This window comes from Nonomuraea sp. NPDC049158, from assembly GCF_040648335.1.
Lineage (GTDB): Bacteria > Actinomycetota > Actinomycetes > Streptosporangiales > Streptosporangiaceae > Nonomuraea.
Map to the genome: position 1 here is coordinate 1 of NZ_JBEZDM010000056.1, position 51,687 is coordinate 51,687.

Below are 51,687 nucleotides of genomic sequence, written 5' to 3' on the forward strand. Positions count from 1 at the left end.
GGCGTGCGGCGCCGCGTGCGGCCCCGCGGCCGAGGAGGCGGCCACGGCCCGACGGGCCATGGCGCGGCGACGGCTATGGCATCGCCAGCAGGACGCGTACATCCCATGGACCGAGACGTAGTTCCCGACCGGCCGCATGGCCAGCGCCGGCGAGCACGTCGCGCACCGGCCGAAATACGGGTGCATCCGGCCGCAGCTACGGCCCCATGCGGGAGGACGGCCAGATCAGCAAGCGCGGGGCTAACATGGCGCATTTCGCCAGGTTCGTCCGCCCCGGATACGTGCGGATCGAGGCGACGGCGAACCCGGCGCCGAACGTGTACGTCTCGGCGTACCGGGGCGGCGACTCCACGGTCGTCGTCGCCCTCAACAAGGGGACCTCCGCGGTCAGCCAGCAGTTCACCCTGGCGAACGGCACCGCGTCCAGGGTCTCGTCCTGGCTGACCGACGCGAGCAGGAACGTCGCACCCCAGGGCACGACCGGCGTGTCGAACGGTTCCTTCACCGTCACGCTTCCCGCTCGAAGTGTGATGACCTTCGTGACCGCGTGACCCGGGCTGACGCGGTCAGGGATGCCGCGAGGCGGTGGATAGCAGTGACGATGTGGGGCTCAGGCGCCGCCGCGTGGCCGAGGAGCAGTCCGGGACGTTTGACCGGTTCGACGCCGCTGCCGCCGAGGACGTCTTCGCCGAGCTGGAGAGCCTGGTCGACAAGGGCATGATCCGCGGCTACGGGTGGAGCTCGAGCGTGGCCCGCTGACCCCGGCTCGCCGCGGGCTGGAACAACACCGACGTCACCGTCACCCTCACGCCGACCGACGACATCTCCGGCATCGCCCGCACCGAGTACAGCGTGGACGATGGCCCCTGGACCGTCTACACCAGCCCGATCGTTCTGTCGACCGACGCCGTCCACACCGTCACGTACCGTTCCACGGATCGCGCCCTCAACATCGAGGAAGACAAGTCCCTGACGGTCAAGCTCGACAAGACCCCGCCGACCGTCACCTACACCGGCGCCAAGGAGACCTACGGCATCCTCGAAACCGTCGACATCACCTGCACCGCCGCGGACAACCTCTCCGGCGTCGCCACCACCACCTGCCAGAACATCTCCGGCCCCGCGTACGACTTCGACCCGGCGGGCAACACCTTCTCCGCCACCGCCACGGACGTCGCGGGCAACGCCGGTCAGGCGTCTTCCGTCACCTTCAAGCTGGTCGTCATCTACGCCGACCTGTGCACGTTGAGCAGGCGCTTCGTCACCAGGCCGGGCGGGGTCCCCGCCGTAGCCATGTGCGCCGTACTCGAGGCCGCCAAGCGCGCCGATGAGCTGGGCAACGCCACGGCCAAGGCCGCCGCCATCAACGCCTACGTCATGCAGGTGAACGCCGCGGTCATCAGCCGTTCCCTGACTCCGGCCCGGGCCGCCATCCTGAAGAAGCTGGCGGCCGCCCTGTAACCCCTCCCCGGGTGGGTGGGTCACCGGACGCCCGGTGGCCCATCCGCGTGCGCTCCCTACCTTGAGCCGTGAAGCGGCCCGCTAGGGGCTCTTCTGCCCTCGATCGAATGCCCCTGTGTGGTTCATGATCGTGGTGACGAGGGTGGCAGTCGCGATGAACGTACCCCCGCTCCATCCCAGGGCTCCGACCATCGGCACCCCATTCTCTCTCGCCACGATGAAGGCGATGAGTGCGATCACCAGCGAGAGAAGCATGTCGATGGTTAAGCAGAGCGCGATGCGCAGGGTGATGCTCACTTCTTTCTCATTTCGGTCCGATGGCTCGAGATCGGAGAAAGCGTGCGGCGCTCGGTCGACCTCGGCGGCGTCAATGCCCGGACGGGTGAGCCGGGAACTGCCCCTTTCGTCTGCTGATCTAGTGGCTGGCCTGAGGACGGATCGCCGTTTCGGCGGTGCTCATCCAGCGCTTATGGCGGTTCGCGAGCTGCCGCGCAGGTGCAGATGCATGTGCAGGTATGGATTTTCCCCTGCGGGACAACAATCCTCACCCAGCGCGGCTTCTCAGGAGAAATTGCCGATGCGTTTAGGTCTCATAGAAGCACATAATCCACGGAACGTTAATATCCGACTACGTAAAGTATCTGCACGTGCAGGCTGGCCGCGCTCGGAGCCGCCGGAGTCGAGCTTGACTGACCCGGGTGACCGTCACAGCGTCAGGGCCGCCCTCGCGCGGTCAAGCGCGAGGGCGGCCCCATGCCCGGAGGTGTTCGTCGTGGCCGTTACTTCTTGAAGGCGTCCTTGACCTTCTTCCCGGCGTCCTTGACTTTCTCGCCGGCCTGCCTGAGGCCCCCTTCGGCCTGCTCGGTACGCCCTTCGGCCCGCAGGTCCTCGTCGTCGGTGGCCTTCCCGAGGGTCTCCTTCGCCCGGCCCTTGAGCTCCTCCGCCTTGTTACGGATCTTGTCATCGGCGCCCATGTCCATGCCTTCCTCATCGGTTCCCGGAAACTCCAACTTTCCGAACAGACCGACTAGAAACATGCGAGGCCCCGCATCAGGTCAGTTGACGCAGTCCTGCTTGTGAAGCCCCAGCGCCATCTCGTACACCTTGCCCTTGTTGAGAAGGAAGGAATAGTAGGCCTTCGCGTTGCCGGCGATATCGACGTACGGGTAGCCGCTGGCGGCCGTCTTCAGCTTGGGATAGGCCTTCTTGATCTGCCGGTACGTGGAGCCCAGACCGATGCCCTCGGGGGTCTTGGCGCCCTTGGGCGCGAAGATCACCGCGACGCCATGCTTCTTGGAGATGTAGAGGCCAACGGAGTCGCTGCCGACAGGATGAGCCTTCAGGCTCCAGCCGGTGCAGGCGGAGGAGCCGGCCGGGCCGGCGTGCACGATCTTGCCGCTGGCCTTGGCCGTCTTGGCGCTCATCCCCAGCGTGATGCCCCCATATCCGGAAGGACCGAAGACGGCGGGCGCCGTCGCGGCGTGCGCTGCCGGCGCGAGGCCGCCCAGCACCAGGCCTGCGGCCAGAGTCGTGCCAAGTACGGTACGGGTCATCGTGTGTGTGGTCATGCAGGGTTGGATGGCCGAAGGGGCGGCGAAGTTCGCACGCGATCAGGCTCTGACAGACGCTCCCACTCGAAGTAGCCTCGAGATCGGGCCGAAGACCGTACGGTGTTCACCGCGGTCGGCTACAGCCGTAAGGCGAGCGACGAGTACGACGAGCGCGACTGGACCGACCCCGCTGACGACAACACCGCCTACACCAGATCGAAGACGATCGCCGAGCGCGCGGCCTGGGACTTCGTACGGACCGAGGCCGATGACCTCGAACTGGCCGTGATCAACCCCACCGGGATCTTCGGCCCGCTGCTCGGCCCGCACCTGTCGGTCTCCACCATGCTCGTCAAGACGATGCTCGACGGGGACATGCCGGTCGCGCCCCGCGTCTTCTTCGGCGTGGTGGACGTGCGGGACGTCGCGGACCTGCACGTACGGGCCATGACCCACCCCGCCGCGGCCGGCCAGCGGTTCCTGGCCAGCAGCGGCGCGATGATCAGCTTCCTGCGCACCGCCCAGATCCTGAGCGACCATCTGGGCGAGGTCGCGGCCAAGGTGCCGAAGCTGGAGCTCGCCGACGAGCAGGTCAGGGCCGCCGCGCGGACGAATCCCGAGCTACGGGCGATCGTCGACCAGCTGGGCCGGATCCCGGTCGTCCGCGCGGACAAGGCCCGTGACGTCCTCGGCTGGCAGCCGCGCGACCCGGAGGCCGCCATCGCCGACACCGCGGACAGCCTCGTCCGCCTCGGCCTGGTAGCGAGCTGACCCTAGGCTGAAGATCGGTGCGCGGGAGCCGGGCAAGCCGTCTTGTTACCAAGGTGTTCGGCTGGTGAGAAGATCGGGGGTGCTCCGAATAGCGAAAGCAGTACTCGCGAGATTGCCGGCACCGCTGCACGCGCTTGCGCTGAAGCATCGTGAACTGCTGAAGTTCGCGGTGGTCGGTGGAACAGCGTTCTTAGTGGACAACACGGTGTTCTACGGGCTGAAGCTCACCATTTTGGAGCCGAAGCCGGTGACCGCGAAGGTCATCGCGGTGCTCGTGGCGACGATCGTGTCCTACGTGTTGAATCGCGAATGGTCGTTCCGGACCAGGGGCGGCCGCGAGCGCCGTCATGAGGCGGCGCTGTTCTTCCTGGTCAGTGGCGTCGGTCTGGTGCTCAGCTCCGCGCCGCTATGGATCTCCCGGTACGTGTTCCGCATGGAGACCCCGGACGTGAGCCTGGTGACCCAGGAGATCGCCGACTTCATGAGCGCGCAGATCATCGGCACGCTGATCGCCATGGTCTTCCGCTTCTGGGCGCTCCGGAAGTGGGTCTTCCCCGACGAGAAGGCCCACCCCGGCCGCGTGCGGCTGGCGCCCACCCCCGATCCCCAGGACGAGGCGGCTTGATGGCAGCACTTGCTCCGTGGGTGCCTGGTTAGCGGTAGGCGCTGGCTTGGAGGGTGTACAGGTCGGCGTACAGGCCGTCCAGGGACATGAGGGTGTCGTGGTTGCCCTGCTCTGTCACCCTGCCGTGTTCCAGGACGTAGATGCGGTCGGCGTAGCGGACGCTGGCCAGCCGGTGGGTGATGAGCAGGACGGTGCGGCCGTCGGAGTGGCTGCGGATGCGTTCGAACAGGGCGTGCTCGGCGCGGGCGTCGAGGGCGGCGGTCGGCTCGTCGCAGATGAGCAGCGCCGCGTCGCGGTGGAAGCCCCGGGCCACCGCGATGCGCTGCCACTGGCCGCCGGACAGCTCCTGGCCGTCCTTGAAGCGCCGGTCGAGCAGCGTGTGGTAGCCGTGGGGGAGACCGCCGATGACCTCGTCGGCCCCGGCCACCTCGGCGGCCGAGTGCAGGGCCGGCTCGCCCTTGTCGGTGCCCATCGTGATGTTGTAGCGGGCGGTGAGCGGCCAGCGGGTGTGGTCCTGCGCGATGACCGCGGTGCGCAATCGGAGGTCTTCGGGGTTGGTGTCTTTGAGGTCGGTCTCGTCCCAGGAGACGGTGCCGCAGTCGGGTTCGTAGAGGCCGGACAGGATCTTGGCGAGCGTGGTCTTGCCCGAGCCGTTCTCGCCGACGAAGGCGACGATCTCGCCGCGTTTGATCTCGATGGACACCTCGCAGAGCGCGGGCTCGTCGGCGCCCGGATAGGTGAAGGACACCTTGTCGGCGACGATGCACTGGAAGGACTCGGGCGCCGCGAGCGGGCGGGGACCGGGCAGCCGGCGTTCGGCGTCGGCGCAGAACTCCAGGAAGTCCGTGAAGTAGAGACCCTGCTCGTAGAGGCGGTTGGTGGCGTACATGAGGCTGCTCAGGGACTGCTGACCGGATCTGATCGCCAGGACGGCGGTGCCCGCCACGGCGAGCGGGATCGCGGCGAGGGCCAGCAGGATGCCGAGCGCGACGTAGACCACGCCGGTGCCCAGGCCGCCGAAGGCCTCGCCCACGAGCCGGGCCACCGTCTGCCGTCTGGCCAGCCGCAGGAGCACCTCCTGCTCGGCCTTGGCCACGGCGTCGTAGAGGCGCAGCAGGAAGCCGCGCATCGTGAACGAGCGGACCTCGGCCGCGGACTCGCGCTCGGCCAGCAGCTCGGCGATGATCCACTTGCGGCGGCGGGCCGGGATGAGGGAGTACATCGTCGTGTAGCCCATCCGCGCGCTGCGGACCGCGGCCCAGGCGTCGGGCAGCACCGCCAGCAGGAGCAGCGGCAGCATGAGCGGGTGGAGGACGCCGAGCACCCCGGCCACGGCCGTGAGACCGACCACGGACGTCACCACGTCGATGGCCGAGGACACCACCGAGTCGGCCACCGCCACGCCCCGCATGCTGGCGCGTTCGAGGGAGTCGTGGAAGTCGGGGTCGTCGTAGGCGACCAGGTCGACGCGGCTGGTCAGGCCGTAGAGCCGCTCCTCGGTGAGCCGGGAGATCTGCGGAGTGAGGCGGGACTGCGCCCAGCCGGCGCCCGCCTGCATGGCGGTGCGCAGGGCGGCGGCCGTGGCGACCAGGGCGAGGCTGGGCAGCGCCGCCATCACGCGGTCGGGGGTGGGACCCTGGCTGAACAGGGCGGCGAGCACGCCGGTCGTGGCCAGCAGCCCGAACGCGGTGAACACCCCGCCGAGCAGGTTGAGCGTGACGGTGGCCAGGGTGTCGCGCGGGCTGGCTCCCCAGGCCATGCGCAGCGCCTGGCGCACGAGGGAGGGGAGCCGGCGGGCGATGGTCAGGAAGCTGACTTCCGCCATCTTGTCGGTGTGGGCATACCACTCGGAGATGGAGATCTCGCCGATTTCGAGAGGCTCATCAGACATACGCTCAGTGTGCACTCGGGCACCGACAGTTTCATCCGGTCATTTCTCCGGGGTCGCCGCCGATGCTCGGCGCCGTTCCGTACCACCTGTTCGTACGCTGTCCAGCCGCTCCTGTGACGCCTCGGTGAAGACGTAGACATAGGGATGGTGCGGCCGTACCGACCCCTCGGCGGCGGCTCGCGCCAAGGCGAGCGCGCCGTCGGCGGAGTCGCCTCGCGGCGGTTCGAAGCGAGCCTCGGGAAGCAGCGTCCTGACGGTGCTCTGGAAGGGCTCCATCAGCAGGTCCGCGGCGTCGAACAGCCGGCCGCCCCAGGAGAAGACCGGTTCGAGCCCGGACGCGGCGGCCAGCGCGGTCTGGCCGAGCTGCCGGCCGGCCTCGGTCCAGATCTGCCGGGCCACCGGATCCCCGTCGCGGGCCGCCTCGCCGACGGACGGCGCGAACGAGGCGAAGTGGTGGGCCGCCGACCCCGCCGCGTACACCAGCGCCACCAGCTCCGAGGGGTGCCCGAAATGAGCCGTCAGGCGCTCCAGAAGGGCGGGCGACCCGCCGGCCCGGCCGTCGTGCGCGCGCAGCGCGGCGTGCAGGCCGCGCATCCCGATCCAGGCGCCGCCGCCGTGGTCGCCGAGCAGGTAGCCCCACCCGTCGGACTGGTTCCAGACATCGGCCAGGTCGGTGCCGAGGGTGATGACGCCGGTGCCCGCGGCGACGACGACTCCGGGCCGGAACCCGAGCGCGCCGACATGCGTGGTCACCATGTCGCCGGTGACCACGAGCGTGCCCAGGTCGAACCGCCCGCGCAGGCGGTGCCAGAGCGTGCTCGGGTCCGGGACCAGGCCAGGCAGCCCGGTCGTGCCGATCGCCATGCCGGTGAACCGGTCGATCTCCCGGCCGCCCACGGCGTTCTGGACGACCCGGATGATCCGCGCCGCGAGCCGATCGAGGTCGACCCTGCCCTGCACGCGCGGCACCGGAGACGCGTCGTCCCCGGACATGATCGACCCGCCCGCCTCGATCCGTACCCTGATCCCCCCACCGCCGACGTCCACGCCCGCCAGCCCGCCACCGCCGACGTTCACGTTCGTCGGCTCTCCACCGCCGACGTTCACGCCTCCCAGGCTCATCTGCCGTCCGCCAGCGCGGCCACCGCCGCACGGACGCCCGGGTGCTGCTCCAGCGCGGTTCGCGCCCGCTCGGCCGAGCAGCCGGTGAGCAGCCGTACGAGCGCCTCGGGGATGTGGCCGCCCGCGTCGGCCAGGGCCGCGCGGCAGCTCGCCGCGTCCTCACCCGTCGCCTCGACGAGCAGGCTCACCGCGCGCTCGCCGAGCTTGGCGTTGGTGGCGAGCAGCCCGACCATGAGGTTGCCGTACGTCCGGCCCGCCTTGATCATGAGAGCCGTCGAGAACGAGTTGAGTATCACCTTCGTCGCCGTGCCGGCCTTGAGCCGGGTGGAGCCGGTCAGCGCCTCCGGCCCGGTGGCGGCGACGACGCTGATCTCGGCCAGCTCGCGGAGAGGAGCGTCCGGGTTACAGGTGACCAGCACCGTGAGCGCGCCGGCGGCCCGGGCCGCGCGCAGCGCGCCGGCCACGTACGGGGTCGACCCGGACGCCGTGATCCCGATCGCCACGTCGGCCTCGTCGAGCACGGCGGCGTCGGCGGCGCCCAGCGCCTCGGCGTCCTCCTGGTCGACGGAGGAGTCGGTGACGGCGGCGAGCCCACCGGCGAAGTGGGCGGTGAACAGGCCGCGCGCCGCCCCGAAGGTCGGCGTGATCTCCGTGGCGTCCAGCACCGCCAGCCGTCCCGAGGCGCCGGCGCCGAAGTAGTGCACCGTTCCGCCCCGGTTCAGCCGGAGATGTGCTTCGTCCACCGCGCGGGCGAGCCGGTCGCCGGCCGCGCCGACGGCCTCGACCGCCCGGGCGTCCTCCTCCCGCAGCAGCCGGAGGACCTCGCGGGACTCCAGAGTGTCGATGTCGGCGGTGCGTGGGTTCCGGCGCTCGGTCGGCGGTACCACCTGGGGCATCGTTCTCCTCATCGGTCGTGTTCGTGCGGCTGGGCAGGTGAGCCGCTCTGTCCGTGCGGCTGGGCAGGTGAGTCGGCCTGTTCGTACGTCTGGGCAGGTGAGCCGGCCTGTTCGTACGTCTGGACAAGTGAGTCGGCCTGGTCCGCGTAGGCGGTGAACAGCCGGCGTGACTCCGTGGCGAGGTCGCCCAGGTCCTGCGGCGGCGCCGCCGGGCCCTCCCGCAGGAAGAGCTCGGCCCGGTCACGGAGCCGCTCTTCCAGGTCCGCCTCGGGGCCGGCGCCGGGCGTGGCGAGCGCGCTGTCGAGGCCACGCGCCCACAGCTCCCAGCGGTCGCGGTAGTAGCCGCCGACGAGCCCGCTCCAGTGCCGCCCCGCGTAGTCGTCGAGCAGCGGGCTGGTGGTGGTGCCCCAGACCGTGATGATGCGGCGGGCGTTGTCCCGCAGGACGTCGCGTTCGGTCTGGTCGCCGGCCCACGACAGGGCCTTGGACTCCCAGTGCTGGAAGGTGTACTCGGGCTGGGCGGCCAGCATCCGGTCCAGGTCGTCGAAGACGCGCAGGAACCTGTCGACATGGGGTCGGCTGGCCGCACCGAGCGCGGCCGACCGCTCCACGGCGTCGAGGTAGTAGCGGTCGGCGACCCTGACCATGAACGCGATGCCCACCTCGACGAGGTCATGCCTCAGCGGACCGGTCAGCAGGTCAGGATCCTGCTCGGCCACCTCGATCATCCGCTCCCAGGCCGCGGCCAGCTCCGCCGGCTCGTACCAGAGGGTGCCGGTGACGTTGGCGCGTGCCCCGGCCATCCCCGCGTAGGAAGGTTTGGCGGTGAGGATGCCGTTGAACTGCGCGGGGTAGATCCGCAGGCCCCGGGTGTCGTAGACGGTGTTGAGGAGCCCGCGCCAGGCGGTCCGCAGCGGGGCCGCGCTCCTTTCGTAGCGCTGGGCCACGAAGGCGTCGAGCCAGGCGTCGAGGTCGGTGACCCGGTTCCAGATCTGGTCGGTCACGAGCTCGAAGAAGACGGGGTTGTTGCGGGTGGCCTCCATGGACAGGCCCAGGCCGGTGGGCGGGTTCGGCGCCGCCAGGGCGGTGTCGATCGCGGCCGGCACCGCCCGCAGGTCGGCGACCGGATCGGTGCGGCCGCCGAAGTTGAGCAGCGCGCACCAGAGCCAGGGCTTTCCGGAGAACTCCTCGAAGCGCTCCCACAGCGGGTCGTACTCCGCCCACAGGTCCGCGACGAGCATCCGGTCGTTCGGGATCGCGTCGAGGAAGGCGGTGACGCGGTCCTCGGTCCAGAACTCCCGCTGGTAGGAGAAGGGCCAGGCCTGCATGAGCCAGATCGCCTCCGGATCGGCGGCGCGTAGCCCGGTCAGCGTCGCCGTCGCCACGGCTCCGGGGAAGGAGGGGTCGGCGTCGACCGGGATCATCTCGATGAACGGATCGGCGGCGTACAGGTGATCGGTGCCGAAGAGCTTGATCTGGGCGCGGGCGATCTCGGTGCTCAGCCGCTCGTAGAGCGGGTCGGCCGGGTCGAGGACCCAGGTCTCGAACCCCTGCCAGTCGCGGCGCGCGGCCTTCGATGACGAGGCGATCTGGTACGGGACGTGTCCGGTGAAGGCCGGAAGGACGGGCGTCATGCCGAAGGCGCGCTCACGGTCGAGGATGCGCGCCCCGAGCTCGCGATGACTGTCGATCCAGGACGCGGGGAGCGGACCGGCGAAGCCGTCCAGACACCCCATGAACTGGAACGGAAGGTAGCCTGGCCCGCCGAGGAAGCCACGGATGGTGTGATCGTCGAGACCGAGGAGGGAGTAGGCGTCGTGCAGCGCGGCCTCGTGGCCGGTGATGGCGAGCGGCATGGTGATGCCGTGCAGGGCCATCCAGTCGATCTCGCGCTCCCAGTCGGCCCAGTCCCAGTACGGCATCGTGTAGCTGAACGTGCAGAAGTTGAAGTAATAGCCGTCCTGAACCCGCGCCGAGCCCTGCCGGGGCGGGCTGTCCGCGAGGGACGTCAGCCGCAACGGCAGCACGGTGTCCCAGCCCACGGACAGCTCGCAGCGTTCCCGCAGATAGTGGTGGAGCGCGACCGAGGCGCTCACGCCGTCCGTCGCGGCGACGGTGAGCGCTCCGTCCCTCGCCTCGTACTCGTAGCCACGCGTCGCGCCTTCGCGCGTGACGAAACGGATCGACTCGGCCACCGGTCCGAGAACGCGGTGGGCGAGACCCTTGACGGTGTCCGCCCACGGCGGGGGCTGATCGTCGTCACCGGATGACATCGCAGGTCACACCCCTCGACGAATTAGTTCCGTACGGTCCATAATTATTATGCTAGCGTACCCGCAAGTCGAGATCAGGGAGAGGCCATGGAGCAGGTCGTCGCCGTTGGCACGCAGTTCATGCGTGAGGTCAACGCCGGTGCCATCCTGCGGCGGCTGCGGACCGAGACCAGCATGAGCGTGTCCGCGCTGGCCAAGGCGGTCGGGCTCTCCCGGCAGGCGGTCACCCGTTCGCTCAACGCGCTGGCCGCGGAGGGGCTCGTCGAGTTCGGCTCCCTCGATCGGGACTCCAGCAGGGCCGGACGGCCCGCGCAGCTCGTACGCTTCCGGGCGGAGGCGGGCTACGTGCTCGGCATCTCGATCAGCCCGCAGGAGCTGCGGGTCGCGGTGTCGGACCTGGCCGGTACGGTCGCCGCGGCCGACGCGGTGCAACTCGGCGGCGGTTCCCATGCCGCGCAGGTGGTGGAGACACTCCTGCCCGCGGTGGCCCGCACGCTGGAGGCGGCGGGCATCACGACGGGCGACCTGTGGTTCGCCTCGGTGGGCACGCCCGGCATAGTCGACCCGGCGACCGGGATCATCCGCCTCATCCCGAGCATGCCCGGCCTGACCGGCGACCTCCTCCATCGCCGGATGAAGGACGCCCTCGGCTGCCCGGTCTACCTGGACAACGACGTCAAGCTGGCCACCCAGGGCGAACGGTGGCGGGATCCCGAACGCCGCGAGGACTCGCTGGTGATGGTTCACTGGGGCGAACGCGTCGGCGCCGGCATCGTGCTGAACGGCGAGCTCTACCGCGGTGCCTCCAACGACGCCGGTGATGTCGGCTTTCTCGACCTGTTCGCGGCCACCCCTCCCGAGCCCCGCCATCCGCACGGTCTCGGCCCGTTCGAGGGTTGGGTGGGCGGCGAGGAGATCGTCCGGCTGGCGAAGGCGGCGGCCGAACGCGACGGCGACGAGGCCTTCCGGACCCGGCTCGAAGCGGCGGGGGAGCGGGCGTTCGACGCCGTACTGGACGCCGTCGTCGAGGGCACACCCTCGGCCCTGGACGCGCTCGACGTGGTCGCCCGCCGCTTCGCCAAAGGCGTCGCGGCGATCCGGGCGATCCTCGACCCGCGGCTCGTGGTCATCGGCGGGCCGCTGGCCAGATGCGGCGAGACCCTGCTCGCCGCGGTCCGTCGGCACCTGTCCGAGCAGCCCCTGGACCAGCCGGCCCTGGAGGTCTCGAGCCTCCAGGACGACGCCGTCGTCCACGGGGCCCTGCGTCACTCGCTGGAGGAGATCGAGCGAACCAGGTTCGACCTGGTGAGAAGCGGCCGCCAGGAGGTCCGTTGAAGAACCCGCTTGGAGTTTGGCGACTCGGAGATAGGCGAAAGGTCATGCACATGACAGCACCAGGTCGGTGGCAGGCGCTCGCGGCGCTCGGCACCGCGGCGACACTCACCCTGACGGCCTGCGCGGGCACCGGCGGCACCGGCGCCTCGGGCGGTGACGCGGCGAAGAAGATCGACGTATCGACGACCATCCCCAACGACCCGGTCACGCTGACCCTGGCCTACAGCAATGATCCCCCCACCCAGACCCTCATCGACGGCTTCACCAAGAAGCACCCGAACGTCACCATCAAGCCCCAGATGACGCCGTTCAACGACTACGTCAAGTCGATCAAGCTGTCGATGTCGTCCGACGCGGCGCCGGACCTCGCGCAGTACAACCCGGGTGCGATGAACTCCCTGGTCCCGGCCGGCCTCATCCTGGACCTGGGTCCGTGGAACAAGGCGTACGGATGGACCGGCAAGTTCCCGCCCTCCAGCCTCGAGGTCCTCAGCTCCGACAAGGCGGCCAAGCAGTTCGGCACCGGCGGCCTGTACGCCGTGCCGGGCGGGCTGTCGGTGGTCGGCGTCTACTACAACAAGAAGATGGTCAAGCAGGCGCCGAAGACGCTGGCCGAGTTCGAGGCCGCGATGCAGAAGGTGAAGGACGCCGGCCAGACCCCGCTGAGCCTCGGCGCCCTCCAGGTCGGCGGCTTCCACCTGTGGAACGCGCTGCTCAACGTCACCGGCGACGTCGACGCCTACCGGAGCTGGGTCTACGGCAAGCCGGGCGGGACGATCAAGACCGACGCCGCGAAGAAGGCCTCCCAGACGCTGATCGACTGGTCGAAGAAGGGCTTCTTCCCGGCCGGCGCGAGCGCCACGGCGGACCCCGACGCGCTGGCGAACTTCTCCAAGGGCAAGAGCGCGTTCCTGGTGACCGGCAACTGGGGCGCCACCGCCGTGGAGAAGGAGCTGGGCGACGACGCCGGCTTCTTCCTCATGCCCACGGCATCGGGCGAGCCGGCCAAGGTCGCCTCGGGGGCGAGCGTCGCCTACGCCATCTCGGCCAAGACGAAGCACCCGAACGTCGCCGCGGCGTTCCTCGACTACCTGAGCTCGCCGGAAGCGGCGAAGATCGAGTTCGACGGCGGGTTCATGCCGGTCGACACCAAGGCCGAGCTCGGCGCCCAGGGGCTGCGCGGCGAGATCGCGACCGCCTTCACCCCGGTGGCGCAGGCCAACGGGATCGTCCCCTTCCCCGACTACGCCTCGCCCGGCATGATCGACAAGCTGACCCCCGGCATCCAGGGGCTCCTCAGCGACAAGATGACCGTCGACGACTTCCTCGGCTCCCTGCAGGAGTCGTGGGACGGACACCATGGCTCGTGATGTGAGCACGTCCATCTCCCCGCCGCGGGCCACCTCGGCCCGCGGCGGGGAGCGGGTGGCCGACAGCGGGCGGACTCGCCCGCCCCGGCGTGGGGGACGGGCCCGCGGCTGGCTGTACGTGCTGCCCGCGCTCGCCGCCTACCTGGGGTTCGCCATCTGGCCGGCGCTGAACACGGTGCGCCTGTCGTTGCTGAACTGGGACGGCATCCTGCCCGCGACCTTCGCCGGCCTGGACAACTACATCAAGATTTTTCGTGATTCGGCGCTGTACGAGGCCATCCTGCACAGCCTCATACTGATCGTCTTCTTCTCGGTCATCCCCATCGCTGTCGGGTTGTTCATGACGGCCCTGCTGATGGGCAAGGTGCGCCGGGGGATGACGTTCTTCCGGACCGTGTTCTTCCTTCCCCAGGTGCTGCCGCTGGTGGCCGTCGGCATCACCTGGCGGTGGCTCTACAGCGAGTCCGGCGTCGTCAACCAGGTCCTCGACCTGGTGGGGCTGGGGGCGATCACCCGCGCCTGGCTGGGCGACTACGGCCTGGCGCTGGTCGCGCTCGGGCTCATCGGGACCTGGGTGATGAGCGGGCTGTGCATGATGCTCTTCCTGGCCGGCGCGCAGAAGATCGACCCGTCCCTGTACGAGGCGGCCACGCTCGACGGCGCCGGGGCCTACCGGCAGTTCCTGCACGTCACCCTGCCCGGGGTGCGCAAGGAGATCACGATCGCCGGCGTCATCACCACGATCGCCGCGCTGGCCAGCTTCGACCTCGTCTTCACCACGACGAACGGCGGACCGGCGGGGCAGACCAACGTGCCCGGCCTGCTGGTCTATCGGCTGGCCTTCAACGAGGGCGACATCGGCGGCGCCAGCGCGCTGGCCGTCGTGCTGACCGTGATCGTGATCGCCGTCGTCGGTGCCGTCCGACACTTCACCAGGGATGAGAGTTGAGCATGCGCGGCGGTGTCGGAATCCGGTACGGAGTGCTCGTCCTGATGGCGGCCATGATCCTGGTGCCGTTCGTCGGCATCATCCTGGCCGCCCTGCACCCCCCGGGATCGCAGCTCAGCGGGCTGAGCATCCCGGACCGGTGGTCGTGGGAGAACTTCGCCCTGGCCTGGGAGCGGGGCAACTTCACCGCCCTCATGCGCTCCAGCCTGCTGATCGCGGTCTTCGTGGTGCCGATCGCGGTGACGCTGGCCACGCTCGCCGGTTATGGGCTGACGGTTCTGAAGGTGTGGGGCAACCGGGCGCTGTCGTTCGGGTTCGTGCTGGGGCTCACGCTGCCGATCGAGGTCATCGTGGTGGCGCTCTACTTCAACCTGCGCGAGGTCGGCCTCACCAACTCCTACGTCGGCATCATCCTGGCCGAGGTGGCGCTGTTCATGCCCTTCGGCGTGTACTGGATGCAGACGCACTTCTCCAACATCCCCGACGAACTCGTCGAGGCGGCGCGCATCGACGGTGCCCGAGACTTCATCGTGCTGGCGCGGGTGCTGCTGCCCGTCTCGTGGCCGCAGATCACCACGCTGTCGGTTCTGTACTTCATGTGGTCGTGGAACCAGTTCATGCTGGTCCTGGTCATGATGCAGGACCCGGATCGGCGTACGGCGCCCGGTGGCCTGGGGCTCTTCGTCGGCCAGTACACCACCGACATCCCCCTGCTGGCGGCGGCCTGTCTGATCGTCGTCGCGCCTATCGTGATCGTGTACCTCATCTTCCAGCGCAGCTTCGTCAACGGCATCACCCAGGGCGCCATCAAGGGTTGACCAGGTCGTCCCACCGCCGCCCGTGTTGTCACACCGGGCGGCTTCTGGCGTTCGTCCCGGCTTATTTTAAATCAGTCGCTTGACTTAACGTTGCGGCCCCGGTTAACTGACCACGAACCGAAGGAGGTTCTCGCGGAGGGCACCTCCACCACCCCGTAGAGGCACAGGAGGGACTCTCGATGAAAGTACGCGTGGACGAGGACAAATGCTGCGGCGCGGGCACGTGCGTGATGCTCGCGCCGGAGGTGTTCGACCAGCGGGAAGAAGACGGGATCGTGATCCTGCTCGACGCCGAACCGGCCGAGCAACTGCACACCACGGTCCGCGAAGCGGCCAGCATGTGCCCGGCGGCCGCGATCGAGCTGAGCGAGAACGCGTGAGCGCTCCCTCCAGCGTTCTGGTGGTCGGCGCCTCCGCCGCCGGGCTCGCCACCGCGGAGGCGTTGCGGCGCAAGGGCTACCAGGGCGGCCTGACCGTCCTCGGTGCCGAGCCGCACCTGCCCTACGATCGGCCGCCCCTGTCCAAGCAGGTTCTCTCCGGCGCCTGGGATCCCGAACGGGCTCAGCTGCGACCGCAGACCGCTCTGTCCAGTCTGGACGCCGAGTTCGTCCTCGCCGATCCGGCCGTCGGCCTGGACGTGGCCGTACGTACCGTGCGCACCGCGGCCGGGCGGGCCCTGCGCGCCGACGCCATCGTGGTGGCCACGGGGCTGCGTGCCCGGACGCTGCCCGGTCAGGCGGATCTGACCGGCGTCCACGTACTGCGCACGCTGGACGACGCGCTGGCGCTGCGCGCGGATCTGCTGGCCGCCTCGCGGCTCGTGGTCGTGGGGGAGGGCGTGCTCGGCGCCGAGATCGCCGCCACCGCGCGCGGCATGGGGCTCGAGGTCACCATGGCCGGCCCCCTGACGGCGCCGCTGGCCGGCCAGATCGGGCCCTCGGTCGCGGGACTGCTCGCCGAACTGCACACCGAGCGCGGGGTCCGCCTGCGGCTCGGTGCCGGCGTCGACCGGCTCACCGGCCAGGACGGCAAGGTCACGGGCGTGCGCCTGGCCACCGGCGACGTGCTGCCGGCCGACGTGGTCGTGGTGGCGATCGGCTCCGACCCGGCGACCGGCTGGCTGGCGGACAGCGGCCTGCGGGTGGACAACGGACTGGTGTGCGACTCGCGCTGCCGCGCGGCCGAGGGCGTCTACGCGGTCGGCGACGTGGCCCGCTGGCACCACGACAGGTTCGGCACCCTGCTGCGGCTGGAGAACCGGACCAACGCCACCGAACAGGCCAACACGGTCGCGGCCAACATCCTCGGCGACGACCAGCCGTACTGCCCGGTGCCCTACTTCTGGACCGACCAGTTCGACACCAAGATCCAGGTCCATGGCGTGCTGCCGGTCGACGCCGAGGTGACCGTGGTGGAGGGCGACCGTTCGGCCCGGCGGTTCGTCGCGCTCTACCGCCGCGACGGCAGAGTCACCGGCGTACTCGGCTGGAACATGCCCAAGCAGACCCGCCTGCGCCGCCAAGAGGTCGTCGACGCGCTCGCCGACTTCGCCTCCACTCACTGATTCCTCCTTGGAGAAACTGATGACCAGTACGTTGGACTCCCCGGCCGAGATCCCGGAATACCCGATGACGAGGGCGGCCGGCTGCCCGTTCGATCCGCCCCCGGCGCTCCAGGCGAAGCAGAAGGAGGGCCCGCTCACCAAGGTCCGCCTCTGGGACGGCAGCACCCCGTGGCTGGTGACCCGCTACGCCGATCAGCGGGCGCTGCTGGCCGACCCGAGGGTCAGCGCCGACGCCTACCAGCCCGGTTATCCGAGCCCGACCGCCCTCGTCGGCTCGGGCTCGCCGATCAGCTTCATCATGATGGACGATCCCGAGCATGCCCGGCTGCGGCGGATGGTGACGGCGCCGTTCACCATCAAGCGGGTGGAGGCGATGCGGCCGGCCGTACAGAAGATCGTGGACGACCTGATCGACGACCTGCTGGCCGGTCCGAAGCCGGTCGACCTGGTGGAGGCGTTCGCGCTGCCGGTGCCGTCGCTGGTGATCTGCGAACTGCTCGGTGTACCGTACGCCGACCACGACTTCTTCCAGGACAACAGCAAGACCATCATCAACCGGGACGCCGACCCCGAGCAGCGGGCGGCCGCCCTCGGCCGGCTGGCCGGCTACCTGGACACCCTGCTGAGCGAGAAGCTCGCCAACCCCGGCGACGACCTGCTGTCCGGGCTGACCGAGCGGGTCAAGGCCGGGGAGTTGTCCCAGCGGGACGCGGCCGGGATCGGGGTGCTGCTGCTGATCGCCGGGCACGAGACGACCGCGAACATGATCGCGCTCGGCACGCTAGCCCTGCTGGAACACCCCGACCAGCTGACCCTCCTGCGTGAGACGGCGGATCAGAAGCTGGTCACCTCAGCGGTGGAGGAACTGCTGCGCTACCTGCACATCACGCACAACGGGCGGCGCCGGGCGGTGCTGGCGGACATCGAGATCGCCGGCCAGGTCATCCGCGCCGGTGAGGGGCTGATCATGCCCAACGACATCGGCAACCGCGACCCCGACGCCTTCACCGACCCCGACCGGCTCGACCTCCAGCGCGACGCCCGCCACCACGTGGCCTTCGGCTTCGGCATCCACCAGTGCCTGGGCCAGCCGCTGGCCCGCATGGAGCTGCAGGTCGTCTACAGCACCCTCTATCGGCGCATCCCCACCCTGCGGCTGGCCGCCGACCTGGACCAGATCCCGTTCAAGCACGACGGGTCCGTGTACGGGGTCTACGAACTCCCCGTGACCTGGTGACCTTCCCCCGTACGGCACCCACGACGACAACCAAGAGGATCCCATGAAGGTCATCATCGACCAGGACAAGTGCGTCGCTTCCGGACAGTGCGTGGTCGCCGCCGCGGAGGTGTTCGACCAGCGCGACGAGGACGGCATCGTGGTGCTGCTCAACCCGGACCCGCCGGCGGAGCAGGCCGCCGACGTCAGGCATGCCGCGGTGGTCTGCCCGGCGCTGGCCATCCACATCGAGGACTGACACCCGAACCGGCGCCCCCACACGCGCGACGGGGCGCCGCTGCGGCGACCGTCTGACCTGGAGGTTTATCCTTCGGGTCCTTCGGTAGTCCACGAGCGCCCGACGCATCCGACCACCGAACCGGCTACTGCGAGCGGCTGACGCCCCAGGGACGTTGGCTGGCGCGAGCGGACGACGTGGTGGACCGGGCCGCCGTGAGCGCCGGACGTACTCGAGCGCCGATCCGGCCACCACGGCGTCCGTGGCTCGTCGTCACGCGTCTGGCGGTGTGCGGTCGGGCAGGAGTGGCTCCCACCAGGTGCGATTGTCCCGGTACCAGGTGACGGTCTCCGCCAGGCCGGTGTCGAAGTCCTTGCGTGGTCGATAGCCCAGCTCAGTGCGGGCCTTGGTGCAGTCGACCGAGTAGCGGAGGTCGTGGCCCTTGCGGTCCTCGACGTAGGAGACCTGGTCCCAGTCGGCGTCACAGGCTTTGAGGAGCAGGCCGGTGAGCTCCCTGTTGGTGAGCTCGGTGCCGCCGCCGATGTTGTAGATCTCGCCGGGACGGCCTGCGGTACGGACCAGTTCGATGCCCCGCACATGGTCGTCGATGTGCAGCCAGTCGCGGGTGTTGCCCCCGTCGCCGTACAGCGGCACCCGCCGGCCGTCGAGCAGATTGGTGATGAACAGGGGGATGATCTTCTCGGGGAAGTGATGGTGGCCGTAGTTGTTGGAGCAACGGGTCACCCGTACGTCGAGACCGTGGGTGCGGTGATAGGCCAGGGCGAGCAGGTCGGAGGCCGCCTTCGAGGCGGAGTACGGGGAGCTGGGCCGCAGCGCGTCGGTCTCGAGCGAGGAGCCCGCCTCGACCGAGCCGTAGACCTCGTCGGTGGAGACGTGCACGAACGTCGCCAGCCCGCCGCGGACCGCCGCGTCGAGCAGGGTCTGGGTGCCGGTCACATTGGTGCGCACGAACTCGGTGGCGCCCATGATGGACCGGTCGACATGGGACTCGGCCGCGAAGTGGACCACCTGGTCGTGGCGGGCGACGAGCGGGTCGACGAGTCGCGTGTCGCATATGTCGCCCTGGACGAAGGTGAACCTCTCGTTCGTACGGACCTGCTCGAGATTCGCCGGATTGCCGGCGTAGGTGAGCTTGTCGAGGACGGTGATCTCCGCGTCCCCGTCGGCCTCGTCGAGCAGGGTGCGCACGTAGTGGGAGCCGATGAAGCCGGCGCCGCCCGTCACCAGGATCCGCATCGGGTGATCTCCTCCTCGGTCATGCAGGCTTCCAGAACCGGACGCCGCTTCCCCCGCACAGCGCGGTCACGATCTGTCTTTCGCCGGGGAAATCATATCGCCGGTAAACCGGGCGCAACCCTTTAGTGGCCGACATAGGGGGGCGCGGGGGGATGGCTAGGGGGTGAACGAGGGTCCTCTTGGAGTCCATTCCGATGTGCTGCGGTGTGATGCTCGGTGCACGAATATCGACTCCGGCTACCGGTTTTCCCTGACGAAGGGTATTTCGTGAAAGGCATAATTCTGGCCGGCGGGCACGGGACCCGGTTGTATCCTATTACGCTCGCGGTCTCGAAACAGCTGCTGCCGGTGAACGACAAGCCGATGATCTATTATCCCTTGTCCGTGCTCATGCTGGCGAATATCAGAGAGATCCTGGTGATCTCTACCCCGGAGGACCTGCCGAACCTGGCACGTCTGCTGCGCGACGGCTCCCACCTCGGGCTCGACATCAGCTACGCCCGCCAGGACGAGCCCGTCGGCCTGGCCGACGCCTTCATTCTCGGCGCCGACCATATCGGCGACGATTCCGTGGCGCTCGTGCTCGGCGACAACATCTTCCACGGAAATTCGTTCTACGACATCCTCCAGGAGAACACCGCGGACGTGGACGGCTGCGTGTTGTTCGGCCATCCGGTCAGCGATCCCGAGCGCTACGCCATCGCCGAGAGAGACGCGCTCGGCGGGCTCATCTCGATCGAGGAGAAACCCGCGCACCCGCGCTCCAACTGCGCCGTCGTCGGCCTTTATCTCTACGACAACGACGTCATCGACATCGCCAAGAACGTCCAGCCGTCCGCTCGCGGAGAGCTCGAGATCACCGATGTCAACCGGGTGTATCTCGACCGCGGCAAGGCGAAGTTCGTCGAACTCGGCCGAGGGTTCGCCTGGCTCGACGCGGGCACGCCCGACTCCATCCTGCAGGCGAGCCAGTACGTTCACATGCTCGAGGCCCGGCAGGGCGTACGCATCGCCTGCATCGAGGAGATCGCGCTGCGGATGGGCTACATCGACGCCGAGCAGTGCCACCGCCTCGGCGCGGAACTCCTGCCCTCCAGCTACGGCCGGTACGTCTGCGCCCTCGCCACCGAGTTCCGCCACGCCCGTCAACCGGCCGGATCATTCTCCTAGAACCCCTAGAGATCGCCGATGGCCGGCCACCCCCGGCCACGATCACCGGAGGTACCTGACATGACCATTCCCTCGTCCGCGGCCGCACCCCTCCCCGGCCGCGGACCCGTGGAGGTCGCGCTCGAAGGCGGCCCCGCCGATGTCCCGCGCACTCTCCGCGTCATGCACGACGTGGTCTCGGATGGAAAGATAAAGATTCCGCGCAATGGCGGGTACGAGCATTTCGAACGGGTCGGCGCGTCGCCGGAGTCCGGCGGCCCGCCGCTCTTTCGGTGGACCACGCGGACCAAAGTCGCCGAATGAACCGGCCCAAGGCGCACCGCGCCTTTCCGCGACTCGGGGCGCACCGCGTCTTTCCGAGCCCCGGGTCTCACAGCGCCTTTCGCAGACCCGGTCCGATGTCGGCCGAGCCGGAATTCTCCCGCTCCTCGACGAAGACGGCCACCCCGTCCAGCAGGCGGCGAAGACTGAACCAGAGCCATTCGTCGATGTGGGCCACTTCCTCCTGTCTCTCCAGCAGGCTCGACAGCATGGGGAACTGCCCGGATTCGAGGATCTCCGACAGCATCGGCATCTTGGCCGCGCGCCACTGCCGGGTGGTGACGCCGGTGCGCCGCTCCGCCTCCCATTCGCTGACGCGAAGCAGGGCGGCACCTTGTACCTGAGCGCTTACGGCGATGGTCACCCAGTGCATCATCACCGGATCGAGGCCGAGGCCGTCCAAGGCGCCCATGGCCCGTTCGAGGTCGGCCAGAATGTTCGGCCCGAGCGGCGGTTGCGGGGTCGCGATGACCTGCAGCACCCATGGGTGCCGCGAATAGAGTCGCCACTCCCGCAGCGCGGACAGTTCGAGCCGCGAGCGCCAGTCGGCCGGAACGGGCGCCAGATTCTTGTCCTCGCCGTGTACGCGATCGACCATCAATTCGATCAAGGCGTCCTTGCTCGACACGTATCGGTAGAGAGACATCGTGCCGACACCAAGGTCCGCCGCCACCCGGCGCATGGACAGCGTCTCCAGGCCTTCGGTGTCGGCGATCTCGATGCCGGTGCCCACGATCCGTTCGAGAGTGAGCCCTTCGCGAGGCTCCCGCGGGACCGTCTCGGGCTTGGTGGGCTTGTCGGCTTCCATGACCGGCTCCGCGGGGGGCCCTTCAGAAAGTGGCCCTTCGGAGCAGGGCAGCGCGCGTGCCGCCACACGCGCTCTGTATGCCCGCCCCTGGCACGACCGCGAGCAGTATCGCGGACGTCGCCCCCGAGGTGCGGCATACAACGGTCTGCCGCATTGTGCGCAGGTGAGCATCTGGCCTCACAGATTTTGTCACGCGCATATTGATATGTAGTGAAATTATATCACACGAAGTCGTGATGAAACTGATCAACAAGTGTGATGAAATGCCCCCGACCGCCACCGAAATTGCGTGATATATACCCGTTGGTGTCGCTTTGTCGGAATTTATTCCTCGACAAAGATCTTGAAGTCGGTCGAAGGCAGGTCTGAGTACGTCGTATGCACGCGTACCCGCTATCCGAGGAGTATGGGATGGAAACGGCTTCGACGACCGCTGGACGACGGGAGTGGGTGGGACTGGCGGTTCTGGTCCTACCCGTCCTGCTGATCTCAATCACCGTCACGGTCCTCTACTTCGCGCTGCCGTTCCTCAGCGCGGATCTCAAGCCGAGCGGGTCCGAACTGCTCTGGATCGTCGACATCTACGCCTTCTGGCTGGCGGGCCTGCTGCTCGTCATGGGCACGCTCGGCGACAGGATCGGCCGCCGGCGCCTGCTGCTCCTCGGCGCCGCCGTCTTCGGCATCACCTCCGCCGCGGCCGCCTACGCGCCCAGCGCCGAGATGCTCATCGTCCTGCGCGCCCTGCAAGGGGCGGCGGCCGCCACGCTCATGCCGTCCACCCTGGCGTTGATCCGCAACATGTTCCACCAGCCGCGGCAGCGCCGGCTGGCCATAGCGATCTGGGCGGCCGGGTTCTCCGGGGGCAGCGTGCTCGGCCCGATCGTGGGCGGGTGGATGCTGGAGAGATTCTGGTGGGGCTCGGTGTTCCTGATCAACGTGCCGATCATGGTCCTGCTGCTGGTGCTCGGTCCCATCCTGCTGCCGGAGTATCGCGATCCGCGGGCGGGCCGGCTCGACCTGTGGAGCACCGCGCTGTCGCTGGTGGCCGTGCTCCCGATCGTCTACGGGGTGAAGGACATCGCCGAGCAGGGCGTGACCCCGACGGCCGCGCTGGCCATGGCCGTGGGCCTGGCCGCCGGCGCCTCGTTCATCTGGCGGCAGCGCACGCTGGCCGACCCGATGCTCGACCTGCGCCTGTTCGCGGAGCGGGCCTTCGGCATCTCGCTGATCACGAGCACGCTCGCGATCTTCGCCCTGATGGGACTGTTCTACTTCATCGCCCAGTACCTGCAGCTGGTGCTGGGGCTGCGCCCGTTCGTCGCGGGGATACTGACGCTGCCCGCCGCGGGGATGGCCCTCGTCGGGTCGATGCTGGCCGTGGTGGTGGTGCGCTGGGTCCGTCCCGGGTTCGTCATCGGCGGCGGCATGTTCGTCGCCGGTCTGGGGTTCGCGGTGCTCTCGCAGCTCGAAGGCGAGCCGGGCGTGCAGACACTCGTGATCGGACTGGGCCTGCTGGGCTTGGGCCTCGGTGCCGTACAGGCGGTGGCCTCGGACCTGGTGATCGCGGTGGCGCCGCCGGAGCGGGCCGGTTCGGCGTCGGCGGTGCTGGAGGCCGGCACCGAGTTCGGCGCCGCGCTCGGCGTCGCCGTCCTGGGCAGCCTGGGCCTGGCGATCTACCGCTGGACGTTCGAGGTGCCCGCCGACCTGCCCGGTGAGGCCGCCCAGACGGCGCGTGAGACGCTCGGCGGGGCGGTCGAGGTGGCGGCCCAGCTGTCGGGCTCCGCGCAGGGAGCCCTCCTCCAGGCGGCGCGTACGGCCTTCACCGAGGGCATGCGGGTGGCCGCGCTGTCGGGCACGGCCATCCTGGTGGCCACGGCGATCCTGGCCACCGTCCAGCTCCGGCGGGTGTCCCTCGAGGAGAAGAGCCCCGATGAGGCGATGCGGGATCAGCGGAGTTCGACATAGGAGAACTGCGAGGGCAGGTCTCTTCTGCCACGCACGTTGAGCTTGCGGTAGATGCGGGTCAGATGCTGCTCGACGGTGCTGATCGTGATGTAGATCTTCCGGGAGATCTCCCGGTTGGTGTAGCCCAGCGCGGCGAGAGAGGCGACCCGCTGCTCGGCGTCGCTCAGCAGGCCCATGCTCTCCGGGGTCTCCGCCTCCTGCTCGGCCGGATCGTCCTGCCGCACCGCCCAGCGCAGCGGCTCGGCCTGGCATTCGTCGGCCACTCTGTCGGCCCAGTATCCGATCATCCTGGCCTTGTGGAGTTCGCCGATCTCGTTGAAGGCATGGGTCAGATCGACGAGCGCGTAGGCCATCTCCAGGCGGTCTCCCGCGTCCTGGAGCATGTCCACGGCCTCCCTGAGCAGGGCCGGCCGCTTCTTGAGGTCGCCGATGGCGGCCAGCAGTCGCAGCGTGGCCCCTCTCGCCCTGAGCGAGTCGCCGCCGGGCAGATCATAGGGCTCCTGGAGGAAGCCTCTCGCCTGGTTCAGCTGGCCCATCTGCAGGTGCGCGGCGGCCGCACCCTGTCGCCAGGGCACCAGCACGGGCGTGTCGAGGTTCCAGGCCCGCATCAGCCGCCCGCAGCTCAGGAAGTCGCTGAGCGCCGCGTGCGAAAGGCCCGTCGCCAGGTGGAAATGGGCCCGTGCCTGGAGATAGTGCAGCCCGAACCGGGTCTGATAGATCGCCGTGGGTACGGGGTGTCGCAGGAGGCGCGCCGCGACGTCGAACTTCCCCATTTCGGTGTTGACCCGGATCAAGGCGGCCAGCGGCAGGGCGATATGAATCCCCAGGCTCCGGCGCGGTAGTACGTCCAACGCTATAGAGGCATATTTAACGGCTATCGAGAGATCTCCATGGCGAATGGCGATGTGCGCCCGGACGCCGGCCAGCACGGCGCGCCAGGTGGGGGAGCGCCGTTGGACGGCTTCTTCGTACAAGACATCGCAGAGTGGTGCCGCCCGATCCGCCTGATCGGAGTAGAGCAATGTGAAAAGAGAGGATTCTACGGCTTCAAGGTTCGAGTCGTCCAGGGTGGTGGACTGCAGGACGCGTTCGGCGGTATCGATCTTTTGCTCATTCTCGTCCGTTCGCAGGAAGCGTGACAATAGGGCGGCCCCCTGAAGGGGAGATACGCCGGGGACTCCCGGCTTGGGGGTGCCGGAAGGGGCGTCCGCGACCTCCAGGAGAAGCGAGGGAAAGGCGGTGGACAACCACTGATGCGTGACTTCCAGCCGCATCCGCATGTCTTTCTCGCCCGATTCGGCGGCCACGGCGTTCAGCCGCCGAAGCACGTCCCCGGCTTCTTCAAGCCGTCCGTGCCATAGGAAGAACCTCAGCAGCATGCGAAGGTCGTCGAACCCGAGCCCGCCCTGTCGCGCGATCGACATCAGATGGTCGAGATGCTGGGTGGTGGCCGCGGGGTTGATCAGCCACTCCGCACGCGCGAGCGAGGCCCGCAGGGACGCCCGGCGCGCGTCGTCGTGGCAGAAGGCGATCGCCAGTTTCAGGCATTGGATCGCGAACTCGTGCTCGTCGTTGAGCAGCGTCTGATCGGCGGCTTCACGCAGCTCCACCGTCGCCCATGGCTCCGGGCAGTCGGAGGCGTGGATGAGGTGCTCGGCGACCGCGGTGCTCGCCGCTCCCTCCGTGTGGAGCAGCCGGGCCGCGCGCCGGTGCATCTCTCTGCGCTCTTCGGGGTCGAGGTCGTCGAGCACGGCGGACCGGGTTTCAGGATGGCAGAAGTGCTGTCCATCGGTGATTCCGACGGCGGCGAGATGGTTAAGGGTCTGCTGCACGGTCGCCGGCGGAAGTTCGATTAATTCGGCAAGCAGGTTGGGAAAGGCGAGGTCGCCGAGCACGGCGAGGCCACGAGCGGTGCGCAGCGAGGTCGGGTCGGTGCGATGGAGCAGGGCGCGCACCGACCTGGAGAAGGCATCGCCGATGACCAGGGCATTAGATTCGCCGGACTCGTGTAAATAGTCCTCCACCAATGCCTCGACAAGTAAGGGGTTGCCACCGCCGGCCGCATGGAAATCAGGACCGAGTTTTTCCGCCGTATCCTGGTCCATGGATTTGCAGAGCATCTTCGTGACGCCTTCCTGGGAAAGCGTGCCCAATCTCATGTGCTGGCAGTGCGGATGGCGCATCAGATCCACTTCGATGAGCGGATCCATGCCCTGCGGATTCTCGGTCGCGGTCACCACGACGAACACGTTCGCATTGTTGAGACGCTGTACGAAATTGAGCAGGAGTTGCCACGACAATGCGTCCGAATATTCGACGTCGTCGACGGTGATGAGCACCGGCGCACTCGTGGAGAGCTCCAGGACTATCGACCACAGTCCCTGGATGGTGTGCAGCCAGTCGGGATTGTGCGCCGAGGTGTCGATGGATTTAGCGCTGAAGGCGGCCTCCTCGATCAGCCGGGCCGCCTCCGAGGCGTGCTCGATCGGCAGCGCCGCGCTGTGAAAGCTCTGGCTGGCCATCCCGAGCGGCAGGTTGCGGTCGGCTCGTGAGCAGGTGGCGCTCAACCAGGTGACGCCGCCCGCGGCGGCGCGCTGGCTGAAGGTGTAGGCGAGTTCGGTCTTGCCGACTCCGGTGGGTCCGGTGATCACCATGACCCGTCCCTTGCCTTGTAGGCAATCGGTGAGCAGGTTGTCCAGATCCGTGATTTCTTGGTCACGCTCGATGAGGGTCATCGTGATTCCCGTTCGTCCCCTAACGCGGTATGAGGGATCGTGCCCCATCCCGATCCTTGCACAGACCCTTGAGAAACATTCTCCTACGGCCGCCACGGCACTTGTCAATACATTTGGACAACCCTGGGAGTGGCGGTGGATTTCATCACATTGCGTCTCGGCTATTTCATCATTTCGTCACGGTGGGCCTGTGGTTTCGGGCTGGGACGCCGAGGTCGGCTGCCCGATGTGGACTACCCCTCAATGGCCCTTACCCGGCGGATGAATCTAGGGGTCTCCTTGTCCGCGCGGCGGGGCTGAATGAGTTATTCTCCTGTTCATCGCAAAGAGGGTCGGCCGAATGTGGGCGGCTACCGAGAGATTTCACCGCGCGGTGCGGCGCGAGGTGAAGTTTCGTAGATAAAGTCCACTGCTTTTCTTGATTTGCGCCAGCCCGAAAAACGAGCCGAGAAAGGGATTGCTGTGAGTGACGCGGTAAGCACCGGTGAAGCCTGGATCCGGCATTACCACCCTTCGCCCGAGGCGTCGTCCGTGCTCGTCTGCCTGCCGCACGCCGGCGGCTCGGCCAGCTTCTATTTCCCGGTCTCGCGGATGACGCCGGCCTCGATGGAGGTCCTGGCGGTCCAGTTCCCCGGCAGGCAGGACCGGCGCGGTGAGCCGTGTGTCGAGAGCATCGGGGAACTGGCCGATCGCGTCGTGGAGATGCTGCGGCCGTGGACCGGTATGCCCATGGGGCTGTTCGGGCACAGCATGGGCGCTACCGTCGCCTTCGAGGTGGCCCGCAGGCTCGAACGGGAGGGTACGTACCCTCTGGCGCTGTTCGCCTCGGGGCGACCGGCACCGTCGGCGCTGCGCCCCGGCTTCGCTGGGCGGCGCTCGGACGAATGGCTCCTGGCCGAGCTGCGCGGGCTCGGCGGCACCGACGCGCAGGTGCTCGGAGACGACGAGTTCGTGCAGGCGATCCTGCCGGCGCTCAGAGGCGACTACCGGGCGGTGGACACCTATCGCTACCTGCCCGGGCCGCGGCTGTCCTGTCCCGTCGTCGCTCTCAGAGGCGAGGACGATCCCAAGGTCGACCACGATGAGGCCCGGGCATGGGGCGACCACACCACGGCCGGATTCGAGCTACGTACGTTCCCCGGTGATCACTTCTATCTCGTGGAGCACGCGGCGGAGGTCATCCCCCTCGTCGTCGACCGGATGAACGGGGCGCTGAACGCGGCCCGGGCGGGCCGCTGAGGCCCGTAAGCCCCCGCGTACGAGAAGAGCCTACGAATAGTCGTAGAAGCCGCGACCGGACTTCCTGCCCAGCAGGCCGCCCTCCACCATGCGCAGCAGGACCGGCGGCGGTGAGTAGCTCGGCTCCTTGAACTCGGCGTACAGCGCGTCCGCGATGGAGGCCACCGTGTCGAGCCCGATCAGGTCGGCCAGGCTCAGGGGGCCCATCGGATGTGAGCACCCCAGCACCATGCCCCGGTCGACGACCTCCGCGGTGGCGAACCCGGACTCCACCATCCTCATGGCCGCCAGGAGATAGGGGATCAGCAGGGCGTTCACCACGAAACCCGCACGATCCGCAGAGTGGATCACCTGCTTGCCGAGCGTTCCGGTGACGAACGCCTCGGCCCGGGCCTTGGTCTGGTCCGTCGTGAGGAGCGACCCGGTCAGCTCCACCAGCGCCAGCACAGGAACGGGGTTGAAGAAGTGCACGCCGATGACCTGGCCGGGCCGGCCGGTCGCGCGCGCGAGCCTGATGATCGGAATGGACGACGTGTTCGACGCCAGGATGGCGTCGGGCGATTCCACGATCTTGTCCAGCGCGCCGAACAGGTCGAGCTTGGTCGACTCCGTCTCGGGGACGGTCTCGAAGACGATCTGCCGATCGCCGAGATCGTTGAGATCCGCGGTGAAGACGACACGGCCCACCGCCGCGTCCCGTTCCTCCTCGGTGATCGTCCCCTTGCGCAGGCCGCGGTCGAGTGACCTGACCAGGCGCCGCCGCCCGTGGGCCACGGACGCCTCCGTGGAGACCGCCACCCGTACGTCGAGGCCCGCGCGGGCGCACACGTCGGCGAGGCCGGAGCCCATCACCCCGCATCCCACGATGCCGATCCTGTCGAACTGGGTCATCTCGCCTCCCGTGCTGCTCTGGCCGTCATGTTCTGATCGTCAAAGCTCTGGTCCTCAAGCTCTGGTCCTCAAGCTCTGGTCGTCAAGCTCTGGTCGTCAAGCTCTGGTCGTCAAGCTCTGGTCGTTAAGCTCTGGTCGTCCAGCGGAGCAGGCAGGCGCCCACCGACATCCCCCCGCCGAAGCCGGCGAGCAAGACGAGATCGTCCTGTTTGAGGATTCCTGACCGATTCGCCTCATCGAGCGCGACGGCCACGGAGGCGCTGCCCATGTTGCCGTACCTCTCGAGGGTGCGCGGAGTGTGCGAGCCGGTGAGGCCGCAGCGCTCGACCAGCTCCGTCAGCAGGCGGCCGTTCGCCTGATGAGGGACGAACGTGTCGATCTCGTCCAGCCCGAACCCGGCGCGGCCCACCAGGCTCTTCATCGCGGGCGGAACGTGCTCCAGCACGAACTCCGTCACTCCGCGCCCGTCCATCCTGAAGTAGTGCTCGCCGTCCGCGACGGTCTGGAGAGAGGCCGGATGCCTGCTGCCGCCCGCCTTGACGCCGATGAGCGGATGGGCGGCGCCGTGGCTGGACAGCTCGAAGTCGATGAACCCCGAGGGCTCGGGCACCGTGCCGACGATGGCGACGCCGGACCCGTCGCCGAACAGCACGGAGGTGCGGCGGTCGGTGAAGTCGAGCTGCCTGCTGTACAGGTCGGCGCCGATGACCAGGGCGTAGGTGTCCGGGCGGCGGGCGATGAGACTGTCGGCGATGGCGAGCCCGTACACGAATCCGCTGCAGACGATGTTGATGTCGAAACAGGCGGCGGACCGCGCGCCCAGCGCGTCCTGCACGAGGTACGACGTCGGGGGCTGGGGGAAGTCGCCGGTGGAGGTCGCCACGATGATGTAGCCGATGCGGTCCACGTCGATGTCGGCGCGCCGCAACGCGTCCAGGCTGGCCTGTACGGCGAGGTCCGAGGTCGCCTCGTGCGCCGCGGCGCGCCGGCGGAACCCGATCTGCGTCTTGCGCAGGATCCATTCCGCGTCGACGCCCGCCCGCTCCGCCAGGTCCTCGTTGGCGACCTCCTCCTCGGGGAGGTACGAACCGGTCGCCAGGATCCCGGTAGTGTGTCCGGCCACTGTCAGCTCCGCCTTCTCCTGGAAGCCACGCCTACGCCAGCGCCGCGGGGGCGGCGTCCGCCAGGCCGCGCAGCGGATTGAGCCGCCGCTCGCCGATCTCGGCGCGCCGCGCGGGATCGGTGACGCCCAGCCCGGACTCGGGCGCCATGCACAGCACCCCGACCTTGCCGATGTGGCCGTTGGTCTGCACCAGCCGGGTGGCCTCCGCGACCTCGTCCAGCGGATAGACCGTCGACAGGGTCGGCATCACCATCCCGAGGTCGAACAGCCGCACGCACTCCCGCACCTCCTGCAGGTTCGCCGCATGGCTGCCGATGATGCGCTTGAGGTGCATCCAGAGATACCGGTTGTCGTAGTGGTGCTGGAATCCGGTGCTGGAGCCGCAGGTGACGACCGAGCCGCCCCGGCGGACCACGAACACCGAGGTGGCGAACGTCGCCCTGCCCACGTAGTCCATGACGATGTGCGGATCCTCGCCGACCGCCGCGCGGATGGCCGCTCCCAGGCGCTTGCCCAGCGCGATCGCCTGTTCGGGCGTGCTGTCGATGTCGTCGGTCATCCCGATCTCGTTGCGGTTGATGATGACGTCGCAGCCGAGGCTGCGCAGGATCTCGGCCTTCGAGTCCGAGCCGACGACGCCCACGGGGATGCCGCCGCCGTTCTTCACCATCTGCACGGCGTACGCGCCGAGGCCGCCGGCCGCGCCCCAGATGAGGACGATGTCGCCCTGTTTCATCCGGGCGCCCCGGTGGCTGACCAGCATGCGGTAGACCGTGCCCGCGCACAGCGTGACGCAGGCGGCCTCTTCCCAGGTCAGGTGCGCCGGCTTGGGCGCCAGCTGACTGGCCCGCGCCAGGGTGTAGTGCGCCAGCCCGCCGAAGTTGGTCTCGAATCCCCAGACCCGCTGCTCGGCGCCGAGCATGCCGTCCTCGTGGGTCGCCGCCTCCTGGTCGTCGGCCTGGATCGGACTGATCACGACATGGTCGCCGATCTGCCAGCGTCGCACGCCCGCGCCGACCGCGACGATGACCCCGGCTCCGTCGGAACCCAGCACGTGGTACGGCTGGTCGTGCCGCGCCGCGAATCCGCCGGTCCTGCCGAAGCGCTTGAGGAAGCCGAAGGTCGGCAGCGGCTCGAAGGTGGCCGACCAGACGGTGTTGTAGTTGATCGAGCTGGCCATCACCGCCACCACGACCTCGTCCGGCGCGAGCTCCGGCATGGGCACCAGGCCGACGCGCAGCGATTTGCGCACGTCCTTGTCCTCCATACCGGCGAACATCTCGGTGTCCTCGACCCGGAGGTAAGAAGCCGGATACTCCTTCGGCAACGCGATCTTCGCCAGGTCGCCGGGCGCGGCTCCGCCCAGCAGGGCCTCGGCCATGGGATCCATGTCACTCCTCTTGATGTGGTGGTCAGCCGGTCACAGCGGGATGTTGCCGTGACGGCCTCGTGTCGCCGAGGCCGCCGCGAGCGCCATGGCGAGCTTGGGCCGGGTGTGCGCGGGGTCGATCACTTCGTCGACGACGCCCAGCGCCACGGCGCGGGCGACACCCCCCGCGACCAGGGTGTGCTCGTCGACGAGCCGCTGCCGCAGCTCCGCGCGCTCGTCGTCGTGCGCTGCGGCCAGGCGCTTGCGGTGCAGGATGCCCACCGCCGCTTCCGCGCTCATCACCGCGATCTTCGCCTCCGGCCAGGCGAACACCGCGGACGCGCCGAGCGAGCGGGAGTTCATGGCGATGTACGCCCCGCCGTACGACTGGCGCGTGACCAGCGTGACGCGGGGGACCGCCGCCTCGGCGAAGGCGTGCAGCAGCTTGGCGCCCCGCCGGACCACGCCACCCCATTCCTGGGTGACGCCGGGCAGGTAGCCGGGAACATCGACGAGCACGATCAGCGGAATGCCGAACGCGTTGCACATGCGGACGAATCGCGAGGCCTTCTCGGCGCTGAGCGAGTCGAGGCAGCCGCCCATGCGCAGGGGATTGTTGGCGATCACGCCGACGCTCCCGCCGGTCAGGCGGCCCAGGCCGACGACGACGTTGGGGGCCCAGCGCGGCTGGAGCTCCATGAAGGGGGTGCCCTCGTCGAGGATCTCGCGTACCAGCGGGCGCACGTCGTAGGCCCGCCGCGCCCGCTCCGGCAGCAATGAGCGCAGGTCCTTCCCGGCCGTGGCGAGACGGGGTTCGATGCGGGCGCGATGGGCCAGCAGCAGGGTCACCTGGCGCGTGGCCTCGTACGCGTCGCTCTCGGAGTCGACCACGATGTGCGCCACGCCCGACTTGCGGCTGTGCGTCTCGGCCCCGCCCAGCGACTCCATGTCGATCTGCTCACCGGTGACGGACCGCACGACGTCGGGACCGGTCACGAACATCCGGCCGGCCCTGGACATGATCACCACGTCGGTGAGCGCCGGACCGTAGGCGGCGGCTCCCGCCGCCGGGCCGAGGATGACCGAGATCTGCGGCACCCGCCCGGAGGCACGGGTCATCGCGGCGAACATCCGCCCGACCCCGTCCATCGACTCGACGCCGTCCGCCAGCCGGGCGCCGCCGGAGTGCCACAGGCCGATCACCGGGCAGCCTTCGAGCAGCGCCGTGTCGATGGCCGACACGATCTTGTCGCAGCCCGCGGCGCCGAGCGCGCCGCCCATGTTGGCCGGGTCGGTGCAGAAGGTGATCACCTTGTGACCCGCTATGCGGCCACTGGCCGCGGACACGCCGCTGGCGTCCGGGTCATGCAGGGGCACCACCGAGTCGGCGTCGAGCAGCCGGGCCAGCCGTACGGCCGGCGCCCGCTGATCGAGCGGGAAATGTTCCTGCGTGATCGGTGTGGCGGTCAACGCCGTCTCCCGTTCTCACGCGGGGTTGAATTTATTGGTTCCCGCATGTTTCCTACCTCCAGCGCCAACGCTGAGGACTTTTCCGATGGATTCCAGCAGACTGCTGAAAATAGGCTTATCTACGCACTATCTCCACACAACCCTTACCAGTCCCCCTAAGCGCCCTGTAGCGTTGCCGGGCGAGGGTGAACGGCATCGTCTCGGGGCTGTTCCGCCTCGCGGCCTCGTGGGCGAAGCCGCCTGCGCTGCGATCACGTCCGCACGTCAGGCCCGGTGGCGATGCGCATCCGGGTCGTCCGGCCGCCGACGCCGGCCCTGCGGAGTGGGAACGTTCCGAAAAACAATGGCTTTATCGCATATTGCGCCATAGTTGTCGCTAGGGGGGCCGGTAGGGGTTGTTCCGCGCGTCTTGGGCGGCCAATCATGGTGCCGTCATTTCGACGTACGGCCAGATTTCCTATGGCTGAAAGGCACGCACATGGAGATAGCCGAGCTTGGCGTGGAGAAAGCTTTCCTGATCACCCCGGACGTCCACTCCGATCATCGGGGAGTTTTCCTCGAAGTGTTCAGCCAGCCGGTGTTCGAGCGAGCGGTGGGCCATCGGTTGTCGGTCGCGCAGCTCAACTGCTCGCTGTCCCGGCGCGGGACCATCCGCGGCATGCATGCCATCGCGCTGCCGGGCCAGGCCCGTTACGTCAGCTGTGCGCAGGGCGGCATCGTCGACATCGTGCTCGACATCCGCGTCGGCTCGCCCACGTACGGGGAGCATGTCGCGGTCGAGCTGACCGCCGCGAACCGGCACGCCCTGTACCTGGCGGAAGGGCTGGCGCACGGGTTCGCGCCGCTGACCGACGAGGCGACCGTCGTGTACATGTGCTCGAGCACCTGGTCACCGGGCTCGGAGGTCATCATCAACTCGCTCGACCCGGAACTCGGCCTGCCCTGGCCCACCGACCCCGAGCCCGTGCGCTCCGACAAGGACGCGGCGGCGCCTTCCCTGCTCGAGGCCGAGAAGCTCGGGCTGCTGCCCACCCTCGCCGAGTGCCGGGCGTTGTACGCCGAACTCGACGATCTCACGCTCACGAGGTGACGGCATGATCCCACTGTTCCGGGTGGCGATGTCGCCCGAGGCGCCGGCCATGGCCGCCCAGGTCATCGGCAGCGGCATGATCGGCCAGGGCGCCAAGGTCCAGGAGTTCGAGCGGGCCATCGCCGGGCGGATCGGCCGGGACGAGGTCGTCACGGTCAACAGCGCCACGGCCGGCCTGCACCTCGCCCTGCACATGGTCGCCCGCGAGGATGACGACGACGGCGGCGAGGTGCTGTCCACGCCGCTGACCATGGAGGCCACCAACTGGGCGATCATGGCCAACCGGCTGCGCGTCAAGTGGGTGGACATCGACCCGGCCACCCTCAACGTCGACCTGGACGACCTGGCCCGCAAGATCTCGCCGAAGACACGGGCGATCATGATCGTGCACTTCGGCGGCTACCCCCTCGACCTCGACCGTCTCCGCGCGATCCTCGATGAGGCCGAGGCCAGGTTCGGCTTCCGCCCGCCGGTGATCGAGGACTGCGCGCACGCGTGGGGCGCGACCTACCGCGGCGCGCCCATCGGCAGCCACGGCAACCTGTGCGTGTTCAGCTTCCAGGCCATCAAGCATCTGACCTGCGGCGACGGGGGCGCTCTCGTCCTGCCGAGCGAGGAGCTGCGCCGGCGCGCCGAGCGGCTGCGCTGGTTCGGCATCGACCGTACGGCCGACCGGCTGCGCAACCCGCCGGACGTCACGGAGTGGGGCTTCAAGTTCCACATGAACGACATCAACGCCTCGATCGGCCTGGCCAATCTGGCCTGGGCGGAGGAGGTGGTGGCCCGGCACCGCGCCAACGCCGCCTTCTACGACCGGGAGCTGGCCGGCGTCCCCGGCCTCGAGCTGACCGAGCGGGCCGCCGACCGCCAGTCCTCCTTCTGGATCTATCCGATGAAGGTGGAGGACCGCGAGGGCTTCATGAAGCGCATGGACGAGGCCGGGATCATGGTCAGCAACGTGCACGAGCGCAACGACCTGCACACGGTCATGCGCCCGTACGCGTCGCTGCTGCCCGGCCTCGACCACGTGGCCCCGCGCGTGGTGTGCGTGCCCGTCGGCTGGTGGGTCACCGAGGAGCAGCGCGCGCACATCGCGGACACCGTCAGGCGGGGCTGGTGACCGCGCCCGCCGCCGTCCACACGAAGGGCACGGTGCCGTTCGGGGAACACCGGACCTGGTACCGGATCACCGGCGAGCCGGGCGGCGCGGGCCGTCCGGCCGTCGTCGTCCTGCACGGCGGCCCCGGCAGCACGCACGACTATCTGGTCGGCCTGGCCGTCCTCGCCCAGCACGGCTGGCCCGTCGTGCACTACGACCAGCTCGGCAACGGCGGCTCCACGCATCTGCCCGGCAAGGGGGCCGAGTTCTGGACGCCGCAGCTGTTCCTCGACGAGCTGGACAACCTGCTGCGCCGGCTCGAGCTGGGTGACGACTACGTGCTGGTCGGACAGTCGTGGGGCGGCATGCTGGCCGCCCTGCACGCCTCGGCGCGACCGGACGGCCTGCGCGGCCTGGTGATCGCCGACGCCCCCGCCTCCTACCGGCTCTGGCTGAGGGAGATGCGGGTGCTGCGCGACCGGCTGCCCGACGGCGTCGACGAGACGCTGCGCCGGCACGAGGCCGCGGGCACGACCGACTCCCAGGAGTACTTCGACGCGATGATGGTCTTCTACAACCGGCACGTCTGCACCCTGGACCCCTGGCCGCGCGAGTTCGTCGCCACGTTCATGGAGATCTACAACGACCCGACGGTCTACTACGCCATGAACGGCCCCAGCGAGTTCCACGTGATCGGCTCGCTGCGTGACTGGGGCGTGGAGGACCGCGTCGCGGACATCCAGGTGCCCACGCTGCTCATCTCCGGGCGGCACGACGAGGCCACGCCCGCCACCGTGCGACCGTACTTCGACCTCATCCCCGACGTGCGGTGGGAGGTCTTCGAGGAGTCCAGCCACACGCCGCACCTGGAGGAGCCCGAACGGTTCACCCAGGTGCTGATCGACTTCCTGAAGGGCCTGGGTGAGTGAAGTGGACATGCGGACCGCGATCGTCTTCCCCGGGATGGGACCCACCCGGTTCACCGACGTCGAGGCGTTCATGCTCGGCGACCCCGCCGCGAGGCGGCTGGTCGCCCTGGCCGACGAGGTGCTCGGCTACTCGCTGGCCGACCGCTTCCGCGCCTCCGAGGACGACTACTCGGAGGCGGCCCAGGTGGCGTTCCTGGTGAACAGCCTGGCCCTGGCCGAGTGGGCCGAGCGGACGCTGGACATCTCCCCGCACGTGTGCGCGGGCCCGAGCTTCGGCGGCAAGGCGGCCGCCGCCTACTCGGGCGCGCTGTCGTTCCCCGACGCCGTGCGCATGACCGCCGAACTGGCCCGGTGTACGGCGGACTACTTCGCGCACGAGCACCGCGACCTCGTCACCTGCTCCTTCGTCCGGGTTCCTGAGGACAAGCTGAGCGAGCTGCTGGCCGAACTACGCGAGCAGGGGGAATGGCACGACATCTCCTGCTACATCGACCACGACTTCTACATGGTCTCGGTGCGGGAGCGGCAGGCGGCGCGGCTGGAAGGCAGGATCCGGGCGCTCGGCGGGTTGCCGCTGTACAGGATGCGGCCGCCCATGCACTCCGCCGTGCTGGAGCCGCTGCGCAAGAGGGCCGAGGAAGAGGTGTTCGGCGCGCTGCGCTTCACCGACCCGCGGCTGCCGATCGTCGACGATCACGACGGGAAGCTGCTCACCGGCGCGGCGGGCGTGCGGGCCATGGTGCTCGACGGCTTCGTCCGGCCGCTGCGCTGGCCCGAGGTGGTGGCCACGCTGCGGCGGCTCAACGTCACGAAGGTCGTCGTCAGCGGCCAGGACGCCATGTTCGGCCGGGTTCCGGTCACCACGCGCAGCTTCACCGTGGTCCCGGTGAACCCGAGGATGGCGGTGCTGCCGCGGCCACCGGTCCCATCGGCCTGACGAGGCCCCGTGGACCTCGTCAGGCGCCGGTCGATCAGGCGGGCGGCCAGTCGGGCGGCCGTCGGCCGGGCGGCGGTCGGTCAGGTCGCGGGAATCCCCGACAGGACTTTCCAGAGCGTGCCCGGAGTCGCGAACGTCTCCTTCGTCAGCGCCTCGTCCCTGAATCGCACGCCGTACGTCTCCTCGAGCGCGGCCAGCAGCTCGACGATGCCGAGCGAATCGAGGCCGAGACCGGGAAGATCCGCATTTTCGGCGAGCTTGTCATCAGGCGGCAGAAACGGCAGAAGCGGCCGCAGCAGTTCTTCGAAACGGGCATCCCACATGACAGCTGATTTCCTTTCTCCTTATCGCGAATCTCGGGTTATCGCGAAAGAGCCCACGGCGCCGACGCTATCCGGCGGCAAGGCGAATGTCCATAATGGGTGGTTCAGATGAGCGCAGATTATTCACGACCCCTGTACGCGCATTTTCTGCGCGGTCTGGGCATGGCGCCGGAGCGACCGGCCTTCCGGGTCGGGCCGGACACGGCGAGTTACGCCGAGCTCCATCGGTCGGCTCTGCGCTGGGCCGGCGCGCTGCTGCGGGCCTCGCCACGCCCGCTCGGCGCCGTAGGGGTTCTGGCGGACAAAGGGGGCACGGCCTACGCCGGCCTCCTCGCCGGTCTCTACGCGGGCGCGGCGGTGGTGCCGCTCCAGCCGGACTTCCCGGCGGCCCGTACGCGCCAGATGATCGAGGCCGCCGGGGTGTCGGCGCTGATCGTCGATGACCGCGGTCAGAAGCGGGCGGCGGAGCTGCGTGCCCAGGGGGTGGACGTGCTGGTCCTCACCCCCGACGCGCTCGGCGGCGGGCGGGCTCTGGCCGCGCCGCGGCCGGTCGACCCCGCCGACACCGCGTACGTGCTGTTCACCTCGGGGTCGACGGGCCGTCCCAAGGGGGTGCCCATCACTCACGGGAACACCGCGCACTACTTCCAGCTGCTGGCCGGACGCTACGACTTCACCCCTGACGACGTGTTCTCGCAGACCTTCGACCTGACCTTCGACTGCGCGATGTTCGACCTGTTCTGCGCCTGGTCCGCCGGCGGGACCGCGGTGGCCGTGCCGCCGCACGCGTACGGCGACCTGCCCCGCTTCCTGGCCGAGCAGGGGATCACCGTGTGGTTCTCCACCCCCAGTGCGATCTCCCTGGTGCGCAGGACGGGCGGGCTCGGCGCGGCGGCGATGCCCACCCTGCGCTGGAGCTTCTTCGCCGGGGAGGCGCTGAAGTGCGCGGACGCCGTCGACTGGCAGCGGGCCGCGAGCGCCTCCACCGTGGAGAACCTCTACGGCCCGACCGAGCTGACGATCACGATCACCGGTCACCGCTGGTCGGGGGAGACCTCGCCCGGCCGCTGCGTCAACGGCCTGTCCCCGATCGGCACGGTGCATCCCGGCCACGGCCACCTCCTGGTGGACGAGGACGGCCAGACCGTCCACGACGAGGGAGAACTGTGGATCACCGGGCCGCAGCTGACGCCCGGGTACCTCGATCCGGCCGACGACAAGGGCCGATTCGTCGAGCGGGACGGCCACACCTGGTACAACACCGGCGACCGCGTCCGGGTCGCGGACAACGGCGAACTCGTCTACCTCGGCAGGGCCGACGCCCAGGTGCAGGTGCACGGCTGGCGGGTCGAGCTGGCCGAGATCGATCACGCCGTGCGCGGCGTCGCCGGGGTGGCGGACGCGGTCACCGTGAGTGCCGAGAACAACGGCACCGCCGTGCCCGTGGTGTTCTACACCGGCATTCGGCTGCCGCCGACCGATTTCACCACCCGGCTCGTCGAGACGCTGCCGGCCGGTCTCATTCCGCGGCACTATCGCTATCTCGACGAGCTGCCGCTGAATCCCAACAGAAAAGTCGACAGAGCGGGTCTGCGGGAGCTGGCCGCGGGCCTGGTGGGTAAACGTGAGCGGGTCGCGGAAGAGGGGAGGGGAGCTTTAGGGGGTCGGTAGGGGTCTATTGGAAAACAGGGTTCGGGATAAATTTTCAGTGATTTGCTTTTCATTGATCGACATTCCTGGAAATTCCTTTTCCCACACGGGCGGGAGGACGATAATGGACGGGACGCGGTTTCTTCGATCGGGCCTCATCCACGATCTGCTCGACGAGGCCATGGACGCGAGCCCCGAGGGCGACGCGGTCCGCGACGCGCACGGCGCGTGGAGTTACCAGAGGGTCGGCGAGCTCAGCCACGCCGTCGCCCGCCGGCTGGCGGCCAGTGGCGTGGGCCCGGGGGATCGGGTCATCGTGCAGCTGCCCAACCGGCGGGAGACGGTGCCCATCGTCTACGGCATCTCGCGGCTCGGCGCCGTCTTCGTGCCGCTGCACCCCGAGATGAAGGCCTTCCATCTCCGCTCCGTCCTGCAGGACGCGGAGCCCAGGCTGGTCATCGGCGGCGGCGAGGCCATGCGCGAGGTCGCCACCGTGCCGGTGCGCGACCTCGACGACTTCTGGCCCGAGGTCGAGGAGCTGGTGGGGCCGCTGGCGCACGAGCCGGTCGCGCGTGAGCCGGTCGCGCGTGAGCCGGCCGCGCGTGAGCCGGTCAAGGTCCTGCCCTCGGACGTCGCCATCCTGATCTACACCTCGGGCAGCACCGCCGCGCCCAAGGGGGTGATCTGCCCGCACGCGCAGGTCACCTTCGCCGCCTCGGCGATCAACGCGGTGCTCGGATACGAGCCGGACGACGTGGTCTTCTGCCGGCTCCCGATGTCCTTCGACTACGGCCTCTACCAGATCTTCCTCGCCGCGCTCGGCGGCGCCGAGCTGGTCCTGGCCCAGGACGGATCCGACCTGACCCTGCTCGGCCAGATCAGCGACGCCGGCGCGACCGTCGTACCCGTCGTCCCGTCCCTGGGCGGCATGATCGCGACCCTGGCCCGGCGGGCGACCGGCTCGGTGTCGAAGGTGCGGATGTTCACCAACACCGGGGCCGCGCTGCCGGAGGCGACCATCCGAAGCCTGCGCGCCTGCGCTCCCGGCGCTCGGGTGGTGCGCATGTACGGCATCACCGAGTGCAAGCGCGTCACGATCATGGAGCCGGAGCTCGACCGGGACCGGCCCGGCGCGGTCGGCCGTCCACTGCCCGGCACCCGGGTGGAGATCCTCGACGGCGCGGGACGGCCGCTGCCGGCCGGGGAGACCGGGGAGATCGTGGTCGCCGGTCCCAACGTGATGGCCGGCTACTGGCGCGATCCCGAGCTCACCGCGCGCGCCTACCGCCGCGACCCGGTCACCGGCGAGGTCCGCCTGCACACCGGCGACTACGGCCGGCTCGACCGGGACGGCTACCTGTACTTCGAAGGCCGGAGAGACGACATGTTCAAACGCCGGGGCACCCGGATGAGCACGACCGAGATCGAGGCGGCCGCCATGGACGTCCCCGGTGTCCGCGCGGCCGTGGTGCTGCCCCCGGCCGACGGCCGAGACCTCATCGTCTTCGTCGAGGCCGATCTGACGCCCGGCAACGTGCTGAACGCGCTGAAACTGCGGCTCGAACCCGCGAAGGTGCCGGCCGCCTGTCATGTCCTGCCCCGCTTCCCGCTGACGCTCAACGGCAAGAACGAGCGCAAACAGCTGGCCCTGCTGCTCGACGGAGGTCACGCGTGAACTGGTACGCCGAGCTCGCCGCCCGCTACGGCTCCCCGCTGTACGTCTACGACCTGGAGCGCGTCGCCGCCGCGCAGAAGGACCTGCGTCAGGCGCTGCCCGGCGGGTTCTCGCTGTTCTACTCCTTCAAGGCCAACCCGCACCCGGAGATCGCGCGAGCGCTGCGCGAGGGCGGCGCGCTCGCCGAGATCAGCTCGACCGGCGAGCTGAACGCGGCGTTCGCCGCGGGCTTCGACGGCTCCGAGGTGCTCCTCACCGGACCGGGCAAGACCACCGAGGAGCTGGAGGTCGCCGTCGACGGCGGCGTCCGCCTGTTCTCCGTCGAGTCGCCCACCGACCTGTGGCATGTCGGACAGGTCGCGGCCCGGCGCGGCGTGATCGCGGACTGCCTGCTGCGCGTCAACAGCGCCGAGCCCGGCGCCGCCACCAGCATCCGGATGACCGGTGCGCCCTCCCAGTTCGGCTTCGACGAGGAGACGATCCCCGCGCTGATGCCCGAGCTCCGGGCGGTGCCCGGTACCCGGCTGGCCGGGGCGCACCTGTTCTCGCTGAGCAACTCCAAGGACGAGGAGAGCCTCGTCGCCGAGTTCGACCACACCATCTCGGTGGCCGCGCGCCTGGAGCGGGAGACGGGCCTGCCGATCCGTCTGCTGGACATCGGCGGTGGATTCGCCGCGCCGTACCTCACCGGGGGAGAGCGGCCCGTGTACGGCGGCCTGCGCGCCGGGCTGGAGACGGTGCTCGACGCGAAGTTCGCCGGCTGGCGGGCGGGCACGCCCGAGATCGCCTGCGAGTCCGGCCGTTACCTGGCCGGCGACTGCGGCACGCTGGTCTGCACCGTGGTCAACGTCAAGGAGAGCCGCGGCCGCAGATTCGTCATCCTGGACGCCGGCATCAACACCCTCGGTGGCATGTCCGGCCTGGGGCGGCTCCTGCCGGTCTCGGTGGAGCTCAACGGCGCCACCCCCGACGGCGAACGGTCGCCCGCGACCCTGGTCGGCCCGCTGTGCACCCCCGGCGACATCCTCGCCAGGAACGTCTCGCTGCCCCCGCTGGCCCCCGGCGACGTCGTGACCATCCCCAACGCGGGCGCCTACGGCATGACCGCGAGCCTCGTGATGTTCCTGGGCCACCCGGCGCCCATCGAGGTCATCACGCACGGCCACCAGGTGGTGTCCGTCTCCCGGATCGAATTCAACCGCAAGTACGAATGACCTCCCGGATCGACCTCAGCCGCCAGTACGTATGACCTCCTGGATCGACTTCAGCCGCGAGTACGTATGACACCCCCCGGATTGACGTCAACCGCACGTACGAAATGACATGAGTGAGCGGAGTGTGTGTCTTGAGCGAGCAGCGTCGCTTCCTCGCCGACCTGGTGCACGACCTGACGGTCGAAGTCCTGCGGACCGTGCTCCCCGACGCCCCCGACGCGGTGGATCCCCAGCGCGGCTTCAGGGAACTGGGACTCGACTCGCTGGCCGCCGTCGAGCTGCACGACCGCCTGGCCCAGGCGGTCGGCGCGGAACTGCCGGTCACGATCGCCTTCGACCACCCCACCCCTGAGGCGGTCGTCGACTACCTGTTCACCGAGGTGCTCGGGCTGACCGACACGGAGACAGTGGAAGTCGATCCGGTCCCCGCCGGGGCGCGGGCGGACGAGCCCCTCGCCATCATCGGCGTCGGCTGCCGCTACCCGGGCGGGATCACCACGCCCGAAGAGCTGTGGCGGCTCGTCGCCGAGAGCGGGGAGACCCTCACCGGGTTCCCCGTCGACCGGGGCTGGGACCTCGACCGGCTGTTCGACGACGACCCGGACGCCCCCAACACCACCTATGTCCGCTCGGGTCACTTCCTGCACGACGCCGGTGAGTTCGACGCCGACTTCTTCGGCATCAACCCGCGTGAGGCCGTCGCCATGGACCCCCAGCAGCGGCTGGTGCTCGAAGCCTCCTGGGAGGCGTTCGAGCGGGCGGGCATCGACCCGCGCACGCTGCGCGGCAGCCAGGCCGGCGTGTTCATCGGCGCCGAGCCGCAGGACTACGGCCCCCGGCTGGACAAGGCGCCGGAAGAGGTCGAGGGCTATCTCGTGACGGGCAACGCGCCGAGCGTCGTGTCCGGCCGGATCGCCTACGCCCTCGGTCTCGAAGGGCCCACGCTCACCGTCGACACCGCCTGCTCCGCCTCCCTGGTCGCCCTGCACCTGGCCTGTCAGGCGCTGCGCAACGGAGAGACCGACCTCGCGCTGGCCGGTGGCGTGACCGTGATGTCCACCCCCGGCACCTACACCGCGTTCAGCCGGCAGCGGGTGCTCGCCGCGGACGGCCGGTGCAAGGCGTTCGCCGCCTCCGCCGACGGCACCGGCTTCTCCGAGGGCGTCGGGATCCTCGCGGTCGAGCGGCTGTCGGACGCGCGCCGCCGGGGTCACCCCGTGCTCGCGGTCATCCGGGGCTCGGCGATCAACCAGGACGGCGCGAGCAGCGGCCTGACCGCGCCGAACGGTCCTTCCCAAGAGCGCGTGATCCGGCGGGCGCTGGGCAACGCGGGCCTGTCTCCGGCCGACGTCGACGTGGTCGAGGCGCACGGCACCGGCACCAAGCTGGGCGACCCGATCGAGGCGCACGCCCTGATGGCCACGTACGGCCGCGACCGGGGCGAACGCGGGCCGCTGCGCATCGGCTCCCTCAAGTCGAACATCGGGCACACCCAGGCGGCGGCCGGCGTCGCCGGGGTGATCAAGATGGCCATGGCCATGCGCCATGGCGTGCTGCCGCGCACCCTGCACGTGGACGAGCCGTCGCCGTACGTCAACTGGTCCCTCGGCGCGGTCGAACTGCTCACCGAGCACCGGCCCTGGCCCGCGGGCGGTGCCCCGCGGCGAGCCGGCGTCTCCTCCTTCGGCGTGAGCGGCACCAACGCGCACCTGATCCTGGAGGAGCCGCCCGTAACAGCCACCCCGGATGGGGACGGCGGTCCGCCCCCGGCCGTCGTCCCCCTGGTGTTGTCGGGCAAGGCGCCTGAGGCGCTGCGCGCGCAGGCCGCCCGGCTGGCGGCCCATCTGGCGGAACACGAGGACCTTCGCCCAGTCGACGTCGCCCACTCGCTGGTGACCTCGCGCTCGACCTGGCAGCACCGCGCGGTGGTCGCCGCCGGCGACCGGACCGACCTGCTCGCCGGGCTGACCGCTCTGTCCGAAGGCGAGCCCGCCGCCGAGGTGACCGAGGGCGAGGCCACCGCGGAGCGCCGCGCCGTCTTCATCTTCCCCGGCCAGGGCTCGCAGTGGGCCGGCATGGCGGTGGACCTCCTGGACACCTCCCCGGTCTTCGCCCGGAGCATGGCGGAGTGCGCGGCGGAGATCGAGACCCACGTCGACTGGCGGCTGCTCGACGTGCTGCGCGGCGAGCCGGGCGCGCCCTCGCTGGAGCGGCTCGAGGTCGTCCAGCCGGCGCTGTTCGCGGTGATGGTGTCGGTGGCCGCCCTCTGGAAGTCGCTGGGCGTGCGGCCCGCCGCCGTCGTCGGCCACTCCCAGGGCGAGGTCGCCGCCGCGTACGTGGCCGGCGGGCTGACCCTGGCCGACGCCGTACGCGTGATCGTGCTGCGCAGCCGCCTGTTCGCCGAGCGCCTGGTGGGCAAGGGCGCGATCGCGGCCATCGCCGCGGCGGCCGGCGAGGTGGAGGAACGGCTGGCCCGCTGGGACGGACGGCTGTCCATCGGCGCGAAGAACGGCCCCTCGTCGTGCACCGCGGTGGGCGACGAGCAGGCGCTCGCCGAACTCGTCGCCGAGTACGAGGCGGCGGGCGTCCGCGCCCGCCTCCTGGCCAGCACCGTCGCCTCCCACTGCGACCAGGTCGACCCGCTGCGCGAAGAGCTGACCCGGCTGCTCGAAACCGTGTCCCCGACCCCAGGAGACGTGCCGTTCCACTCCACCGTCACGGGTCAGGTCCTGGACACCGGCGAGCTGACCGCCGAGTACTGGTTCCACAACGCCCGCCAGCCGATCGAGTTCCAGGCCGTGATCGAGGGGCTGCTCGCGGGGGGACACGACGCGTTCCTCGAAATGAGCGCCCATCCGGTGCTCGTGATGAGCGTGCAGGACACGATCGAGGAGGCCGGGGCCGACGCGTTCGCCGGCGGCACGCTGCGCCGCGGGGAAGGCGATCTGCGGCGCGTGCTGACCTCGGTCGCCGAGGCGTACGTGCGCGGCGTGGCCGTCGACTGGGACGCCCTCCTCCCCGGCGCGCGCCTGGTCGATCTGCCCACGTACGCCTTCCAGCACCAGCACTACTGGCTGGAGACCCGCGGCTCGGCCGGTGACGTGGCCTCGGCGGGGCTGACCGACGCCGGCCATCCGCTGCTGGGCGCGGCCGTGACGCTCGCCGAATCCGGCGGCGCCCTCCTGACCGGCCGGCTCTCGGTCCAGCTGCACCCCTGGCTGGCCGACCACGCGGCCGCGGGCACGCCGCTGCTGCCCGGCACCGCCTTCGTCGAGCTCGCCATCCGGGCGGGCGACCAGGTCGGCTGCGGCCTGCTGGAGGAGCTGACGCTGGAGGCCCCGCTGGTCGTACCCGAGCGCGGCGGTGTGTGGCTGCAGGTGTCCGTCGGAGCGCCCGAGGAGGCGGGACGACGCGGCATCACCGTGCACTCACGGGCGGAGGACGCCCCGGCCGACGCGCCGTGGATCCGCCACGCGAGCGGGTACGTCGCCCCCGATGACTCTCCCGAGGTCTTCGACCTGGCCCAGTGGCCGCCGGAGGGAGCGACCGCCGCCGACCTCGACGGCCTGTACGAGCGGCTCGCCGACGCCGGCTATGGCTACGGCCCGCTGTTCCAGGGGCTGAAGGCGGCGTGGCTGCGCGGTGAGGAGGTCTTCGCCGAGGTCAGGCTGCCCGAGCAGGCGACCCGCGACGCCGAGCTGTACGGCCTGCACCCGGCGTTGCTCGACGCGGCGCTGCACGCGGGGTCACTGCTGGACCCCGCCGACGATCGCCTGAGCCTGCCCTTCGCCTGGACCGGGGTGTCCCTGCGCGCCACGGGCGCGGCGGCCGTACGGGTCCGGCTGTCGCCATCGGGCCCCGACACCCTGTCGCTGTGGCTGGCCGACGCCTCGGGTGCGCCCGTCGCCGCGGTGCGCTCGCTGGTCTCGCGGCCGGCCTCGGCGCAGCAGCTCTCCGCCGCCTCGGTGGCCCATGGCGATTCGCTGTTCCGCGTCGAGTGGACGGCGGCGCCCGCCGCTCAGCCGACGTCGGCCGAGGGCGCCGCGGTGCTCGGGCCGGACCCGTACGGTCTGCGCCGGGCGGGCGTCGCGAGCGCCGAGTTCGCGGACCTGGCGGCGCTGACCTCGGCGGATCCACTCCCCGACACCGTGTTCGTGAGCTTCCGGTCGGACAGCGTGAGCTTCTCGCCGGACGGCTCCGAACCGTTCGTGAGCGTCGGGTCGGACGGTTCCGAACCGGGAGAAGTGGTGGGTGGCGCGCGGTCGGCCACGCATCGGGCGCTGGGGCTCGTACAGGCTTGGCTGGCCGACGATCGGCTGACCTCGGCGCGGCTCGTCGTGGTGACCCGCGGCGCGGTTGCGGCGGGGCCCGACGCGGAGGTACGGGACCTGGCGAGCGCGCCGGTCTGGGGCCTGCTGCGGTCCGCGCAGTCGGAGCACCCCGGCCGGTTCGTCCTGCTGGATCTGGACGACTCCGACGTGCCGGTGCCCGCCGTGCTCGCGGCGCTCGCCGAACCGCAGCTGGCCGTGCGATCCGGCGAGGTGCTGGTGCCCAGGCTGGCCCGCGCGGCCACCAAGGACACGCTGGCCCTGCCCGTGGGCGTCGCGGAATGGCGCCTGGACGCGGCGGTCAAGGGCAGCCTGGACGGCCTGTCCCTGGTTCCGTGTCCGGAGGCGGCCCGGCCGCTGGCGCCGGACGAGGTGCGGGTGTCGGTGCGGGCGGCCGGTCTCAACTTCCGCGACCTGGTCGTCACCCTCGGCATGGTGCCCGAACACGGCGAGCCCATCGGCGGCGAGGTCGCGGGCGTGGTGCTGGAGGTGGGCTCGGCCGTGGCCGATCTGGCGCCCGGTGATCGGGTGCTGGGGCTGCTGGACGGGGCCTTCGGCCCGGTGGGAGTGACGGATCGGCGGCTGCTGGCCCCGATGCCCGCCGGTTGGTCGTTCGCGCAGGCGGCGTCGGTGCCGGTGGCGTTCCTGACCGCCTACTACGGGCTGGCCGATCTGGCCGACCTCAAAGCAGGTGACCGGGTGCTGGTGCACGCGGCCGCCGGTGGGGTCGGCATGGCGGCGGTACAGCTCGCCCGGTCCTTCGGCGCGGAGGTGTTCGGTACGGCGAGCCCCGGCAAGTGGGCGTCGACGACCCTGGACGACGAGCATGTGGCCTCCTCGCGGACGCTGGAGTTCGCGCAGAAGTTCGGCCAGGTCGACGTGGTGCTCAACTCGCTGGCCGGGGAGTTCACCGACGCCTCGCTGGACATGCTGTCCGGGGGCGGCCGGTTCCTGGAGATCGGCAAGACCGACCTGCGCGAACCCGGCCAGGTCGCCGACGCGCACCCCGGCGTGCGCTACCTCCCCTACTCCCTGATGGAGGCCGGTCCCGACCGCCTGGGCGAGCTGCTGGCCGAGGTGATGGCCCTGTTCGAGCGGGGCGCGCTGGAGCTGCCGCCGGTCCGGGTCTGGGACGTGCGGCGGGCCGGTGAGGCGCTGCGGTTCATGTCGCTCGCCCGGCACACCGGCAAGATCGTGCTGTCGATGCCGCCCACGTTCGGCGGCGGCGGGACGGTGCTCGTCACCGGCGGCACGGGCGGCCTGGGCGCGCTGGTGGCCCGCCATCTGGTGACGGTGCACGGCGTACGGGACCTGCTGCTGGTGAGCCGGTCCGGGATCTCGGCGACCGGAGCGCCGGAACTGCTGGAGGAGCTGTCCGGGGCGGGCGCGCGGGTGCGCGTCGTGGCCTGTGACGTGGCCGATCGGGCGGCGCTGGCCGAGGTGCTGGCCGAGGTACAGACCCCGCTGCGTGGGGTGGTGCACACCGCCGGGGCATTGGACGACGGCGTGGTGGCCGCGCTGACGCCGGAGCGCGTGGACGCGGTGCTGCGGCCCAAGGTCTCCGGAGCGTGGAATCTGCACGAGCTGACGCGGGAACTCGACGTGTCGGCGTTCGTGCTGTTCTCCTCCGCGGCCGGTGTCCTGGGCGATGCCGGACAGGGCAACTACGCGGCGGCGAACGTGTTCATGGACGCGCTGGCGGCCCACCGCCGTGCCCACGGCCTGGCCGCGGTGTCGCTGGCCTGGGGCTTCTGGGAACAACGCAGCAACATGAGCGCCCATCTGCAGGACGCCGACATAGCGCGGATGGAGCGGTCGGGCGCCCGCGGCCTGTCCTCCGAGGACGGGCTGGCGCTCTTCGACGCCGCTCTGACGGTGGACGAAGCCCTGCTGGCGCCGATCCGCCTCGACCTCGCCGCGATGCGCCGCGACCCCGCCGGGGTCCAGCCGTTGCTGCGCGGCCTGGTCCACGCGCCCGCGCAGCGGGGCGTCGCGGCGGGCGCCGTACCCGGCGGTGTCGCCTCCGCGCTGGAGCAGCAGCTGGCCGGGCTGCCCGAGAACGACCGCGACCAGGTGCTGGTCTCCCTGATCCGGGCGCAGGCCGCCACCGTGCTCGGCCACGCCGACGCCGGCTCGGTGGACGCCGGCCGGGCGTTCAAGGAGCTCGGCTTCGACTCCCTGACCGCCATCGAGCTGCGTAACCGGCTCAACGCCGCCACCGGGTTGCGGCTGCCCGCCACCCTGGTCTTCGACTATCCGACGCCCGCCGCGCTCGCCCAGCACATCAAGGGCAAGCTGCTCGGCGCGGCGGCCCCCGTCGCGCCGGTCGCCACCCCGGCCGCCCCGCTCGACGACGATCCGATCGTCATCGTCGGGATGGGCTGCCGCTATCCCGGCGGCGTCGACTCGCCGGAGGCGCTGTGGCGCATGCTCGCCGACGGCCGGGACGCGATGTCGGAGTTCCCCGCCGACCGCGGCTGGGACCTGGAGCGGCTCTACGACCCCGACACCGAGAGCGCCGGCAGCAGCTATGTGCGGGTCGGCGGCTTCGTGTACGAGGCCGGAGACTTCGACGCGGCCTTCTTCGGGATCTCGCCGCGTGAGGCCCTGGCCACCGACCCGCAGCAGCGGCTGCTGCTCGAAGCCGCCTGGGAGACCCTCGAACGCGCGGGCATCGACCCCGGCGACCTCAGGGGCAGCTCGACGGGCGTGTTCGTCGGCGCCTCCGCCACCGGCTACGGCACCGGGCCCGGGCCCGTGCCCGAGGAGGTGGAGGGATACCTGATCACCGGCAACTCCAGCTCGGTGATGTCCGGCCGCGTCGCCTACGCGCTCGGTCTTGAGGGTCCGGCCGTCACTCTGGACACGGCGTGCTCGTCGTCCCTGGTCGCGCTCCATCTGGCCTGCGAGTCGCTGCGCCGTGGCGAGAGCACGCTCGCGCTCGCCGGCGGTGTGACCGTGCTGTCCACGCCGGAGATCTTCGTGGAGTTCAGCAGGCAGCGGGGTCTGGCGCGGGACGGGCGCTGTAAGGCGTTCGCGGAGGCGGCGGACGGTACGGCGTTCGCCGAGGGCGTGGGCCTGCTGCTGCTGGAGCGGTTGTCGGACGCGCGCCGCAACGGCCACCAGGTGATGGCGGTCGTACGAGGGAGCGCGATCAACCAGGACGGCGCGAGCAACGGGCTGACGGCGCCCAACGGGCCGTCCCAGCAGCGGGTGATCCGCCAGGCGGTGGCCAACGCCGGGCTCGGCCTGGCCGACATCGACGCGGTCGAGGCCCACGGCACCGGCACCACGCTCGGGGACCCGATCGAGGCGCAGGCGCTGCTGGCCACGTACGGACAAGACCGTCCCGAGGATCGGCCGCTGTGGCTGGGCACGGTCAAGTCCAACATCGGGCACACCCAGTGCGCGGCCGGCGTCGCCGGGGTGATCAAGATGGTCCTGGCGATGCGGCACGGCGTACTGCCGAAGACGCTGCACGTAGACGCCCCGTCCTCGCACGTGGACTGGTCGGCGGGCGCGGTGTCGCTGGTGACCGAGGCGACCCCCTGGCAGGACCGCGATGGTCGGCCACGCCGGGCGGGCGTGTCGTCGTTCGGCATCAGCGGGACCAACGCGCACGTGGTGATCGAGGGCGTGCCGGTCGAGGAGCCGGTTCTGGACGACGCGCCGGTTCTGGACGACGCGCCGGTTGGTGATGCGCCGGCGCCGGTGGTGGTCTCCGCGCGTGGCGCGGACGCGGTGCGGGCGCAGGCGGAGCGGCTGCGGGACTTCGTGACGGCTTCCGAGGACGTGAGCCCCGCGCGGGTGGGTTACTCGCTGGTCAGAACCCGGCCGCTGCTGAGCCATCGCGCCGTCGTGGTAGCGGCCGATCGGGCGCAGCTGGTCGCGGGTCTGGCGCGGGTCGCCGAAGGAGCCGAGCCGGTCGACGTCGTGAGCGGTCCCGGGGACACAGAGGGCGCCGGGCTGGGCTTCATGTTCACCGGCCAGGGGAGCCAGCGGGTGGGGATGGGCCTGGAGCTGACCAGGGCGTTCCCCACGTTCAAGGACCACCTGGAGGCGGTCGCGGCGGGCTTGGACCGCCATCTGGACGTGCCCCTGACCGAGGTGATGTGGGGCAGACCGGACCTCCTGGACCAGACGCTGTACGCCCAGACGGGGCTGTTCGCGGTGGAAGTGGCCCTCTATCGGCTCCTGGAGTCGTGGGGGATGGTGCCGGACTACCTGATGGGCCATTCGGTGGGCGAGCTCGCGGCCGCGCATGTGGCGGGCGTGCTGTCACTGGAGGACGCGTGCGCGCTCGTGGCGGCGCGGGGCCGGCTGATGCAGAGCCTCCCGCCGGGCGGGGCGATGCTCGCGGTCGCGGCGGGAGAGGGAACGGTCGCCAAGCTGCTGGCCGAGCTCTCCGACGTGGCGGGCCAGGTGGAGATCGCCTCGGTGAACGGACCGGCCTCGATCGTGGTCTCGGGCGACGAGCCCGCGGTGGAGCGGGTGGCGGCGGAGTTCGGCCGGCGCGGGTTGAGGTGCCGGCGGCTGCGGGTCAGCGACGCGTTCCACTCCCATCGCATGGAGCCGATCCTCGGCGCCTTCGGCGAGGTGGCCGCCGGACTGGAGTACCAGGACGCGGCGATTCCGGTGGTGTCGAACCTGACCGGTGAGCCGGTGTCGCGGTTCTCGGCCGAGTACTGGGTGCGGCACGTGCGTGAGCCCGTACGGTTCGCCGACGGCGTCGCCTTCCTGCGCGAGCGGGGCGTGCGTACCCTCCTGGAGCTGGGTCCCGACGCGGTGCTGTCGGGGCTGGTACAGGAAGGCGTACCCGAGCGGGAATCCGCGCCGGTGGCGGTGCCGGTGCTGCGGCGCGACCGGGACGAGGCCGGGCAACTGGTCACGGCCGTCGGCCGGGCGTACGCGCGCGGCGCGAAGGTGGATTGGGACACCTTCTTCGCCGGAGCCGGGCGGGTGGATCTGCCCACCTACGCCTTCCAGCGCCGCCACTACTGGCTGCGGCTCGCCCACCACGGCGGCGATCCCGCCTCGCTCGGGCTCGAGGCCGCCGCTCACCCGCTGCTGGGCGCCGCGGTCGAGCTGCCCGACACCGGTGGGTCGCTGTACACCGGCAGGCTCTCGCTGGCCGGTCACCCCTGGCTGGCCGATCACCGGATCCTCGGCACCGTACTGGTTCCGGGTACGGCCTTCGTCGAGCTCGCCGTCGCGGCCGGTCACCAGGCCGGGTGCGATCTCGTCGAAGAGCTGACCCTGGAGGCTCCCCTCGTGCTGGGGGAGCGGGACGCCGTCACGATCGAGGTGATCGTCTCCGGGCCCGACGACTCTGGCCGCCGTACGGTGACCGTCTACTCGCGGGCCACCACGGGCGAGCGGCCCTGGACCCGGCACGCCACCGGGACGCTCGCCGTCGCGGACCAACGCCCCGCCTTCGACCTGGCCGAATGGCCGCCGCCCGGCGCCACGCCCATCGACGTCGGCGACCTCTACGCGCGGCTGGCGGTCGAAGGCACCGAATATGGTCCCGCCTTCCGGGGACTGCGCGCGGCCTGGCAGCGTGACGGCCAGGTGTTCGCCGACATCGAGCTGCCCGACGGCGTGGTGGCGGACGCGGGCAGCTTCGGCCTGCATCCCGCGCTGTTCGACGCCGTGCTGCACGCCATCGGGCTGGCGACCGAGGATCCCCGGGACGGCAGGGCGATACCGCCCGGGGATCCTCGGGTCGGCTTGGCGACGGTGGCCGACCGTCCGGGAGTTGAGCTGCCCTTCAGCTGGAGCGACGTCAGCCTGTACGCGACCGGCGCCACCGCCGCCCGCGTCCGGGTGTCCGCCGACGGCTCGGGTGCGCCGCTGCTGACCGTGGCGGACGCGACGGGTGCGCCGCTGGCCAGCGTGGGCTCGCTGGCCATGCGGCCGGTCTCCGGCGCCGGGGGGGGGGCCGCCCCGGGCGGGGGGGGGGCCGCGCCGGGACCCGGGGTGTGGTGGCGGGGGGGCGGCGGGGGCGGGCGCGGC

General features: G+C 70.1%; 40 protein-coding genes. 25 read left to right on the top strand and 15 right to left on the bottom strand.

Translation table 11 applies throughout. The features are described 5' to 3' along the window. Positions 1-245 precede the first annotated feature (245 nt). The 3 genes from AB0B61_RS53635 (at position 246) to AB0B61_RS53645 (ending at position 1,461) form a co-directional block, all read left to right on the top strand. On the top strand, positions 246-551 hold the full coding sequence (locus AB0B61_RS53635; RefSeq protein WP_358449382.1) for a glycoside hydrolase family 30 beta sandwich domain-containing protein: 306 nt from the start codon (positions 246-248) through the stop codon (positions 549-551). 34 nt (positions 552-585) lie between these two features. Continuing rightward, entirely contained in the window at positions 586-759 is a 174-nt protein-coding gene (locus tag AB0B61_RS53640) for a hypothetical protein (RefSeq protein ID WP_358449384.1), read from the top strand. A 93-nt stretch (positions 760-852) separates the two neighbouring features. Beyond that, positions 853-1,461, top strand: a complete 609-nt coding sequence (locus AB0B61_RS53645; RefSeq protein ID WP_358449386.1) for a hypothetical protein — start codon at positions 853-855, stop codon at positions 1,459-1,461. Between the two features lie 81 nt (positions 1,462-1,542). On the opposite strand, the gene AB0B61_RS53650 is transcribed toward AB0B61_RS53645, so the two are convergent. The 3 genes from AB0B61_RS53650 to AB0B61_RS53660 form a co-directional block, all read right to left on the bottom strand. Then, positions 1,543-1,758, bottom strand: coding sequence for a hypothetical protein (locus tag AB0B61_RS53650; RefSeq protein WP_225301007.1), 216 nt, complete (start codon positions 1,756-1,758; stop codon positions 1,543-1,545). A gap of 482 nt (positions 1,759-2,240) precedes the next feature. After that, positions 2,241-2,435, bottom strand: coding sequence for a CsbD family protein (locus AB0B61_RS53655; RefSeq protein ID WP_358449388.1), 195 nt, complete (start codon positions 2,433-2,435; stop codon positions 2,241-2,243). 81 nt (positions 2,436-2,516) lie between these two features. Continuing rightward, complete coding sequence (locus tag AB0B61_RS53660) at positions 2,517-3,029, bottom strand: hypothetical protein (protein ID WP_358449390.1); 513 nt, start codon at positions 3,027-3,029, stop codon at positions 2,517-2,519. A 102-nt stretch (positions 3,030-3,131) separates the two neighbouring features. Between AB0B61_RS53660 and AB0B61_RS53665 the strand changes: the two genes are divergently transcribed. Together AB0B61_RS53665 and AB0B61_RS53670 are read left to right on the top strand one after the other, a co-directional pair. Further along, the gene (locus AB0B61_RS53665; RefSeq protein WP_358449392.1) at positions 3,132-3,782 is read left to right on the top strand and encodes an NAD-dependent epimerase/dehydratase family protein; all 651 of its coding nucleotides are present in this window, start codon (positions 3,132-3,134) and stop codon (positions 3,780-3,782) included. Between the two features lie 169 nt (positions 3,783-3,951). Continuing rightward, positions 3,952-4,407: a GtrA family protein gene (locus tag AB0B61_RS53670; RefSeq protein WP_358449394.1), complete on the top strand. Its 456-nt coding sequence runs from the start codon at positions 3,952-3,954 to the stop codon at positions 4,405-4,407. A gap of 28 nt (positions 4,408-4,435) precedes the next feature. Here AB0B61_RS53670 and AB0B61_RS53675 read toward each other — a convergent pair whose 3' ends face one another. The 4 genes from AB0B61_RS53675 to AB0B61_RS53690 are packed head-to-tail and all read right to left on the bottom strand — an operon-like array spanning position 4,436 to position 10,589. After that, positions 4,436-6,298, bottom strand: coding sequence for an ABC transporter ATP-binding protein (locus tag AB0B61_RS53675; RefSeq protein ID WP_358449396.1), 1,863 nt, complete (start codon positions 6,296-6,298; stop codon positions 4,436-4,438). A 39-nt stretch (positions 6,299-6,337) separates the two neighbouring features. Then, a complete protein-coding gene (locus AB0B61_RS53680) occupies positions 6,338-7,405 on the bottom strand; it encodes a BadF/BadG/BcrA/BcrD ATPase family protein (RefSeq protein WP_358449398.1) in 1,068 nt (355 codons plus the stop codon). A gap of 11 nt (positions 7,406-7,416) precedes the next feature. Then, positions 7,417-8,316: an N-acetylmuramic acid 6-phosphate etherase gene (locus AB0B61_RS53685; RefSeq protein WP_358449400.1), complete on the bottom strand. Its 900-nt coding sequence runs from the start codon at positions 8,314-8,316 to the stop codon at positions 7,417-7,419. An 8-nt stretch (positions 8,317-8,324) separates the two neighbouring features. Then, the gene (locus AB0B61_RS53690) at positions 8,325-10,589 is read right to left on the bottom strand and encodes an alpha-N-acetylglucosaminidase TIM-barrel domain-containing protein (protein WP_358449402.1); all 2,265 of its coding nucleotides are present in this window, start codon (positions 10,587-10,589) and stop codon (positions 8,325-8,327) included. Between the two features lie 87 nt (positions 10,590-10,676). Here AB0B61_RS53690 and AB0B61_RS53695 point away from each other — a divergent pair, with 87 nt between their 5' ends. From AB0B61_RS53695 to AB0B61_RS53730, 8 genes are all read left to right on the top strand, one after another. Beyond that, on the top strand, positions 10,677-11,924 hold the full coding sequence (locus tag AB0B61_RS53695; protein WP_358449404.1) for an ROK family transcriptional regulator: 1,248 nt from the start codon (positions 10,677-10,679) through the stop codon (positions 11,922-11,924). Positions 11,925-11,974: 50 nt separating this feature from the next. Then, positions 11,975-13,294, top strand: coding sequence for an extracellular solute-binding protein (locus tag AB0B61_RS53700; protein ID WP_358449406.1), 1,320 nt, complete (start codon positions 11,975-11,977; stop codon positions 13,292-13,294). Continuing rightward, the gene (locus AB0B61_RS53705) at positions 13,284-14,243 is read left to right on the top strand and encodes a sugar ABC transporter permease (RefSeq protein WP_358449408.1); all 960 of its coding nucleotides are present in this window, start codon (positions 13,284-13,286) and stop codon (positions 14,241-14,243) included. The genes AB0B61_RS53700 and AB0B61_RS53705 overlap by 11 nt, the downstream gene beginning before the upstream one ends. Before the next feature lie 2 nt (positions 14,244-14,245). Continuing rightward, complete coding sequence (locus AB0B61_RS53710; protein WP_358449410.1) at positions 14,246-15,061, top strand: carbohydrate ABC transporter permease; 816 nt, start codon at positions 14,246-14,248, stop codon at positions 15,059-15,061. A 179-nt stretch (positions 15,062-15,240) separates the two neighbouring features. Beyond that, the gene (locus tag AB0B61_RS53715; RefSeq protein ID WP_357951416.1) at positions 15,241-15,441 is read left to right on the top strand and encodes a ferredoxin; all 201 of its coding nucleotides are present in this window, start codon (positions 15,241-15,243) and stop codon (positions 15,439-15,441) included. Beyond that, positions 15,438-16,625, top strand: a complete 1,188-nt coding sequence (locus tag AB0B61_RS53720) for an FAD-dependent oxidoreductase (protein ID WP_358449412.1) — start codon at positions 15,438-15,440, stop codon at positions 16,623-16,625. The genes AB0B61_RS53715 and AB0B61_RS53720 overlap by 4 nt, the downstream gene beginning before the upstream one ends. A 19-nt stretch (positions 16,626-16,644) precedes the next feature. Further along, positions 16,645-17,862, top strand: a complete 1,218-nt coding sequence (locus tag AB0B61_RS53725; RefSeq protein ID WP_358449414.1) for a cytochrome P450 — start codon at positions 16,645-16,647, stop codon at positions 17,860-17,862. A gap of 43 nt (positions 17,863-17,905) precedes the next feature. Continuing rightward, entirely contained in the window at positions 17,906-18,100 is a 195-nt protein-coding gene (locus AB0B61_RS53730; protein WP_357951422.1) for a ferredoxin, read from the top strand. A gap of 252 nt (positions 18,101-18,352) precedes the next feature. Here AB0B61_RS53730 and rfbB read toward each other — a convergent pair whose 3' ends face one another. Then, complete coding sequence (rfbB, locus tag AB0B61_RS53735) at positions 18,353-19,336, bottom strand: dTDP-glucose 4,6-dehydratase (RefSeq protein WP_358449416.1); 984 nt, start codon at positions 19,334-19,336, stop codon at positions 18,353-18,355. Between the two features lie 267 nt (positions 19,337-19,603). Here rfbB and rfbA point away from each other — a divergent pair, with 267 nt between their 5' ends. Both rfbA and AB0B61_RS53745 read left to right on the top strand, forming a co-directional pair. Then, the gene (gene rfbA, locus AB0B61_RS53740; RefSeq protein WP_358449451.1) at positions 19,604-20,506 is read left to right on the top strand and encodes a glucose-1-phosphate thymidylyltransferase RfbA; all 903 of its coding nucleotides are present in this window, start codon (positions 19,604-19,606) and stop codon (positions 20,504-20,506) included. A 60-nt stretch (positions 20,507-20,566) separates the two neighbouring features. After that, positions 20,567-20,809 (top strand): DUF5988 family protein, encoded by a 243-nt coding sequence (locus AB0B61_RS53745; protein WP_358449418.1) that lies wholly within the window; start codon positions 20,567-20,569, stop codon positions 20,807-20,809. 67 nt (positions 20,810-20,876) lie between these two features. Here the strand turns inward: AB0B61_RS53745 and AB0B61_RS53750 are convergent, their stop codons facing one another. Further along, the gene (locus tag AB0B61_RS53750; protein ID WP_358449420.1) at positions 20,877-21,635 is read right to left on the bottom strand and encodes a TetR/AcrR family transcriptional regulator; all 759 of its coding nucleotides are present in this window, start codon (positions 21,633-21,635) and stop codon (positions 20,877-20,879) included. Between the two features lie 411 nt (positions 21,636-22,046). Here AB0B61_RS53750 and AB0B61_RS53755 point away from each other — a divergent pair, with 411 nt between their 5' ends. Then, positions 22,047-23,600: an MFS transporter gene (locus AB0B61_RS53755; protein WP_358449422.1), complete on the top strand. Its 1,554-nt coding sequence runs from the start codon at positions 22,047-22,049 to the stop codon at positions 23,598-23,600. Here the strand turns inward: AB0B61_RS53755 and AB0B61_RS53760 are convergent. After that, the gene (locus AB0B61_RS53760) at positions 23,582-26,335 is read right to left on the bottom strand and encodes an AAA family ATPase (RefSeq protein ID WP_358449424.1); all 2,754 of its coding nucleotides are present in this window, start codon (positions 26,333-26,335) and stop codon (positions 23,582-23,584) included. The two genes, AB0B61_RS53755 and AB0B61_RS53760, sit on opposite strands and share 19 nt — an antisense overlap. A 462-nt stretch (positions 26,336-26,797) precedes the next feature. Between AB0B61_RS53760 and AB0B61_RS53765 the strand changes: the two genes are divergently transcribed. Beyond that, positions 26,798-27,574 (top strand): alpha/beta fold hydrolase, encoded by a 777-nt coding sequence (locus tag AB0B61_RS53765; RefSeq protein ID WP_358449426.1) that lies wholly within the window; start codon positions 26,798-26,800, stop codon positions 27,572-27,574. A gap of 30 nt (positions 27,575-27,604) precedes the next feature. Here the strand turns inward: AB0B61_RS53765 and AB0B61_RS53770 are convergent, their stop codons facing one another. The 4 genes from AB0B61_RS53770 to AB0B61_RS53785 form a co-directional block, all read right to left on the bottom strand. Continuing rightward, positions 27,605-28,465 carry a 3-hydroxybutyryl-CoA dehydrogenase gene (locus tag AB0B61_RS53770; protein ID WP_358449428.1) on the bottom strand — a complete coding sequence of 287 codons (861 nt, stop codon included), beginning with the start codon at positions 28,463-28,465 and terminating at the stop codon, positions 27,605-27,607. A 124-nt stretch (positions 28,466-28,589) separates the two neighbouring features. Continuing rightward, positions 28,590-29,588: a ketoacyl-ACP synthase III gene (locus AB0B61_RS53775; protein ID WP_358449430.1), complete on the bottom strand. Its 999-nt coding sequence runs from the start codon at positions 29,586-29,588 to the stop codon at positions 28,590-28,592. A 31-nt stretch (positions 29,589-29,619) separates the two neighbouring features. After that, positions 29,620-30,978 carry a crotonyl-CoA carboxylase/reductase gene (gene ccrA, locus AB0B61_RS53780; protein WP_358449432.1) on the bottom strand — a complete coding sequence of 453 codons (1,359 nt, stop codon included), beginning with the start codon at positions 30,976-30,978 and terminating at the stop codon, positions 29,620-29,622. A 30-nt stretch (positions 30,979-31,008) separates the two neighbouring features. Beyond that, positions 31,009-32,427, bottom strand: coding sequence for a carboxyl transferase domain-containing protein (locus AB0B61_RS53785; RefSeq protein ID WP_358449434.1), 1,419 nt, complete (start codon positions 32,425-32,427; stop codon positions 31,009-31,011). A gap of 499 nt (positions 32,428-32,926) precedes the next feature. Here AB0B61_RS53785 and rfbC point away from each other — a divergent pair, with 499 nt between their 5' ends. From rfbC to AB0B61_RS53805, 4 genes are read left to right on the top strand one after another with little or no spacing between them, the layout of a single operon-like run. Continuing rightward, positions 32,927-33,517: a dTDP-4-dehydrorhamnose 3,5-epimerase gene (gene rfbC, locus AB0B61_RS53790; protein ID WP_358449436.1), complete on the top strand. Its 591-nt coding sequence runs from the start codon at positions 32,927-32,929 to the stop codon at positions 33,515-33,517. Positions 33,518-33,521: 4 nt separating this feature from the next. After that, complete coding sequence (locus tag AB0B61_RS53795; RefSeq protein ID WP_358449437.1) at positions 33,522-34,637, top strand: DegT/DnrJ/EryC1/StrS family aminotransferase; 1,116 nt, start codon at positions 33,522-33,524, stop codon at positions 34,635-34,637. Then, a complete protein-coding gene (locus AB0B61_RS53800; protein ID WP_358449439.1) occupies positions 34,634-35,545 on the top strand; it encodes a proline iminopeptidase-family hydrolase in 912 nt (303 codons plus the stop codon). Before AB0B61_RS53795 ends, AB0B61_RS53800 begins: the two co-directional genes overlap by 4 nt. Continuing rightward, positions 35,538-36,482: an ACP S-malonyltransferase gene (locus tag AB0B61_RS53805; RefSeq protein WP_358449441.1), complete on the top strand. Its 945-nt coding sequence runs from the start codon at positions 35,538-35,540 to the stop codon at positions 36,480-36,482. The genes AB0B61_RS53800 and AB0B61_RS53805 overlap by 8 nt, the downstream gene beginning before the upstream one ends. An 80-nt stretch (positions 36,483-36,562) precedes the next feature. Here AB0B61_RS53805 and AB0B61_RS53810 read toward each other — a convergent pair whose 3' ends face one another. Further along, positions 36,563-36,805: a phosphopantetheine-binding protein gene (locus AB0B61_RS53810; protein ID WP_357951452.1), complete on the bottom strand. Its 243-nt coding sequence runs from the start codon at positions 36,803-36,805 to the stop codon at positions 36,563-36,565. A 108-nt stretch (positions 36,806-36,913) separates the two neighbouring features. Here AB0B61_RS53810 and AB0B61_RS53815 point away from each other — a divergent pair, with 108 nt between their 5' ends. The 4 genes from AB0B61_RS53815 to AB0B61_RS53830 all read left to right on the top strand — a co-directional run. Further along, positions 36,914-38,476 carry an AMP-binding protein gene (locus AB0B61_RS53815; RefSeq protein WP_358449443.1) on the top strand — a complete coding sequence of 521 codons (1,563 nt, stop codon included), beginning with the start codon at positions 36,914-36,916 and terminating at the stop codon, positions 38,474-38,476. A gap of 103 nt (positions 38,477-38,579) precedes the next feature. Then, the gene (locus tag AB0B61_RS53820; RefSeq protein ID WP_358449445.1) at positions 38,580-40,130 is read left to right on the top strand and encodes an AMP-binding protein; all 1,551 of its coding nucleotides are present in this window, start codon (positions 38,580-38,582) and stop codon (positions 40,128-40,130) included. Beyond that, positions 40,127-41,344, top strand: a complete 1,218-nt coding sequence (locus AB0B61_RS53825; protein WP_358449447.1) for a type III PLP-dependent enzyme — start codon at positions 40,127-40,129, stop codon at positions 41,342-41,344. The genes AB0B61_RS53820 and AB0B61_RS53825 overlap by 4 nt, the downstream gene beginning before the upstream one ends. Positions 41,345-41,475: 131 nt before the next feature. Beyond that, positions 41,476-51,687: SDR family NAD(P)-dependent oxidoreductase (locus AB0B61_RS53830; RefSeq protein WP_358449449.1), on the top strand; the 10,212-nt coding region annotated here is incomplete at its 3' end.

What these genes read in the sequence shown, in the direction of transcription:
- AB0B61_RS53655 (WP_358449388.1), bottom strand. Translation starts at nt 2,435, where the DNA reads ATGGGCGCCGATGACAAGATCCGTAACAAGGCGGAGGAGCTCAAGGGC.
- AB0B61_RS53760 (WP_358449424.1), bottom strand. Translation starts at nt 26,335, where the DNA reads ATGACCCTCATCGAGCGTGACCAAGAAATCACGGATCTGGACAACCTG.
- AB0B61_RS53710 (WP_358449410.1), top strand. Translation starts at nt 14,246, where the DNA reads ATGCGCGGCGGTGTCGGAATCCGGTACGGAGTGCTCGTCCTGATGGCG.
- AB0B61_RS53635 (WP_358449382.1), top strand. Translation starts at nt 246, where the DNA reads ATGGCGCATTTCGCCAGGTTCGTCCGCCCCGGATACGTGCGGATCGAG.
- AB0B61_RS53695 (WP_358449404.1), top strand. Translation starts at nt 10,677, where the DNA reads ATGGAGCAGGTCGTCGCCGTTGGCACGCAGTTCATGCGTGAGGTCAAC.
- AB0B61_RS53700 (WP_358449406.1), top strand. Translation starts at nt 11,975, where the DNA reads ATGACAGCACCAGGTCGGTGGCAGGCGCTCGCGGCGCTCGGCACCGCG.
- ccrA (WP_358449432.1), bottom strand. Translation starts at nt 30,978, where the DNA reads ATGGATCCCATGGCCGAGGCCCTGCTGGGCGGAGCCGCGCCCGGCGAC.
- AB0B61_RS53675 (WP_358449396.1), bottom strand. Translation starts at nt 6,298, where the DNA reads ATGTCTGATGAGCCTCTCGAAATCGGCGAGATCTCCATCTCCGAGTGG.
- AB0B61_RS53690 (WP_358449402.1), bottom strand. Translation starts at nt 10,589, where the DNA reads ATGTCATCCGGTGACGACGATCAGCCCCCGCCGTGGGCGGACACCGTC.
- AB0B61_RS53810 (WP_357951452.1), bottom strand. Translation starts at nt 36,805, where the DNA reads ATGTGGGATGCCCGTTTCGAAGAACTGCTGCGGCCGCTTCTGCCGTTT.
- AB0B61_RS53795 (WP_358449437.1), top strand. Translation starts at nt 33,522, where the DNA reads ATGATCCCACTGTTCCGGGTGGCGATGTCGCCCGAGGCGCCGGCCATG.
- AB0B61_RS53750 (WP_358449420.1), bottom strand. Translation starts at nt 21,635, where the DNA reads ATGGAAGCCGACAAGCCCACCAAGCCCGAGACGGTCCCGCGGGAGCCT.
- AB0B61_RS53820 (WP_358449445.1), top strand. Translation starts at nt 38,580, where the DNA reads ATGGACGGGACGCGGTTTCTTCGATCGGGCCTCATCCACGATCTGCTC.
- AB0B61_RS53725 (WP_358449414.1), top strand. Translation starts at nt 16,645, where the DNA reads ATGACCAGTACGTTGGACTCCCCGGCCGAGATCCCGGAATACCCGATG.
- AB0B61_RS53745 (WP_358449418.1), top strand. Translation starts at nt 20,567, where the DNA reads ATGACCATTCCCTCGTCCGCGGCCGCACCCCTCCCCGGCCGCGGACCC.
- AB0B61_RS53755 (WP_358449422.1), top strand. Translation starts at nt 22,047, where the DNA reads ATGGAAACGGCTTCGACGACCGCTGGACGACGGGAGTGGGTGGGACTG.
- rfbB (WP_358449416.1), bottom strand. Translation starts at nt 19,336, where the DNA reads ATGCGGATCCTGGTGACGGGCGGCGCCGGCTTCATCGGCTCCCACTAC.
- AB0B61_RS53705 (WP_358449408.1), top strand. Translation starts at nt 13,284, where the DNA reads ATGGCTCGTGATGTGAGCACGTCCATCTCCCCGCCGCGGGCCACCTCG.
- AB0B61_RS53770 (WP_358449428.1), bottom strand. Translation starts at nt 28,465, where the DNA reads ATGACCCAGTTCGACAGGATCGGCATCGTGGGATGCGGGGTGATGGGC.
- AB0B61_RS53715 (WP_357951416.1), top strand. Translation starts at nt 15,241, where the DNA reads ATGAAAGTACGCGTGGACGAGGACAAATGCTGCGGCGCGGGCACGTGC.
- AB0B61_RS53815 (WP_358449443.1), top strand. Translation starts at nt 36,914, where the DNA reads ATGAGCGCAGATTATTCACGACCCCTGTACGCGCATTTTCTGCGCGGT.
- AB0B61_RS53685 (WP_358449400.1), bottom strand. Translation starts at nt 8,316, where the DNA reads ATGCCCCAGGTGGTACCGCCGACCGAGCGCCGGAACCCACGCACCGCC.
- AB0B61_RS53730 (WP_357951422.1), top strand. Translation starts at nt 17,906, where the DNA reads ATGAAGGTCATCATCGACCAGGACAAGTGCGTCGCTTCCGGACAGTGC.
- AB0B61_RS53660 (WP_358449390.1), bottom strand. Translation starts at nt 3,029, where the DNA reads ATGACCACACACACGATGACCCGTACCGTACTTGGCACGACTCTGGCC.